The 56,006-nt window shown below is 72.8% G+C and carries 56 protein-coding genes, 1 tRNA gene and 1 pseudogene (2 of these 58 cut by a window edge); 22 read left to right on the forward strand and 36 right to left on the reverse strand.

Translation table 11 applies throughout. The features are described 5' to 3' along the window. The 3 genes from OHQ87_RS19965 to mca all read right to left on the reverse strand — a co-directional run. Window positions 1-1,160, reverse strand: the 5' end (the start) of a protein-coding gene (locus tag OHQ87_RS19965; RefSeq protein WP_328348920.1) for a putative bifunctional diguanylate cyclase/phosphodiesterase. The gene continues 1,270 nt to the left of window position 1, outside the view; the window shows 1,160 of its 2,430 coding nt (coding positions 1-1,160); the start codon lies at window positions 1,158-1,160; the stop codon falls past the left edge of the window. Window positions 1,161-1,447: 287 nt separating this feature from the next. Beyond that, the gene (locus OHQ87_RS19970) at window positions 1,448-1,732 is read right to left on the reverse strand and encodes a hypothetical protein (RefSeq protein ID WP_328339990.1); all 285 of its coding nucleotides are present in this window, start codon (window positions 1,730-1,732) and stop codon (window positions 1,448-1,450) included. Window positions 1,733-1,781: 49 nt separating this feature from the next. Then, the gene (gene mca, locus OHQ87_RS19975; RefSeq protein ID WP_328339992.1) at window positions 1,782-2,663 is read right to left on the reverse strand and encodes a mycothiol conjugate amidase Mca; all 882 of its coding nucleotides are present in this window, start codon (window positions 2,661-2,663) and stop codon (window positions 1,782-1,784) included. A gap of 179 nt (window positions 2,664-2,842) precedes the next feature. On the opposite strand from mca, the gene OHQ87_RS19980 reads away from it, so the two are divergent. Together OHQ87_RS19980 and greA are read left to right on the forward strand one after the other, a co-directional pair. Continuing rightward, the gene (locus OHQ87_RS19980) at window positions 2,843-3,277 is read left to right on the forward strand and encodes a DUF4307 domain-containing protein (protein WP_328339994.1); all 435 of its coding nucleotides are present in this window, start codon (window positions 2,843-2,845) and stop codon (window positions 3,275-3,277) included. A 198-nt stretch (window positions 3,278-3,475) separates the two neighbouring features. Further along, window positions 3,476-3,976, forward strand: coding sequence for a transcription elongation factor GreA (gene greA / locus OHQ87_RS19985; protein ID WP_328339996.1), 501 nt, complete (start codon window positions 3,476-3,478; stop codon window positions 3,974-3,976). A 147-nt stretch (window positions 3,977-4,123) separates the two neighbouring features. Here greA and ilvA read toward each other — a convergent pair whose 3' ends face one another. The 3 genes from ilvA to OHQ87_RS20000 form a co-directional block, all read right to left on the reverse strand. Further along, on the reverse strand, window positions 4,124-5,344 hold the full coding sequence (gene ilvA, locus OHQ87_RS19990; protein ID WP_328339998.1) for a threonine ammonia-lyase: 1,221 nt from the start codon (window positions 5,342-5,344) through the stop codon (window positions 4,124-4,126). Between the two features lie 82 nt (window positions 5,345-5,426). Next, the gene (locus OHQ87_RS19995) at window positions 5,427-6,836 is read right to left on the reverse strand and encodes an amidase (protein ID WP_328340000.1); all 1,410 of its coding nucleotides are present in this window, start codon (window positions 6,834-6,836) and stop codon (window positions 5,427-5,429) included. A gap of 17 nt (window positions 6,837-6,853) precedes the next feature. Continuing rightward, window positions 6,854-7,993, reverse strand: coding sequence for a cystathionine gamma-synthase (locus OHQ87_RS20000; protein ID WP_328340002.1), 1,140 nt, complete (start codon window positions 7,991-7,993; stop codon window positions 6,854-6,856). An 85-nt stretch (window positions 7,994-8,078) separates the two neighbouring features. Here OHQ87_RS20000 and OHQ87_RS20005 point away from each other — a divergent pair, with 85 nt between their 5' ends. The 8 genes and pseudogenes from OHQ87_RS20005 to OHQ87_RS20040 all read left to right on the forward strand — a co-directional run bounded on the left by OHQ87_RS20005 (window position 8,079) and on the right by OHQ87_RS20040 (window position 15,032). After that, window positions 8,079-8,492 (forward strand): HIT family protein, encoded by a 414-nt coding sequence (locus tag OHQ87_RS20005; protein ID WP_328340004.1) that lies wholly within the window; start codon window positions 8,079-8,081, stop codon window positions 8,490-8,492. A 109-nt stretch (window positions 8,493-8,601) separates the two neighbouring features. Beyond that, window positions 8,602-9,261 (forward strand): peptide-methionine (S)-S-oxide reductase MsrA, encoded by a 660-nt coding sequence (gene msrA / locus OHQ87_RS20010; RefSeq protein WP_328340006.1) that lies wholly within the window; start codon window positions 8,602-8,604, stop codon window positions 9,259-9,261. Between the two features lie 88 nt (window positions 9,262-9,349). Then, entirely contained in the window at window positions 9,350-9,634 is a 285-nt protein-coding gene (locus OHQ87_RS20015; protein ID WP_328340008.1) for a type II toxin-antitoxin system Phd/YefM family antitoxin, read from the forward strand. Further along, window positions 9,631-9,921 carry a type II toxin-antitoxin system RelE family toxin gene (locus OHQ87_RS20020; protein WP_328340010.1) on the forward strand — a complete coding sequence of 97 codons (291 nt, stop codon included), beginning with the start codon at window positions 9,631-9,633 and terminating at the stop codon, window positions 9,919-9,921. The genes OHQ87_RS20015 and OHQ87_RS20020 overlap by 4 nt, the downstream gene beginning before the upstream one ends. Before the next feature lie 37 nt (window positions 9,922-9,958). Beyond that, window positions 9,959-10,039, forward strand: a pseudogene (locus OHQ87_RS20025) (peptide-methionine (S)-S-oxide reductase MsrA); the annotation flags it as partial. A 198-nt stretch (window positions 10,040-10,237) separates the two neighbouring features. Further along, window positions 10,238-12,028, forward strand: a complete 1,791-nt coding sequence (locus tag OHQ87_RS20030) for an N-acetylglutaminylglutamine amidotransferase (RefSeq protein ID WP_328340012.1) — start codon at window positions 10,238-10,240, stop codon at window positions 12,026-12,028. Between the two features lie 2 nt (window positions 12,029-12,030). Continuing rightward, entirely contained in the window at window positions 12,031-13,860 is a 1,830-nt protein-coding gene (gene ngg, locus OHQ87_RS20035) for an N-acetylglutaminylglutamine synthetase (RefSeq protein WP_328340014.1), read from the forward strand. Beyond that, window positions 13,857-15,032: an osmoprotectant NAGGN system M42 family peptidase gene (locus tag OHQ87_RS20040; RefSeq protein WP_328340016.1), complete on the forward strand. Its 1,176-nt coding sequence runs from the start codon at window positions 13,857-13,859 to the stop codon at window positions 15,030-15,032. The genes ngg and OHQ87_RS20040 overlap by 4 nt, the downstream gene beginning before the upstream one ends. A gap of 152 nt (window positions 15,033-15,184) precedes the next feature. Here the strand turns inward: OHQ87_RS20040 and OHQ87_RS20045 are convergent, their stop codons facing one another. Further along, window positions 15,185-16,903 carry an alpha/beta hydrolase domain-containing protein gene (locus OHQ87_RS20045; RefSeq protein WP_328340018.1) on the reverse strand — a complete coding sequence of 573 codons (1,719 nt, stop codon included), beginning with the start codon at window positions 16,901-16,903 and terminating at the stop codon, window positions 15,185-15,187. A gap of 470 nt (window positions 16,904-17,373) precedes the next feature. Between OHQ87_RS20045 and OHQ87_RS20050 the strand changes: the two genes are divergently transcribed. Continuing rightward, window positions 17,374-18,303, forward strand: coding sequence for a ribonuclease Z (locus tag OHQ87_RS20050; RefSeq protein ID WP_328340020.1), 930 nt, complete (start codon window positions 17,374-17,376; stop codon window positions 18,301-18,303). Then, a complete protein-coding gene (locus tag OHQ87_RS20055; protein ID WP_328340022.1) occupies window positions 18,300-18,809 on the forward strand; it encodes a GNAT family N-acetyltransferase in 510 nt (169 codons plus the stop codon). The genes OHQ87_RS20050 and OHQ87_RS20055 overlap by 4 nt, the downstream gene beginning before the upstream one ends. 78 nt (window positions 18,810-18,887) lie before the next feature. On the opposite strand, the gene OHQ87_RS20060 is transcribed toward OHQ87_RS20055, so the two are convergent. Together OHQ87_RS20060 and OHQ87_RS20065 are read right to left on the reverse strand one after the other, a co-directional pair. Next, window positions 18,888-20,258: a cystathionine beta-synthase gene (locus OHQ87_RS20060; protein ID WP_328340024.1), complete on the reverse strand. Its 1,371-nt coding sequence runs from the start codon at window positions 20,256-20,258 to the stop codon at window positions 18,888-18,890. A gap of 75 nt (window positions 20,259-20,333) precedes the next feature. Beyond that, the gene (locus OHQ87_RS20065) at window positions 20,334-20,690 is read right to left on the reverse strand and encodes a YkvA family protein (RefSeq protein ID WP_328340026.1); all 357 of its coding nucleotides are present in this window, start codon (window positions 20,688-20,690) and stop codon (window positions 20,334-20,336) included. 182 nt (window positions 20,691-20,872) lie between these two features. Here OHQ87_RS20065 and OHQ87_RS20070 point away from each other — a divergent pair, with 182 nt between their 5' ends. From OHQ87_RS20070 to OHQ87_RS20085, 4 genes are all read left to right on the forward strand, one after another. Further along, entirely contained in the window at window positions 20,873-21,922 is a 1,050-nt protein-coding gene (locus OHQ87_RS20070) for an SGNH/GDSL hydrolase family protein (protein ID WP_328340028.1), read from the forward strand. An 85-nt stretch (window positions 21,923-22,007) separates the two neighbouring features. Further along, window positions 22,008-22,811, forward strand: a complete 804-nt coding sequence (locus OHQ87_RS20075) for an SGNH/GDSL hydrolase family protein (protein ID WP_328340030.1) — start codon at window positions 22,008-22,010, stop codon at window positions 22,809-22,811. Window positions 22,812-22,930: 119 nt separating this feature from the next. Further along, window positions 22,931-24,193 carry an acetyl-CoA C-acetyltransferase gene (locus OHQ87_RS20080; RefSeq protein WP_328340031.1) on the forward strand — a complete coding sequence of 421 codons (1,263 nt, stop codon included), beginning with the start codon at window positions 22,931-22,933 and terminating at the stop codon, window positions 24,191-24,193. A gap of 112 nt (window positions 24,194-24,305) precedes the next feature. After that, a complete protein-coding gene (locus tag OHQ87_RS20085; RefSeq protein ID WP_328340033.1) occupies window positions 24,306-25,850 on the forward strand; it encodes a CYTH and CHAD domain-containing protein in 1,545 nt (514 codons plus the stop codon). A 67-nt stretch (window positions 25,851-25,917) separates the two neighbouring features. Here OHQ87_RS20085 and OHQ87_RS20090 read toward each other — a convergent pair whose 3' ends face one another. The 20 genes from OHQ87_RS20090 to eno all read right to left on the reverse strand — a co-directional run bounded on the left by OHQ87_RS20090 (window position 25,918) and on the right by eno (window position 42,741). Continuing rightward, window positions 25,918-26,238 carry a hypothetical protein gene (locus OHQ87_RS20090; protein WP_328340035.1) on the reverse strand — a complete coding sequence of 107 codons (321 nt, stop codon included), beginning with the start codon at window positions 26,236-26,238 and terminating at the stop codon, window positions 25,918-25,920. A 148-nt stretch (window positions 26,239-26,386) separates the two neighbouring features. After that, window positions 26,387-27,208 carry a Bax inhibitor-1/YccA family protein gene (locus OHQ87_RS20095; RefSeq protein ID WP_328340037.1) on the reverse strand — a complete coding sequence of 274 codons (822 nt, stop codon included), beginning with the start codon at window positions 27,206-27,208 and terminating at the stop codon, window positions 26,387-26,389. A gap of 108 nt (window positions 27,209-27,316) precedes the next feature. Further along, window positions 27,317-27,400: transfer RNA gene (locus tag OHQ87_RS20100), tRNA-Leu, on the reverse strand. Between the two features lie 141 nt (window positions 27,401-27,541). Then, on the reverse strand, window positions 27,542-28,879 hold the full coding sequence (locus OHQ87_RS20105; RefSeq protein ID WP_328340039.1) for an NAD(P)/FAD-dependent oxidoreductase: 1,338 nt from the start codon (window positions 28,877-28,879) through the stop codon (window positions 27,542-27,544). A 92-nt stretch (window positions 28,880-28,971) separates the two neighbouring features. Further along, window positions 28,972-29,532, reverse strand: coding sequence for a hypothetical protein (locus OHQ87_RS20110; RefSeq protein WP_328348921.1), 561 nt, complete (start codon window positions 29,530-29,532; stop codon window positions 28,972-28,974). A gap of 5 nt (window positions 29,533-29,537) precedes the next feature. Beyond that, entirely contained in the window at window positions 29,538-30,902 is a 1,365-nt protein-coding gene (locus OHQ87_RS20115) for a DUF58 domain-containing protein (RefSeq protein ID WP_442930565.1), read from the reverse strand. Window positions 30,903-30,907: 5 nt separating this feature from the next. Further along, window positions 30,908-31,915 (reverse strand): AAA family ATPase, encoded by a 1,008-nt coding sequence (locus OHQ87_RS20120; RefSeq protein WP_328340041.1) that lies wholly within the window; start codon window positions 31,913-31,915, stop codon window positions 30,908-30,910. Further along, window positions 31,915-32,502 (reverse strand): hypothetical protein, encoded by a 588-nt coding sequence (locus OHQ87_RS20125; protein WP_328340043.1) that lies wholly within the window; start codon window positions 32,500-32,502, stop codon window positions 31,915-31,917. Before OHQ87_RS20125 ends, OHQ87_RS20120 begins: the two co-directional genes overlap by 1 nt. 31 nt (window positions 32,503-32,533) lie before the next feature. Then, on the reverse strand, window positions 32,534-33,271 hold the full coding sequence (locus OHQ87_RS20130) for a DUF4129 domain-containing protein (RefSeq protein WP_328348923.1): 738 nt from the start codon (window positions 33,269-33,271) through the stop codon (window positions 32,534-32,536). Between the two features lie 19 nt (window positions 33,272-33,290). Further along, on the reverse strand, window positions 33,291-34,082 hold the full coding sequence (locus OHQ87_RS20135) for a uracil-DNA glycosylase (RefSeq protein ID WP_328340045.1): 792 nt from the start codon (window positions 34,080-34,082) through the stop codon (window positions 33,291-33,293). Then, complete coding sequence (locus OHQ87_RS20140) at window positions 34,075-34,761, reverse strand: dienelactone hydrolase family protein (RefSeq protein ID WP_328348924.1); 687 nt, start codon at window positions 34,759-34,761, stop codon at window positions 34,075-34,077. Before OHQ87_RS20140 ends, OHQ87_RS20135 begins: the two co-directional genes overlap by 8 nt. Before the next feature lie 237 nt (window positions 34,762-34,998). Then, a complete protein-coding gene (locus OHQ87_RS20145) occupies window positions 34,999-35,535 on the reverse strand; it encodes an LppU/SCO3897 family protein (protein WP_328340047.1) in 537 nt (178 codons plus the stop codon). Window positions 35,536-35,643: 108 nt separating this feature from the next. Further along, entirely contained in the window at window positions 35,644-36,747 is a 1,104-nt protein-coding gene (locus OHQ87_RS20150; RefSeq protein WP_328340048.1) for an HAAS signaling domain-containing protein, read from the reverse strand. Further along, on the reverse strand, window positions 36,744-37,076 hold the full coding sequence (locus OHQ87_RS20155; RefSeq protein ID WP_328340050.1) for a PadR family transcriptional regulator: 333 nt from the start codon (window positions 37,074-37,076) through the stop codon (window positions 36,744-36,746). The genes OHQ87_RS20150 and OHQ87_RS20155 overlap by 4 nt, the downstream gene beginning before the upstream one ends. Before the next feature lie 337 nt (window positions 37,077-37,413). After that, window positions 37,414-38,355, reverse strand: coding sequence for a Ppx/GppA phosphatase family protein (locus OHQ87_RS20160; protein WP_328348925.1), 942 nt, complete (start codon window positions 38,353-38,355; stop codon window positions 37,414-37,416). 47 nt (window positions 38,356-38,402) lie between these two features. Next, window positions 38,403-39,665 carry a hypothetical protein gene (locus tag OHQ87_RS20165; RefSeq protein ID WP_328340052.1) on the reverse strand — a complete coding sequence of 421 codons (1,263 nt, stop codon included), beginning with the start codon at window positions 39,663-39,665 and terminating at the stop codon, window positions 38,403-38,405. A gap of 46 nt (window positions 39,666-39,711) precedes the next feature. Then, window positions 39,712-40,218 (reverse strand): amino-acid N-acetyltransferase, encoded by a 507-nt coding sequence (locus tag OHQ87_RS20170; RefSeq protein WP_328340054.1) that lies wholly within the window; start codon window positions 40,216-40,218, stop codon window positions 39,712-39,714. A 1-nt stretch (window position 40,219) separates the two neighbouring features. Next, a complete protein-coding gene (locus OHQ87_RS20175; RefSeq protein ID WP_328340055.1) occupies window positions 40,220-40,777 on the reverse strand; it encodes a DUF501 domain-containing protein in 558 nt (185 codons plus the stop codon). A gap of 34 nt (window positions 40,778-40,811) precedes the next feature. Next, the gene (locus OHQ87_RS20180) at window positions 40,812-41,426 is read right to left on the reverse strand and encodes a septum formation initiator family protein (RefSeq protein ID WP_328340057.1); all 615 of its coding nucleotides are present in this window, start codon (window positions 41,424-41,426) and stop codon (window positions 40,812-40,814) included. A gap of 31 nt (window positions 41,427-41,457) precedes the next feature. Continuing rightward, window positions 41,458-42,741, reverse strand: coding sequence for a phosphopyruvate hydratase (eno, locus tag OHQ87_RS20185; protein WP_328340059.1), 1,284 nt, complete (start codon window positions 42,739-42,741; stop codon window positions 41,458-41,460). A 220-nt stretch (window positions 42,742-42,961) separates the two neighbouring features. Here eno and OHQ87_RS20190 point away from each other — a divergent pair, with 220 nt between their 5' ends. After that, a complete protein-coding gene (locus tag OHQ87_RS20190) occupies window positions 42,962-43,654 on the forward strand; it encodes a hypothetical protein (RefSeq protein ID WP_328340061.1) in 693 nt (230 codons plus the stop codon). Continuing rightward, a complete protein-coding gene (locus tag OHQ87_RS20195; RefSeq protein WP_328340064.1) occupies window positions 43,651-44,601 on the forward strand; it encodes an NAD(+) diphosphatase in 951 nt (316 codons plus the stop codon). Before OHQ87_RS20190 ends, OHQ87_RS20195 begins: the two co-directional genes overlap by 4 nt. Before the next feature lie 67 nt (window positions 44,602-44,668). On the opposite strand, the gene OHQ87_RS20200 is transcribed toward OHQ87_RS20195, so the two are convergent. From OHQ87_RS20200 to OHQ87_RS20215, 4 genes are all read right to left on the reverse strand, one after another. Beyond that, window positions 44,669-46,288 carry a DUF885 domain-containing protein gene (locus tag OHQ87_RS20200; RefSeq protein WP_328340066.1) on the reverse strand — a complete coding sequence of 540 codons (1,620 nt, stop codon included), beginning with the start codon at window positions 46,286-46,288 and terminating at the stop codon, window positions 44,669-44,671. Between the two features lie 73 nt (window positions 46,289-46,361). Next, window positions 46,362-47,132, reverse strand: a complete 771-nt coding sequence (locus tag OHQ87_RS20205; protein WP_328348926.1) for a phosphotransferase family protein — start codon at window positions 47,130-47,132, stop codon at window positions 46,362-46,364. A gap of 15 nt (window positions 47,133-47,147) precedes the next feature. Beyond that, on the reverse strand, window positions 47,148-47,642 hold the full coding sequence (locus OHQ87_RS20210) for a hypothetical protein (RefSeq protein ID WP_328340068.1): 495 nt from the start codon (window positions 47,640-47,642) through the stop codon (window positions 47,148-47,150). Between the two features lie 151 nt (window positions 47,643-47,793). Then, complete coding sequence (locus OHQ87_RS20215) at window positions 47,794-48,048, reverse strand: flavin reductase (RefSeq protein ID WP_328340070.1); 255 nt, start codon at window positions 48,046-48,048, stop codon at window positions 47,794-47,796. A gap of 495 nt (window positions 48,049-48,543) precedes the next feature. On the opposite strand from OHQ87_RS20215, the gene OHQ87_RS20220 reads away from it, so the two are divergent. The 3 genes from OHQ87_RS20220 to OHQ87_RS20230 all read left to right on the forward strand — a co-directional run bounded on the left by OHQ87_RS20220 (window position 48,544) and on the right by OHQ87_RS20230 (window position 49,953). Then, a complete protein-coding gene (locus tag OHQ87_RS20220) occupies window positions 48,544-49,344 on the forward strand; it encodes a helix-turn-helix domain-containing protein (RefSeq protein ID WP_328340072.1) in 801 nt (266 codons plus the stop codon). Continuing rightward, a complete protein-coding gene (locus tag OHQ87_RS20225; protein WP_328340074.1) occupies window positions 49,335-49,523 on the forward strand; it encodes a DUF397 domain-containing protein in 189 nt (62 codons plus the stop codon). Before OHQ87_RS20220 ends, OHQ87_RS20225 begins: the two co-directional genes overlap by 10 nt. Window positions 49,524-49,764: 241 nt before the next feature. Continuing rightward, complete coding sequence (locus OHQ87_RS20230) at window positions 49,765-49,953, forward strand: DUF397 domain-containing protein (RefSeq protein ID WP_328340076.1); 189 nt, start codon at window positions 49,765-49,767, stop codon at window positions 49,951-49,953. A gap of 22 nt (window positions 49,954-49,975) precedes the next feature. Here OHQ87_RS20230 and OHQ87_RS20235 read toward each other — a convergent pair whose 3' ends face one another. The 3 genes from OHQ87_RS20235 to mfd form a co-directional block, all read right to left on the reverse strand. Continuing rightward, a complete protein-coding gene (locus tag OHQ87_RS20235; protein WP_328340078.1) occupies window positions 49,976-50,959 on the reverse strand; it encodes a nucleoside triphosphate pyrophosphohydrolase in 984 nt (327 codons plus the stop codon). A 2-nt stretch (window positions 50,960-50,961) separates the two neighbouring features. Continuing rightward, window positions 50,962-51,747: a hypothetical protein gene (locus OHQ87_RS20240; protein WP_328340081.1), complete on the reverse strand. Its 786-nt coding sequence runs from the start codon at window positions 51,745-51,747 to the stop codon at window positions 50,962-50,964. A 129-nt stretch (window positions 51,748-51,876) separates the two neighbouring features. After that, window positions 51,877-55,515: a transcription-repair coupling factor gene (gene mfd / locus OHQ87_RS20245; protein ID WP_328340083.1), complete on the reverse strand. Its 3,639-nt coding sequence runs from the start codon at window positions 55,513-55,515 to the stop codon at window positions 51,877-51,879. A 134-nt stretch (window positions 55,516-55,649) separates the two neighbouring features. Between mfd and OHQ87_RS20250 the strand changes: the two genes are divergently transcribed. After that, window positions 55,650-56,006 carry the beginning of a helix-turn-helix domain-containing protein gene (locus OHQ87_RS20250; protein WP_328340085.1) on the forward strand. The gene runs 552 nt beyond the window's last position, so the window shows 357 of its 909 coding nt (coding positions 1-357); the start codon lies at window positions 55,650-55,652; its stop codon lies beyond the right edge, outside the window.

Below are 56,006 nucleotides of genomic sequence, written 5' to 3' on the forward strand. Positions count from 1 at the left end.
AGCTGCCGCAGCGCCTGGTCGCCCTTGGTCAGCATGGCCGTCCGGTTGACCAGCCCGGTCAGCGCGTCGTGCACCGCGTCGTACGACGAGCGGGCGCTGACCAGCCGCAGCTCCCGGTGGGTCGCCGCGTCGTGCAGGGCCGCGGCCAACGCGTCGGAGTAGGCCGCCAGCGCGTCCCGTTCCCGGTCGTTCGGCGGCCCGGAGGCGGGGAACCGGACCCGCAACTGTCCGACCTGGACGTCGCCGACGACGAGCGGCCGGGCCAGTTCGCAGGCGTCCGGGGTCGCCCCGCCGGGCGGCCCGGCCTCCCGGTCCCGCACCTGACCCGAGGAGTCCCCCCGGTAACGCCGCCAGCGGCCGTCGCCCCGGGCCACGTCGACGTCCACCAGCTCGGCGCCGAACAGGGTCAGCGCGCCGGTCACCGCGGCGGTGGCCACCCCCCGCTCGTCGAGCTGGTTGAGGGCGGCGGTCGCCTCGGCGAACGCCCGCCAGGTGCGCTGTTCCTGGTCGGCGCGGAGCCGGTGCCGGTAGGTCTGCTGGAGCAACCAGAGCAGCGGTGGCAGCAGCAAAAGCCAGCGTGGGTCGATCTCCAGCAGCGCCACCACGACCAGGCCGACCACCACGTTGCCGACGAACATCAACACCTTGCCGCGCAGCGCGACGAGCAGCGGCGGGCCGACCGCCGCGCCGTGCCGCAGGGCCAGGGTGACCCCGCCCAGCCCGGCGGTGGTGAACAGGTAGGTGACCGCACCGACGACGAGGGCGGGTACGAGCGTCGGGGTGGGACCGGCCAACAGCGGCGCACCGAACGCGGTGGCGACGGCGACGGCGAGCGCGGTGGCCGCCGTCAACGAGGTGGCGATCCGCAACAGCTCCACCGGGGTACGCCGGTCGGCGGCCAGCGACATGGCCGTCCAGGCTGCGCCGGTGCCGAGCAGCGCGGCCGCCGGTAACCAGCCGGCCGGGGCCAGGTAGAGGCAGACGATCAGCGCGGCCTCGCCCCAGGTGATGCTCACCATGCCGGTGGCGGTGCGGAACCTCAGCCGGGCGAGTTGGGACACCGCGAACACCGCGACGGCGATGCCGAACCGGCCGGCTGGCGGGAGCGGGTCGTCGGGCGGCAGGGCGGTCGGCAGGCGCAGGCCGATCACCACCGCCATCAACGCGGTCAACGTCACGGCGGCGGTGAGGACGCGCACCCGCGGCGGGGCGTGCGAAGGCGTCGGCCCGTCGTCGGATGCGCCGGTCCGGCCGGAGGTCACCGCCCGGCTCCGTCCGCGGGGCCGTCGGCGGCGCGACGGACGAACGCGGCTGCGACGGTCATGGCACCCCCTCCCGCGCACGGCTCAGGGACTTTCGTCCCCCCGGCGGAAGGCTAAGCCAATCCGGTTGGCCGCAACAGGGGGCGACGCCCTGGATCGGCGTGATTCACGCGCCGGCTACCCGTTCAGGGCTGCTGGTGGCCGCTGGGCAGGTTCGTACGTGATTCCTGCCCGGGCGTCCCGTCCGACGGACCGGTGGCCGACGAATCGGTCCGATCGGTCCCGGCCGGGCCACCCTGCTCGGGGAACCGCTCAGGCAGCCGGCGCAGCCGGGAGTTCATGTTGCGGATCAGCAGGACGGTGGCGGTGCCGAGGAGCACGATGAGGAAGAGGCCCATCGGCCCGGCCAGACCGCCCGTGCGGGTGTCCCCGAAGTTGTTCTCCGCGAGCACCTGGACAGCGTTCAGCATGGTGTTTCTCCGATGTGCGGTGGAATCTCAGCGTAGCCCCGGCCGCCGGTCATCCGGCATGGGCTGCTTCCCGTACCCCGGCGAAGAGGTCGGATTCCGGCAGCGGGGACTCGACCATCGAGCGGGCCAACTGGAAATCCTCGGTGGGCCAGGAGTGCTGCTGGAGCTCCATCGGCATCTGGAACCAGAAGCCGTCCGGGTCGACCTGGGTGGCGTGGGCGCGCAGCGCGTCGTCGCGGACCGGGAAGTATTCCGCGCACTCCACCCGGGTGGTGATCCGCGAACCCTTGTCCGGCCGCTCGTCCCAGCGCTTGAGCCAGTCCTCGTACGGCGAGGGGATACCGGCCGCCAGCGCGCCCTCGTGCAGGGCCAGGAGCTTGCCCTTGGAGAAGCCGATGTCGTAGTAGAGCTTCAACGGCTGCCAGGGGGCGCCCAACTCCGGGTGGCGGGTCGGGTCGCCCGCCGCCTCGAAGGCGGCCATGCTGATCTTGTGGCACATGATGTGGTCGGGGTGCGGGTAGCCACCCTCCTCGTCGTAGGTGGTGACCACGTGCGGGCGGAACTCCCGCATCAGCTTCACCAGCGGCCCGGCCGCCACCTCGACGTCCTGCAGGGCGAAGCACCCCTCGGGCAGCGGCGGTAGCGGGTCGCCCTCGGGCAGGCCGGAGTCGACGAAGCCCAACCAGGCCTGCTCGACGCCGAGGATCGCCCGCGCGGCGTCCATCTCGGCCCGGCGGATCTCGCCGATGTTGGCCCACACGTCGGGGCGGTCCAACTTGGGATTGAGCACGCTGCCCCGTTCACCCCCGGTGCACGTCACGACCAGCACGTCCACCCCCTCGGCGACGTACTTCGCCATGGTGGCGGCGCCCTTGCTGGACTCGTCGTCCGGGTGTGCGTGCACGGCCATGAGCCGCAGCTTCTCTGCCAACGTGGGCGCTCCTCGTCTGTGCCCGCCGGCGACCCGGTCCGGGCCGCTCGCCTGACCTGCCACGGTGACCTGTCGGCGCGGCTGCCGACCTGCCGAACCACGCTCGGCCCCGGGCTGGGAAGATGGACCCTGTCATTCTTGCCGATGCCGCCGACAACAACGCCAGGAGATGCCCGCCGGTGACCGAGACGCACGCCACAGTTCCCTCGGCCGCGCCGGTCTTCCCGCCCGGCCGGTACGGTCGCCGACGGGAGCCCGAGCGCCGGCGACCGGTGCTGCGCTGGCTGCTGGGGGCCGTGCTGGTCGCCGGGCTGGTCCTCGCCGCGACGCAGCTCTACCAGCGCTACGGCGACCCGGAATACAAGCCCGAGGTGATCACCTACACCGACGTCAGCGACACCGGCGTACTCGTCGAGTTCCGGGTGACCGTGCCCGCGGGCGGTTCGGCGGTGTGTCTGGCGCGGGCCCGCTCGCACGACGGGGCCGAGGTGGGCCACGAGGAGGTCACCGTGACCGCGGCCCCCGGCCAGCGGCACGTCACCACCCGGCACCGGGTCACCACCACCGAACGCCCGTTCATCGGCGAGGTGGTCCGCTGCCGCCCCGCAGGCTGAGTCGCCGGCCGCGGCAGCGGGAGCGGGCTGGCAGCGGGAGCGGGCTGGCAGCGGGAGCCGGCTGGGTTGAGTCGCCGGGCGGGCAGCGGAAGCCGCTGCCGTCCCCCGACCGGGTGATCGACGACGCCCGCAAGTGCGGGCCACTGGTAGGTTGGTAAGTCACCTGTCAGCCAGTCCGCACATCCGAGGAGTACGCCTGTGTCCATCAATGACAACAAGGCGCCCGCCACCTGGCTGTCCCAGGACGCGCACGACCGCCTCCAGGCCGAGCTCGACGAGTTGATCGCCAACCGCGTGGTCATCGCCGCCGAGATCAACGCCCGGCGGGAAGAGGGCGACCTGCGGGAGAACGGTGGCTACCACGCGGCCCGCGAGGAGCAGGGCAAGGCCGAGGGCCGGATTCTCTACCTCAAGGAGCTGCTGCGTACCGCCCAGGTCGGCGAGGCGCCGACCGCCGACGTGGTGTCGCCGGGCATGGTCGTGACGATCTACTTCGACGACGACGAGGACGACACCGAGACGTTCCTGCTCGGGTCGCGGGAGATCGCCGCCACCACCGAATTGACGGTCTACAGCCCGGAGGCGGCGCTCGGCCAGGCCATCCTGGGCGGTCGTCCCGGTCAGGCCTGCACCTACACCGCGCCCAGCGGCGCGGACATCAAGGTGACCATCGTCAGCTTCGAGCCCTTCTCCGGCTGAGCCGCGACGCCGCCGGGTCCACGCGACCCGGCGGCGACCGGCGCGGACGACCGGGGCCGGGCGGACCCGGGAACCAGCGAGGTGCCGGCCAGGGCCGGGCGGACCCGGGAGACCCACCGAGGTGCCGGCCGGAGCCGGGCGCGGGTGTCACGCCTCGGCGGTGAAGACCACCTGGTAGCCGCTGGCCCGCAGGGCGCTGATCAGGGTGTCGGAATGCTCCACGCCCCGGGTCTCCACCGACAGCGCCACCTCCACCTCGCCGAGGCGCAGGTGCGGGTTGGCCCGCTGGTGCTCCACGTCGACCACGTTCGCCCGGTGCCCCGCGATCTCGGTGAGCAGCGACGCGAGCTGACCGGGCCGGTCCGTGCAGCGTACGGTGACCCGCAGGTAACGGCCGGCGGCGGCGAGACCGTGTTCGATCACCCGCATCATCAGCAGCGGGTCGATGTTGCCGCCGGAGAGCACCGCCACCGTCGGGGTCCGCACCTCCACGGCACCGGCGAGCAGCGCCGCCACCCCTACCGCGCCGGCCGGCTCGACCACCTGTTTGCCCCGTTCCAGCAGCATCAGCAGCGCTCGGGAGATGTCCTCCTCGGTGACGGTCACCATATCGTCGACCAGCTTGCGGACGTGACTGAAGGTGATCTCCCCCGGCCGGCCTACCGCGATGCCGTCGGCGATGGTGGCGAACGCCGGTAGCCGGATCGGCTCACCTGCCGCCAGCGAGGGCGGGAACGCGGCGGCGCTGGCCGCCTGGACGCCGATGATCCGGACGTCGGGCCGCAGCGCCTTCGCGGCCACCGCCATTCCGGAGATCAGACCGCCGCCGCCGACCCCGGTGATGATCGTCCGCACCTCGGGGCACTGTTCGAGGATCTCCAGCGCGACAGTGCCCTGGCCGGCGATCACGTCCGGGTGGTCGAACGGGTGGATGAACACCGCTCCGGTGCGTTCGGCGAAGGTCTGCGCGGCCACCAGCGACTCGTCCACGGTGTTGCCGACCAGTTCGATCCGGGCACCGTACCCCTTGGTGGCGGCCACCTTCGGCAGCGGCGCGTTGACCGGCATGAAGACGGTGGCGTGGGTGCCGACCAGGCCGGCGGCGAGCGCCACCCCCTGGGCGTGGTTGCCGGCGCTGGCCGCGACCACCCCCCGGTCCCGCTCCTGCGCCGACAGCCGGGAGATCCGCACGTACGCGCCGCGCACCTTGTACGACCCGGCGCGTTGCAGGTTCTCGCACTTGAGCCACACCGGCCCGGCGAGCGCCGCGCTCAACGGCCGGCAGGGCTCCAGCGGGGTGGTCCGGGTGACCCCGGCGAGCAACTCCCGCGCGGCCCGTACGTCGGCGAGGTCGACCAGTTCCGTCATGCCCCGATCGTGCCACCCGACCTCGGCCCCGACGGCGGCGACACCGCCCGCCACCAGCGGCGACGGCTCGCTCACAGTGTGGTCAGGTGACGGCCGGAGAGGCCGTGTCGACCCGGGGATAGCCGGGGGCGTGCCGGGTCCACGGGGCCTGCATCTCGAACTGGCCGGCGACGCCGAGCAGCAGCAGCTCCGAGCCGGGCGGGCCGATCAGCTGCGCGGCGACCGGCAGGCCGTCCGGCCGGCGACCCACCGGCACCACGATCGACGGCAGGCCGGCGACGTTCCACGGCGCGGCGAACGGGGCGTACCGGATGTTGGTCTTCATGTTCGCCAGCCAGGACCGGCCGGACCAGGCGGTGGCCTCCGGCGGCGGCCCGGCCAGCGCCGGGGTGAGCAGCAGGTCGACCCCGTGGTCGGCGAAGAAGCCGATGGACCGCTCCCGCCAGGCGGCCCGGTCGGCCTCCCGCACGTACCCCCGGCGTTGCGCCCACTCCCCCAGCGCGACGTGCCGGCGGCTACGTCGTTGCAGGCTGCGCCGGTCGATGCCGGCGGCCCGCACGTCGGACGCGGCGGCGGCGAACCAGGTGGCGATGCCCTGGAGGCCGAGCGCGGTCGGATAGACCGGATCGGCGGGTACGGTGTCGTGCCCGGCGGCGGCGAGCAACCGGCCGGCGGCGGCCACCGCGTCCCGGTTGGGCGCGTCCGGGGACACGCCGCGCACCGGCGAACGGAGTGACACGCCGACGCGGAGCCGCTGCGGCGGGACCAGCTTGTCGGGGCGACGCCCGGCGAGCACCTGGAAGCCGACGGCGGCGTCGGCGACCGTGGTGGTCAGCACGCCGTGCTCGGTAAGCCCGAACCAGTCCTCCGCACCGAGCTGGCAAGGGACCACGCCCCGACCGGGCTTGAGCCCTACCAGGCCGCAGCAGGCCGCCGGGATGCGGATCGACCCGAGCCCGTCGTTGCCGTGCGCGATCGGCACCAGGCCGGCCGCGACCGCGGCGGCGGCCCCGCCCGAGGACCCCCCGGGGGTGTACCGGGTGTCCCACGGGTTGCGGGTGACGGCGGTCGCGTCGTCGGTGATCGCCCAGAGCCCCAGCTCCGGCATCCGGCTCACCCCGAGGATCACCGCCCCCGCACCGCGCAACCGGCGCACCACCTCGTGGTCGGCCTCCGCCACGGCGGTCCGGGCGGCGACCGAACCGTTCCAGGTGGGCAGCCCGGCGACCGGGGTGTTCTCCTTGACCGCGACCGGCACCCCGGCGAGCGGCAGGTTCGCCAGTTCCTCCTGCTCGTCGACCTTCTCCGCCTCGGTGATCGCCTCACCGGCGCGGACCACCCGGAACGCGGCGAGGGCGGCGTCGACCCGACCGATGTGGTCGAGGTGGTCGGCGACGACCTGGGTGGCGGAGACGTCGCCCCGGCGTACGCCCCGGGCGATCTGCTTGGCGGTCGCCCCCACCCAGGTCGGCATGATGTCCTGCACGGCCACCTCTTCCCAGCCCGCGGTCAGCCCAGCGCCTGCTCCAGATCGGCGAGCAGGTCGTCGACCGTCTCGATGCCGACAGACAGTCGCACGAGATCGCCGGGAACTTCAAGCGGCGAGCCGGCAGCACTTGCGTGTGTCATCCGGCCCGGGTGCTCGATCAGGGACTCCACCCCGCCGAGGGACTCGGCGAGGACGAACAACCGGGCCCGGTTGCAGATCTGCACGGCGTGCTCCTCGCCACCGGCGGCCCGGAAGGAGATCATGCCGCCGAACCGGCGCATCTGCTTGGCGGCCACCTCGTGCCCGGCGTGCGACGGCAGGCCCGGGTAGATCACCTGGGCGACCTTGGCATGCCCGTCGAGGAAGGCGGCGATCCGCTCGGCGTTGTCGCAGTGCCTGTCCATCCGTACCCCGAGGGTCTTGATGCCGCGCAGGGTGAGCCAGGCGTCGAACGGCCCGTTGATCGCGCCCATCGCGTTCTGGTGGTAGCGCAGCTCGTCGCCGAGCGCCTGGTCGGCGACGACCAGCGCACCACCGACCACGTCGGAGTGGCCGCCGACGTACTTGGTGGTGGAGTGCACCACCACGTCCGCGCCGTGCGCGAGCGGCTGCTGGAGGTACGGCGAGGCGAAGGTGTTGTCGACCGCCAGCAGCGCCCCGGCGTCGTGCGCGACCGCCGCCAGGGTGGCGATGTCGGCGATGCCGAGCAGCGGGTTCGTCGGCGTCTCGATCCAGACGATCTTCGTGTTGGGGCGGATCGCCGCCCGGACCGCGTCGACGTCGGAGACCTTCGCCGGGCTGTAGTCCAGGCCCCAGCGCTCGGCGACCCGGGCGAAGAGCCGGTACGTGCCGCCGTACGCGTCGTCCGGGATCACCACGTGGTCGCCCGGCTTGCACACCGCCCGCAGCAGGGTGTCCTCGGCGGCCAGGCCGCTGGCGAAGGCGAGCCCGACCCGGCCACCCTCCAGCGCGGCCAGGCACTCCTGGAGCGCGTCCCGGGTGGGGTTGCCGGAGCGGCTGTACTCGTAGCCCTGCCGGGGCGCACCGACGGCGTCCTGGGCGTACGTGCTGGTCTGGTAGATCGGTGGGATCACCGCGCCGGTCCGGGCCTCCGGGTCCTGGCCGGCGTGGATGGCGAGCGTCTCGAAGCCGTGACTCATCCCCGAGACGTTAGTCGGCCGCGCCGTCCCGTCGCCGGCAACCCGGACGGGACCGCCCCGCGCGGGGCGGCATTACGCTGCGCGGGTGAGCGGGTGTGTGTTCTGCGGGATCGTGGCCGGGGAGGTGCCGGCGTTCCGGGTGGCCGACGAGCCGGACGGGGTGGCGTTCCTGGACACCCGGCCGGTCTTCAAGGGGCACGTCCTGGTGGTGCCGCGCGCCCACCTGGTCACCCTGACCGACCTGCCGGCGGCGGACCTGCCCGGCTACTTCGGCCTGGTGCAACGCCTGGCGGTCGCCGTGGAATCCGGTCTGGGGGCCGGTGGAACGTTCGTGGCGATGAACAACCGGGTGTCCCAGTCGGTGGCCCACCTGCACACCCACGTGGTGCCGAGGACCAGGGGCGACGGCCTGCGCGGCTTCTTCTGGCCGCGTACCCGCTACGCCGACGACGCGGAGGCGGATTCCTACGCCGGCCGGGTCGCCACCGCCCTGTCCTGAGCCACGCCGACATCCGGGGGCCGCAGCGGGCGAGCGACGCAGTCCAGCGGGTAAGGAAGCCGGGCCCGCCGGTGTTGCAGGCGGGGAGAGGTACGAGAGGAGTTCCACCGTGTTCCTTCGCCGCATGAAGGCCGAGATGATCAGCCCCGACCAGGCCCTGCCCGGCCGCCCGATCGCGTTGCCGATCGGTGACCGGCACGAGGTCCTGCCGTCGTCGCTGAAGGGCCCGTTCCCGGAGGGTGCCCAGGTCGCCGTCTTCGGCATGGGTTGCTTCTGGGGTGCCGAGCGACTGTTCTGGACGCTGCCGGGGGTGCTCACCACGTCGGCCGGTTACGCGGGCGGCTACACCGCCAACCCGACGTACGAGGAGGTCTGCTCGGGGATGACCGGGCACGCCGAGGTGGTCCAGGTGGTCTACGACCCGGCGTTGATCGGCTACGAGGACCTGCTCAAGGTGTTCTGGGAGAACCACGACCCGACCCAGGGGCTGCGCCAGGGCAACGACGTCGGCAGCCAGTACCGCTCGACGATCTACACCACCACCGACGGACAACTGGCCACCGCGCAGGCGTCCCGGGACGCGTTCGCACCGATCGTGGCGCGGGCCGGCAAGGGTGAGATCACCACCGAGATCGCCCCGCTGGGCGACTACTTCTTCGCCGAGGACTACCACCAGCAGTACCTCGCCCCGACGAAGAACCCAGGTGGTTATTGCAACCATGGCCCCAATGGCATGACTTGCCCGATTGGTGTAGCCAAGACCAACTAGCCACCACAGGCCGCCGGGCCTCACGGCCCGGTGGCCTCGGCCGAAATTTGGTACAGACTTCACGCCAGAAACTACCTATACTTCGAGCATGACTGTCGTGCCGTTCACCGATGCCCGCAACCGCCTTTCGGAACTCATCGACGAGGTGGCCTCGACCCATGAGCGGATAGAGATCACCAGGCACGGCCACGCCGCCGCTGTGCTCATTTCCGCCGACGACCTCGCCGCGTTGGAAGAGACCCTGGAGGTTCTCTCCAGCGCCGAGGCCATGCGGCAACTTGGTGAATCCAAGGCCGCCGTCGAAGCCGGCGACGTCCTCGACGCCGACGAGCTCGCAGCGCTGATGGCAAAGCGATCGAAGCAGGCAAGGTGACCGGTCCGAGCCCCGGCCGCTACCGACTTCAGGTCACCGGCCCGGCCGCTCGCGCCTTGGCCGGACGACTACCAGCGAAGATCTCCACGGCCGTCTACGAGTTCATCACCACCGCTCTCCTCGACAACCCGCATCGCGTGGGCAAACGACTTCTTCTGCCGCCGTTCGAAGGCACCTGGTCGGCCAGGCGCGGCACGTACCGCGTCCTCTACCAGATCGACGAGGACGACCGCGTCGTGACCGTGACGGCAATCGAACACCGCGCCGACGCTTACCGGTCGCGTTGATTCAAGGCGGAAATCAGTAGTGCACCGTTCGCCAGGATCGAAGAACCCGAACGGCTACTGCAACCACGGACCGAACGGGCTGAGCTGCCCGGTCGGGGTGGCGCGTACGGCCGGCTGACCCGGAGCGCCACGGCCGGGTCTGCGGTGTTCGTCACACCGTGGGCCCGGCGCATTCGCGGCATCCGTCACCGGGCGGGCAGGAACCGAGCCCGTGACAGCCAACCACCGTCCGTGACGGCGCATCGTAGCAAGCTGTCACACGTTCGTCATCGTCTCAACAGGCGAACTGCAACAAGCTCTGGCAGCATTGGCTGGCATGTGCGGACTTGCGGGAGAGTTCCGCCGTGACGGTTCCCGTGCCGATGTGTCGGCGGTGGAACGCATGGCGGCCACGATGAGTGACCGGGGGCCCGACGACAGTGGGGTCTGGTCCCAGGGGGCGGTCGCCCTCGGGCACCGCCGCTTGAAGATCATCGACCTCTCCGCCGCCAGCGGACAACCGCTCGTCGACCCGGCCGCCGGGCTCACCGGCGTGTTCAACGGCTGCATCTACAACTACCGCGAGCTGCGCCAGGAGTTGCTGGCCTTGGGGCACCGCTTCTTCTCCTCCGGCGACAGCGAGGTGGTGCTCAAGGCGTACGCCGAGTGGGGGCTCGACTTCGTCGACCACCTGATCGGCATGTTCGCCGTCGCGATCACCGAGCGGGACACCGGCCGCCTCGTGCTGGCCCGGGACCGGCTCGGCATCAAGCCGCTCTACCTGGCCGAGACGCCGGGCGTGGTGCGCTTCGCCAGCACCCTGCCCGCCCTGCTGGCCGGTGGCGGGATCGACACCACGATCGACCCGGTGGCGCTGGCCCACTACCTCAGCTTCCACAGCATCGTGCCGCCGCCGCGTACCATCCTGCGCGGCGTCGCCAAGCTGCCCCCGGCCACCGTACGGGTCTACGAGCCGGACGGCCGCACCCACGAGCACGTCTACTGGGACCCGTCGTTCACCCGGGACGCGTCCCGCGCCGACTGGTCGGAGCGGGACTGGCAGGACGCCCTGCTGGAGTCGTTGACCACCGCGGTCCGCCGCCGGATGGTCGCCGACGTCCCGGTGGGCGTGCTGCTCTCCGGTGGCCTGGACTCCAGCCTGGTGGTGGCGCTGCTGGCCGGCGAGGGGCAGACCCGTTCCGGGCTGTCCACCTTCTCCATCGGCTTCGACGCGGTCGGCGGCCGGGAGGGCGACGAGTTCGTCTACTCCGACCTGGTGGCGAAGACCTTCGGCACCGACCACCACCAGCTCAAGGTGGCCGCCGGTGATCTGGTGCCGCCGCTGGAGGCGGCCGTGGCCGCGATGAGCGAGCCGATGGTCAGCCACGACTGCGTCGCCTTCTATCTGCTCAGCCAGGAGGTGTCGAAGCACGTCAAGGTGGTCCAGTCCGGCCAGGGCGCGGACGAGATCCTCGGCGGCTACCACTGGTACCCGCCGCTGGCCGGCATCGACCGGGAGCAGGCGCTCGACACGTACGCCAAGGCGTTCTTCGACCGGGACGCGGCCGGGCTGGCCCGGGTGCTCGACCCGGTGTGGCTGGCCGACGGCGACCCGGCGCGCGAGTTCGTGGCCGCCCACCTGGGCCGGGCCGGGGCGCAGACCGCCGTCGACGCCGGCCTGCGGATCGACACCCAGATCATGCTCACCGACGACCCGGTGAAGCGGGTCGACAACATGACCATGGCGCACGGCCTGGAGGCCCGGGTGCCGTTCCTCGACCACGAGTTCGTGGAGCTGGCGGCGAGCTGCCCGCCCGAGCTGAAGCTGGCACAGGGCGGCAAGGGCGTGCTCAAGGAGATCGGCCGCCGGGTCCTGCCGCACGAGGTGATCGACCGCCCCAAGGGCTACTTCCCGGTCCCCGGCCTGACCCACCTGGAGGGCAAGCTCCTCGACCGGGTCCGCGACGCGCTCGACGCACCGCAGGCCCGCCGCCGTGGCCTGTTCCGCGCCGACTACGTCGATGCGCTGCTCGCCGATCCGAACGCCGAACTCACCCCGTTGAACGGAAACAAACTGTGGCAACTGGGACTCCTGGAAATGTGGCTCCAGAGCCACGGAATCGACTGACCGTGAACGAGACCCTCGCGACCGGCACGGCCCGTACCGACCGGGAGCGGGTGCTCGGCCGTCGCCGGGAACGGATCGGCCCCGGCGGCGATCCGGTCGCGCCCGGAGCCGCCCCGGAGCCCCGCCGGGAACCCGCCGGCCCGTCCGACGTGGTGCTGGACTGCGGCTGGGGGCGACTGGTCTTCGGCCAGACCTTCCACGAGCAGGTCGCGGTGGCCCACGTGCTGCGCTCCGAGGCGGCCGGCGCCCGGGACATCTGCATCTACCTGCGGGATCCGCACGTGCTGGTGTCCCGGCTGCCCGACGAGCTGTTCATCGACCCGTCGCTGACCTACCGGCTGCCGCTGGGTGAGCGCCGGCCCGCCGCCACCGACCGGATGGAGATCCCGGGGCTGGTCGTCCGGCCGCTGCGGGACGCCGACGACGCGGACGCGGTCAACCGGATCTACGCCCGCAACGGCATGGTCACCGCGCCGGTCGAGGTGCTCGTCGACAACGCCCGCACCGAGCGGTTCCTGCACCTGGTGGCCGAGGCGAGCACCGGGGAGATCGTCGGCACCATCACCGGTGTCGACCACGTCGCGGTCTTCGGCGACCGGGAGAACGGCGCCAGCCTCTGGTGTCTGACCGTGGACTTCAACACCGCGCCGCCCGGCACCGGTCAGGCCCTGCTCACCGAGCTTGCCGACCGGCTGGACGCGCGGGGACGCGCCTTCGTCGACCTGTCGGTGCTGGCCGAGAACTCCGGCGCGATCCGGCTCTACGAGCGGCTGGGCTTCCACCGCACCGGCACGCTCTGCGTCAAGCGGAAGAACCCGATCAACGAGCGGCTGTTCCTGCCGGCCACCCCGGCGGGCTACGACGAGCTGAACCCGTACGCGAAGATCGTCGCCGACGAGGCGATGCGGCGCGGCATCCGGGTGGAGGTCACCGACGCCCACTGGGGTGAGCTGCGGCTGACCAACGGCGGCCGGACGATCGTCACCCGCGAGTCGCTGTCCGAGCTGACCTCGGCGGTGGCGATGAGCCGCTGCGACGACAAGCGGGTCACCCGGCGGATCCTCACCGAGGCGGGCCTGTCGGTGCCGCGTGGCCGGACCGCCACCGGTGACGCCGACGACCTGGCCTTCCTCACCGACATCGGCCAGGTGGTGGTCAAGCCGGCCCGGGGTGAACAGGGCAACGGCATCACAGTCGGGGTGCGTACCGCCGAGGCGTTGACCGCCGCCGTCGAGCTGGCCCGCCGGTTCTGCCCCGACGTGCTGATCGAGGAGCTGCGCGCGGGCGAGGATCTGCGGGTCATCGTCATCGACCACGAGGTGGTGGCCGCCGCGGTGCGCCGACCGGCGCAGATCACCGGGGACGGCGTGCACGACGTCACCGAGCTGATCGCGCGGCAGAGCCGGCGGCGGGCCGCCGCCACCGGTGGCGAGTCCCGGATCCCGATCGACGAGATGACCCGCGAGGTGGTGGCCGAGGCCGGGCACCGGATGCACGACGTGCTTCCCGAGGGGCAGGTGTTGGCGGTGCGTCGGACGGCGAACCTCCACACCGGTGGCACAATCCACGACGTGACGGCCGAACTGCACCCGACGATCGCCACCGCCTGCGTGGCGGCGAGTCGGGCCCTGGACATCCCGGTGACCGGGCTGGACCTGCTGGTCCCCGCCCCCGACCAGCCCGAGCACGTGTTCATCGAGGCCAACGAGCGGCCGGGGCTGGCCAACCACGAGCCCCAGCCCACCGCCGAGCGCTTCGTGGACCTGCTCTTCCCGGGCACCCGCGCCCCGCAGCGCCTCTGGAGCCCGGCCGGGCCCGGAGGGGTCGCGTGAGCCTCAAGCCCCTGGAGATCGACCTGGACTACCTGCGCCAGGTGCTGCTGGAACTGCTCGACATCCCGAGCCCGTCGGGGCGTACCGACCACGTGCAGCAGTACGTGGGGGAACGGCTCTCCGCGCTCGGCATCCCGTCCACGCTGACCCGGCGGGGGGCGCTCAGCGCCTGCCTGCCCGGCCCCCGGCAGACCGGGGCCGACCGGGCGATCGTGGTGCACACCGACACCATCGGCGGGATGGTCAAACGGCTCAAGGAGAACGGTCGGCTGGAGCTGAAGACCATCGGCACCCACTCGGCCCGGTTCGCCGAGGGCGCGCACGTACGGATCTTCACCGACGACCTGGACCGGGTGGTCACCGGCCAGGTGCTGCCGTTGAAGGCCAGCGGGCACCGCTACAACGACGACGTCGACCTCCAGGGCGTCGGCTGGCAGCACGTCGAGGTACGGGTCGACGAGCCGGTCGAGGACATCGCCGGGCTGCGGGCGCTGGGCATCGACGCGGGCGACTTCGTGGCGTTCCTGCCGAATCCGATGATCACCCCGTCCGGTTACGTGAAGTCCCGGCACCTGGACGACAAGGCCGGGGTGGCGGCGGTGCTGACCGCGTTGAAGGCAGTGGTGGACGCGGGCATCACCCCGACGGTCACCGCCCACCTGCTGGTCACCGTCACCGAGGAGATCGGCCACGGGGCCAGCCACGGTCTCGACCCGGACGTCGCCGAGATCGTCTCGGTGGACGCGGCGGTGGTCGCGCCCGGCCAGCAGTCCCGGGAGGACGCGGCCACCCTGGCGATGGGTGACGGGGTGGGCCCGTTCGACTACCACCTGACCCGCAACCTCGCCGCCATCGCCCGGGAACACGGGGTGGACCTGGTCCGCGACGTCTTCGACTACTACCGCTCGGACGTGGCGGCGGCGGTCGAGGCGGGCGCGCACGCCCGGGTCGCCCTGCTCGGCTTCGGGGTGGACGCCACCCACGGCCACGAGCGCACCCACCTGGACGGGCTGGCACACCTGACCCAGTTGCTCTGCCTCTATCTCCAGAGCGACCTGGTCTTCCCCGAGTGGGACGCCGAACCGGAGGGCGACCTGGCCGACTTCCCGTCCCTGGCGGTGCAGCCGGCGGGCGGGGACGGCCCGCGCGAGGGCCCGATCGGCATCGACTGACCGCCGTCACCGCCGACCGGCGCGTCCCACCGGCCGGGTGCACGTCGTCGTGACCGTTCCACCGGTGCGCGGCGGGCACGACGTCTTCCGTCGTACCCGCCGCGCACCGGGCGCCTCGGCCCCTCACCGTGGCGTCGGACTGTCCGCCCGGGTCACCGGTTGCGGTGCTCCGCCGCGTCGAGGAGTGCGATCAACGCCTCGGTCACCCGCAGCACCGCGTCCCGGGCCGCCGGATCCCGGGTGATCCGCTGCTCCGCCCGGTCGGCCAACTGCTCCAGCAGCTCGCCGGCCCGAGCCGCGTTGCCGGCGGTGCCGGCCTGCTCGGCCCGCTGGAGCCGGTCCTCCAGCCGGGCCGCCACGTACTCGGTGATCCGGCCGGCGGTGACGTACTCCGCGATGAGGTCGCGCAGGTCGGAGTACCAGGCGGGGTCGCGGGTGAACGACGCGGGAAGGTGACCGGCCTCGGCGGCGGCGAGCGTCGCCGCGACGCTGGCGTCCACGTACGACCCGACGGTCGGGTATCGGGTGGCGAGTTGCGCGTCGGTCAGCGGCACCGAACTGCCGTCGAGGAAGCAGAAACCGGGTCCGCTGTTGCTGCCGCTGTTGACCCGCAGCGGCACCTGGTGCTGGGCGAGCCGGATGCCGCCGAGCGCGAGCCCGAGGTCGTCCCGGGCGATGGCCGGCGGGGTCGTCGTGGTCGTCTGGATCTGCGGGGCGGTCGGCGGGGCCACGCCGTGGGCGACCCAGTCGACGGTGTGGTCGTATACCGCGTTCTGCACCATGTGCTGCGGGATCCGCGACAGCGAGGGCAGCGTGCAGGTCTGCGGTTCGCCCGGGTAGCCACCCGGGTAGCTGCCGATGTCCCGTTTGCGCAGCGGCCCGTAGTCGGTGATCAGCTTCCAGTCGCCGTGCGAGGCGCCGGCGACCTCCCAGGAGCGCAGGACCGGCGAGTCGGCCTGGGCCCGGGCCGCTGCGGGGAGGATGCCGCTGGCCACGTCCCCCTCGGAGTTGATCCGGAACACCGGCGTCGTCAGGTCGGTCCGCAGCGCCCCGCCACCGCCGTGCAGGACGACCGCGTCGAGGACGTTCGCCGACTGCTGGACGCCGTTGTAGTAGTTCGCGAGCCGGCCGGCTGACTGCGAGTGGCCGGTGGCGATCACGTACTGCGGGGCCGGCAGCTTGCCGAGCGGATCGACGCCGGTCGGGTTGCGGACCGCCTTCACCGCCTGGCTGAAGATGTCGTACGAGAGGCTGTCGTCGGTGACCGTGCCGCCCACCGTGACGTCCAGCGGGCCGTACCGGCTCGGGCTCCACGCCTTGAGCCCGGTGGCCGAGTGCAGCCCGGCCCGCTGGGCGGAGACCCCGACCCAGGCGTACCCCGAGCGGATCAGATGCTCGTGCGACTGGAACCAGTCGACCTCCTGGTCCCACTGGTTGCTGACGTTGTTCCACTCGGCGATGACGACGCCGTTGAACTTCTTGGCGGCGGCGGGTCGACGGACCACCAGCCGGGTGCCGAACGGCTGGTCGGTGCCGATGGTCGTCGCGCTCTGGGTGCCCTGCACCGCGTACCGGGTGGCGGTGCCGAAGAGGAAGAACTCCTCCTCGACGTAGCCGGCGGCGGCCAGGTCGACGTCGGTGGCGAGGAACGGGTAACCGTGGCCGGGGTCGCCGACCGGGGTGGTCCGGGCGACCGGCCCGGCGACCACCGGGTTCGCCACCGTCGCGCCGGTGGCGGTGGACGGCCGCGGCGTGGCCGGCGGGGCGGCGCCGGCCGGGGGGACCGGGCCGGCGGCGACGGCCAGCGCACCGACCAGGCCGAGGGTGAAGGATCGTCGGGTGTTCCTGCGGGTGGTGGACGAAAAGGTCACGGTTCACCTCACGGGGGAGCGACCGAGGGGACGGCTCGGGCGGGCAGCGGCGGGAGGTGGCCACTGTGGGGCAGAGAGTAATGCTCACTTCAGGCGAAAGATAGGCCGGATGGGCACGAACTTTCGCTTCGTTGAACAAAAGTCACCGGCCGGCGGCCCTCCCCGCCGACGTGACGTCGTCTGCGGGATCTCGCGAAAAATCACTACCGGCAGCCGGGGTGCAATGGGTAGCGTGGCGGTACACGGGAAAGGAGGTGGTCCAGACTTGTATAGCAATCGGACTCGTGAGGTGGCTGTCCGCTAGCCGCTGTCCTCGACAGTGAAAGACCAAGAATGATCGTCGAGACCGTGTGGCAGCGGTGCGGCGAAACCACGACAGCCACCCGACCCCCGGGGTGCCGACCCAGTCCAGTCGGCCCGCGCACGCGCGGAAGCCCCGGGGGTCGCTTCGTTCCCGCAGGAGGCTGGCCTTGTCCATGCGCGAGCTGGTGGTGCTCGGCACGGCCAGCCAGACCCCCACCCGGCTGCGCAACCACAACGGCTACGTGCTGCGCTGGGACGACGAGGTCATCCTCTTCGACCCGGGCGAGGGCAGCCAGCGGCAACTCCTGCACACCGGGGTCACCGCCACCGACCTGACCCGGATCTGCGTCACCCACTTCCACGGCGACCACTGCCTCGGCCTGCCCGGCACCATCCAGCGGCTCTCCCTGGACCGGGTGCCGCACCCGGTGGCGGTGCACTTCCCGGCCGGTGGCGCGGAGTACTTCGCCCGGCTGCGGCACGCCAGCAGCTTCCACGAGACCGCCGAGCTGGCAGTCGAGCCGATCACCGCCGACGGGCAGCGGATCACCCTGGGCGTCGGCACGCTGGAGGCCCGCCGGCTGCGGCATCCGATCGAGACGTACGGGTACCGGCTGGTCGAGCCGGACGGGTGCCGGATGCTGCCGGAGCGGCTGTCCGCGTACGGCATCGGCGGGCCGGCGGTCGGTGAGCTGCTGCGCGTCGGCCACCTGGACGTCGGCGGACGCCGCGTCACCCGGGACGAGGTGAGCGTGGTCCGGCCGGGGCAGCGGTTCGCCTTAGTGATGGACACCGGCCTCTGCGACGGGGTGTACGCCCTCGCCGAGCACGCCGACCTGCTGGTCATCGAGTCGACGTTCCTGGCGTCGGAGGCCGCGCTCGCCGCCGAGGTCGGCCACCTCACCGCCGGCCAGGCCGCCCGGGTCGCCACCGAGTCGGGGGTACGCACGCTGGTGCTCACCCACTTCTCCCAGCGGTACGCCGACCCGCGTCGCTTCCACGACGAGGCCCGCGAGCACTTCACCGGGGAACTGGTGGTCGCCGAGGACCTGACCACCGTGCCGGTACCGCCCAGGCGGGTAGCCTCGGCCGGGTGACCGTCACGCTGCGTCCCGCCGTCGCCGACGACCTGATGCCGGTGGGCGCCATGCACCAGCGGTCCCGGGTCGCGACGTACTCGTCGTTCCTGCCACCCGAGGCGTTGGTCGACCCGACGCCCGAGGCGATGGGGGCGTACTGGGTCGAACGGTGGACGTGGGAGCGCGACGAGCACCTGATGACCGTCGCCGAGCGGGACGGCCTGCTGGTCGGGTTCAGCTACCTCGGCCCGGACGACGCCGGCGACCCGGCGACCGGCCTGCTCAACGCCATCCACCTCGATCCGGCCGAGCGGGGCCGGGGCACCGGCCGGGCGCTGATGGCCGACGCGCTGGACGTGATGCGCGCCCGGGGCTGGCGTCGGGCGGTGCTCTGGGTGCTGGAGCGCAACACCGGTGCCCGGGGCTTCTACGAACACGGCGGCTGGACCTGGACCGGCCAGACCCGGAAGGAGCGGATCGGCCCCGCCCCCGTCCCTCAGCTCCGTTACGCCCGCCCGTTGTAGGGGTGTGACCGCGCCCCGCCCGCCCGACACGGCGAGGGCCCCTTCCGGTGGAAGGAGCCCTCGCCGAGGTGCGTCGGGTCAGTGCGCGCCGAGGTGGGCGAGCAGGTCCTGCCGGGTCAGTACGCCCTTGGGCTTGCCGTCGACCAGCACCAGCGCCGCGTCGGACTTCTCCAGCAGGCCCACCGCCTCGCTCACCGGCTGACCGCCACCGATCATCGGCAGCGGGTCGCCCATGTGCCGCTCGATGGTGTCGTGCAGGTGCGCCTGACCGGTGAACAGGGCGTCCAGCAGGTCCCGCTCGGCGATCGAGCCGGCCACCTCGCCGGTCACCACCGGCGGCTCGGCCTTGAGCACCGGGAGCTGGGAGACGCCGTACTCGCGCATGTAGTCGATGGCGTCGCGGACCGTCTCGGTCGGGTGGACGTGCACCAGCTCGGGCAGGCCGCCCGGCTTGCCCGCCAGCGCGTCGGCGACGGTCGGCTCGGTGCCGGCGTGGTCCAGGAAGCCGTACCGGGCCATCCACCGGTCGTTGAAGATCTTGGACAGGTAGCCCTTGCCGCTGTCCGGCAGCAGCACCACGATCACGTCGTCCGGGCCGGCGGCACGGGCCACCTCCAGCGCCGCCACCACGGCCATCCCGCAGGAGCCGCCGACCAGCAGACCCTCCTCGCGGGCCAGCCGCCGGGTCATCTCGAACGACGCCTTGTCGGAGACCTCGACGATCTGGTCGGCGATCCCCCGGTCGTACGTCTCGGGCCAGAAGTCCTCACCGACGCCCTCGACCAGGTAGGGCCGACCGGTGCCGCCGGAGTAGACCGAACCCTCCGGGTCGGCCCCGATCACCTTCACCCGCCCCTCGGAGGCCTCCTTGAGGTAGCGCCCGATGCCGGAGATGGTGCCGCCGGTGCCGACCCCGGTGACGAAGTGGGTGAGCCCGCCCCCGGTCTGCTTCCAGAGCTCCGGGCCGGTGGTCTCGTAGTGCGAGCGCGGGTTGGCCGGGTTGCTGTACTGGTCGGGCTTCCACGCGCCGGGGATCTCCCGGGCCAGCCGGTCGGAGACGTTGTAGTAGGAACGCGGGTCCTCCGGGGCGACGGCGGTCGGGCAGACCACCACCTCGGCCCCGTACGCGCGCAGCACGTCCTGCTTGTCCTGGCTGACCTTGTCCGGGCAGACGAAGACGCAGTGGTAGCCCTTGAGCTGGGCCACCAGGGCCAGCCCGACACCGGTGTTGCCGCTTGTCGGCTCGACGATGGTGCCACCGGGCCGGAGGATCCCGGCGGCCTCGGCGTCCTCCACCATCCGCAGCGCGATCCGGTCCTTCACCGAGCCGCCCGGGTTGAGGTACTCCACCTTCGCCAGCACTGTCGCCCGGATACCCTCGGTGACGTTGCGTAGCCGTACCAGTGGGGTGTTGCCGATCAGGTCGACGACGTTGTCGTAGTACTGCACCTCGTTGTGCCCTTCGTTGCGGCGCCGGGGACGGCGGCCTGGCAGACGGTCCTTCGTCGCTCAGGGTACGTGCTGTCAGAGCGCCACATGACCGGGGATGACGGAGCCGCGACGGGCCTCCCACTCCAGGAAGCGCTCGGTCTCGGACAGCACGCTACCGGCCAGCCAGGTGACCATCACGGCGTCGTCGACCAGACCGAGGACGGTCAGGAACAGCTCCGGCACCACGTCGATCGGCGAGACGACGTAGACCGTCGCCGCCGTCATCATCGCCAGCCGGAGCCCGCCGTCGTACTCGCCCCGGGCGGTGGCCCGGATCATCCGGGGCAGCGCCGCCAGCCGGGTGCCCAGCGACGGGCCACCCCGGGCGCCCGCCGCCAGCGACCGGGCCAGCGCCGTGAAGGCCGCGGTCCGCTTCAATGTCCTACCCATCTCATCCAGCCCCTCTCCACCGACAAGCGTGACTGCCCGGCGCAAGCCGTCGCCACCTGCGGCGGGGCGGCCACAGGTGGACCCCGCCACCGGATCAGGTACCCAGAACCGACGTCGCCCAGCCCTGAAACCGGCCGTCGCGACGGAAGCGGAGTGTCGTTCCGGCGCGATAATGTCGCTGTATGGGGGTGGCTGGTTCCGTCGTACCGGTGGGTCCGCGCTGGCACCGCGCCCGGCAGGTGGCCCGGCTGGCGGTGATCGGCACGGGTGCCACCGCGGCTGCCGTCGCCGCGACCGGCGGGGTGCTGCTCGGCCAGGCCCGGCAGGCCCGGCGCACCATCCCGATGGCGGAGGCCCCACCACCACGCTGCGACGGTGTGTACGGCGCCAAGATTCCCGGCCCGCCGCTGACCCTGGTGATCCTCGGCGACTCCTCCGCCGCCAGCTACGGGGTGCTGCGGCGGCGGGAGACCCTGGGGGCGCTGCTGGCCACCGGGCTGTCCCGGCGACTGCACCGGGCCGTCCGGGTGCACCGCTTCGCCGTGGTCGGCGCGCTCTCGACCGGGCTCCAACCGCAGGTCGAGGCGGCGTTGGAGTGCGCACCGGACGTCGCTGTGATCATGGTCGGCGGCAACGACGTCACCAACCGCACGCCGTACTCCGTGGCGGTCCGTCACCTGGTCGACGCGGTCCGCACGTTGCGCGCCGCCGGCTGCGAGGTGGTCGTCGGGACCTGCCCCGACCTGGGCGCGATCCAGCCGATCCAGCCTCCGCTGCGCTGGTTGGCCCGGCGGTGGAGCCGGCAGCTCGCCACCGCCCAGACGGTGGCGGTGGTCGAGGCGGGCGGCTGGACGGTCTCCCTCGGTGACCTGCTCGGCCCCCGGTTCTCCGCCGAGCCGACCCGGATGTTCGCCTGGGACCGGTTCCACCCCTCCGCCGAGGGCTACGCGATGGCCGCCGCCGCGCTCCTGCCGACCGTGCTGTCGGCGCTCGGGGGCGGGGAACGCCGGCCGGTGCTGGCCGGGGGCGAGGGCGTACGGTCGCTGCCCCGGGCCGCCCAGGAGGCGGCCCGGCACGCCGGCACGGAGGTCAGTGGCGCCCAGGTCCGGGGCCGGGAGCACGGCCCGGCCGGCCGCTGGGCGCAGCTACGGCGGCGGGCCTTCTTCGGCGTCGGCCCGGTGCCGCAGCCCGATGGCACCGCCGACTCACCCCAACTGGAGGGACTGGCATGAGCGAGCACAGCGAGCGAACCACCGGGTGCCACGAATGCCACACCGGGCCGGTCCCGGCCGACCCGGGCTTCCGGGCGGTGACATCGTGACCGGCCGATCGGTCGGTGCCGAGCTGGCCGTACGACTCGGCAGGGCCGCGGCGGTCTCCCTGGTCGCCGGGACGATCGGCGGCGCGGCGGTGCTCGCCGGCCAGGCAGTGGCGGCCCGCAACCGCGAGTACGCCCAGCCCGAGCTGGGCCTGGCGCTACGGGCCACGGTCGGCCGGGTCGGCGCCCCACCGCTGCGGCTGGTGCTGCTCGGCGACTCCTCGGCGCTCGGCGTCGGGGTGGCCCGCTTCGACGAGACGGTCGGCGGGCAGCTCGCCCACCTGCTGGCCGAGGGGCCGACCGGCCGTCGGGTGCACCTGTCCAGCGTGGGCGTCTCCGGTTCCCGCTCCACCGACCTGGCGACCCAGGTGGCCCGGGCGCTGCTCGGTGACCGGCCGGACGTCGCGGTGGTGCTGATCGGGGCGAACGACGCCACGGCCATGCGCAGCCCCGGCGAGTCGGGGGCGCACCTCGCCTCGGCGGTACGCCGGCTGCGGGAGGCCGGGGCCGAGGTCGTCGTCGGCACCTGCCCGGACCTGGGTGCGGTACGCGCGGTGGCCCCGCCGTTGCGGCAGCTGATCGGCTGGTCGGGCCGGCGGGTCGCCCGGGCCCAGACCGCCGCCGTGCTCGACGCCGGCGGCACCGTCGTCGACCTGGGCACGGAGACCGGGCCGGTGTTCCGGGCCGACGCCGGGACGCTGTGCCACGACGGCTTCCACCCCTCGGCCGACGGTTACCGGGTGTGGGCGCACGCCCTGCTGCCGGCGGTCGCCGCCGCCGCCAACGTCGCCTCCCGGCACTGACCGGCCCCGGTCCACCCCGCCGGTCCACCCCACCGGTCCGGCCGGCGGGTCACCCGGGTGACATTTCCCGCTGGTCGGCCTGCTTCCGCGCCAAGTTACCGTCAAGTTAACGTTGGTTCATGCCGATTGAGTCGTCCCGCGACGCCGTCATCGTCGCCACCGCCCGGTCCCCCATCGGCCGCGCGTTCAAGGGTTCGCTGCGCGAGGTCCGCCCGGACGATCTCGCCGCCACCATCGTCCAGGCCGCGCTGGACAAGGTTCCCGGGCTCGACCCCACCACGATCGACGACCTCTACCTCGGGTGCGGGCTGCCCGGCGGCGAGCAGGGCTTCAACCTGGCCCGGGTGGTCGCCACCCTGATGGGCCTGGACGGCCTGCCCGGTGCCACGCTGACCCGCTACTGCGCGTCGTCGTTGCAGACCACCCGGATGGCGATGCACGCGATCCGGGCCGGTGAGGGCGACGTCTTCGTCTCCGCCGGTGTCGAGATGGTCTCCCGGTACGCCCGGGGCAACTCCGACACCCTGCCGCCCGAGGCGCAGGCGCTGGTCGGCGGCGGCTGGGAGAATCCGCGCTTCGCCGAGGCCCGGCAGCGTTCCACGGCCCGCGCGCAGGCAGGTGCCGAGGTGTGGACCGACCCGCGCGAGGCCGGTCAACTCCCCGACGTCTACCTGGCCATGGGGCAGACCGCGGAGAACCTGGCCCAGGTGTACGACGTCACCCGGGAGGAGATGGACGCGTTCGGCGTCCGCAGCCAGAACCTCGCCGAGAAGGCCATCGCCGACGGCTTCTGGGCCCGCGAGATCACCCCGGTCGACACGCCGGACGGCACGGTGGTGGCCACCGACGACGGCCCCCGTGCCGGGGTCACCCCGGAGGCGGTGGCCGGGCTGAAGCCGGTCTTCCGCCCGGACGGGCGGATCACCGCCGGCAACTGCTGCCCGCTCAACGACGGTGCCGCGGCCGTGGTGGTGATGAGCGCCCAGCGGGCCGACGAGTTGGGGCTCACCCCGTTGGCCCGGATCGTCTCCACAGGCGTCACCGCCCTGTCGCCGGAGATCATGGGCCTCGGCCCGGTCGAGGCGTCCCGGCAGGCGCTGCGCCGGGCCGGGATGACGGTGGACGACGTCGACCTGGTCGAGATCAACGAGGCGTTCGCCGCCCAGGTGATCCCGTCGTACCGGCAGCTCGGCATCCCGGAGGAGAAGGTCAACGTGATGGGCGGGGCGATCGCCGTCGGCCACCCGTTCGGCATGACCGGCGCCCGGATCACCGGCACCCTGCTCAACGCCCTGCAGTGGCACGACCGGACCGTCGGCCTGGAGACCATGTGCGTCGGCGGCGGTCAGGGCATGGCGATGGTGCTCGAACGGCTGAGCTGAGCCCGTCCGCTTCCGCCCGGGCGGTCCCCGACCACCACCGCTCCCGCCCGGCGGCCCCGACCACACCACGCACGGCTGGTTCGTCGACCGGGCACCCGGGTATCGGACCCTCATGGTGACCACGGTGGAACGCGAGCGCAAGTTCTCCGGGACCGAGGGATTCCGGCTGCCCGACCTGACCGGATGCGGTGACGTGGTGACGGTGTCCGACGTCACCGTCCTCGAACTGGACGCGACCTACCTCGACACCGACGACCTGCGGTTGGCGCGTAGCGGCTTCGCGCTGCGCCGGCGTTCCGGGGGGCACGACGCGGGCTGGCACCTGAAGGTCGGCGCGGCCGGCGGTGACCGCACCGAATACCAGGTGCCGGCCGGCACGCCGGACGACGGGCCGCCGGCCGAACTGGTGGCCCGGTACCGGGCTGCGGCCCGGGGTCGGCCGGTAGCGCCGGCCGCGCGGGTCAGCACCGTCCGACACGAGCGCCGGCTACTCGACGCCGCTGGGCGGGTGCTCGCCGAGGTCGCCGAGGACACCGTCGAGGCGCGGGATCTGGTCACCGGGGAACGGCAGCGCTGGCAGGAGATCGAGGTGGAACTGGTCGACGGTGACGACGCCCTGCTCGACGCGGTCGCGCGACGGCTCCGCCGGGCAGGGGCCCGTCCGGTGCCCGGGTCCAAGTCGCACCGGGCCCTGGCCGCCCGCCTCGCCGCCGCCCGGACCGCAGCCGCCCCCGGTACGGGGGACGCCGGGCCGCGACGACGGCGCGACCGCCGGGGGGCCGGTGCCGGCGGGACCGCCGTCCTCGGGTACCTGGCCGCACAGCGGGACACCGTCGTCGCCCACCACCCCGCCGCCCGGGAGGGCGACTACGACGCGGTGCACGACATGCGGGTGGCCATCCGGCGGCTACGGTCGACCCTGCGTACCTTCCGGGGCCTCTGGGAGCGGCGGGAGAGCGAGCAGGTACGCGCCGAGTTGGGCGGGCTGGGCCGGAAGCTCGGGGCGGTGCGGGACGTGCAGGTGATGGCGGCCCGGCTGACCGACGCGGTACACGCCGAGCCGGCCGAACTCGTGCCCGGCCCGGTCGCCGCGCGGATCACGGCGCACTTCGCTGCCGAGGAGGCGGCAGCCGTGGCCGAGCTACGCGCCGCCCTCGACGGGGAACACTGGACCGGTCTGTTGGTCCGGCTCGACGCACTGGTCGAGGAGCAACCCGTCCGGCGGGCCGGCCGACGCTGGGTCCTCCGCCGGGTGCACCGGGCAGTACGACGGGCCGACGACCGGCTGGACCGGGCGATGGGGAACGGCCGGGGTGGCACAGCGGACGACCCGGCGTTGCACGAGGCCCGCAAGGCGTACAAGCGGGCCCGGTACGCCGTCGAGGTGGTCGAGCCGACGGTGGGGGATCCGGCGGCCGACCTGGTACGCCGGTTCAAGCGGTTGCAGAACCTGCTCGGCGCGCACCAGGACTCGGTGCCGACCCGTGAGGCGCTGCGCCGGGTGGCGCTGCGGGCGTACGCCGACGGGGAGAACACCTTCAGCTACGGGCTGCTGTACGCCCGGCAGGCGACCACCGCCGACCGGGAACTGGACGGGCTCGACCAGGCCCGGGACCGGTCCCGACGCGGCAGGGTACGACGCTGGCTGGAGCCGTGACGCCCCCGCCCACGGGGTGGGATGTCACGCGGATCGCCCCCGTTCACCGCCCGCTCCCGCCGGGTGTCTACAGCACGCTGCGGGTCGCGGTCACCGTGGCGGCGGCCCCGGCCAGCACCGCCGCCGGCGAGCCGGCGGCGACCAGATCCGCCGCGACCACCCGGAGCTGGTCGGGCAGCGCCATCGGATGCGCCAGCCGGGGTACGTCCCGCCGTGGCTCACCCTCCGCGTCGGCGGCCAGGTCGGCGATCTCCTGCACCAGCCGGTGCACCAGGTCGGCGCGGGACACGTTGCCGCCCTCGGCGACCGCCGCCCAGCGCGGCTGCTGCCAGTGGCCCACCTGACGGACCAGCAACGCCACCGCCCGGTCCAACTCCGCTGCGCTCATCGTCGGCGAGTCTACGCACCACCGGGCCGACAGGCGGTGCGGAACCGACGCCGGACGCCCCCCGACCCGGGCACCGGGGCGGCGTCCGGACAGACGACGACGCCCGCCGCCGCAGGGATCGCGGTGGCGGGCGTCGGGTGCGAGATCGTCAGTCGTCGCCCTGGAAGTAGCTGATCAGGCGGAGCATCTCCAGGTAGAGCCAGACCAGGCTGACCACGATGCCGAACGCGGCCGTCCAGGAGTAGCGGGCCGGCAGCCCCATCCGGACGCCGTCCTCGACCTCCTTGAAGCTGAGCACGAAGCTCAGCGAGGCGACCACGATGCAGACCAGGCTGAACCCGATGGCCAGCGGGCTGCCGTCGCGCAGGCCGGTGTTGACCCCGAACAGGGCCAGCACGAAGTTGATCAGCATGACGGCGAAGAGGCCCGCCATCACGGCGATCATGCCCTTGACGAACTTGGGGGTGGCCCGGATGACCCGCGCCTTGTAGAGCATGGTCATCACGAAGAAGACGCCGAAGGTGGCGACCACGGCCTGGAGCACGATGCCCTGGTAGGCCGTCTCGTAGACCTTGCTGACCAGGCCGACGAACGCGCCCTCGACGATCGCGTACGCGACGACCAGCGCCGGGTTGGCGACCCGGGAGAACGAGATGATCAGGCCGAGGACCAGGCCGACCATCGCCGCCCCGATCCAGGCGACGCCGAGCACCGAATCCGGCACCACGATCCAGGCCGCGGCGGCGGAGACGCCGAGGATGGCCAGGAGGGTGACGGTCTTGACGACGACGTCGTCGAGGGTCATCGTGCCGGACACCGTCGGGGCGACCGGGGAACCCGGCTGACCCGGATACTGCTGGGGAATGCCGGGCTGTCCGTAACCGTACGGCCCGGGCTGGGCGTACCCGGCGGACCGCTCCCGCTCGGCCGCCTGGCCGAGCCGGGCGAGCACCGGGTTCGAGGTCTTCACTGTCTCAGGCCTCCCTCAGGGGGTCAGTCGCACGCAAACGTGCACTCCCAGGGTAAACGGCCGGGTGCCACAGGCGACGACCGGGACGCTGTGGGAAAGCTGAGAGTGTGGTGCCCGGGGCGGGTCTCGAACCCGCACGCCTTGCGGCAGCCGCTTTTAAGGCGGCCGTGTCTGCCGTTCCACCACCCGGGCGGGAGCGCGTCGACGCGCGACGGTGCAGTGTCACGGTAACCGTTCCGCGCCGACCCGGCGTACCCCCGGGGTGGCGTTCCGGCCGGACGACGACCGCCCCTCCCCGCGACCGGGAAGGGGCGATCGGTGGCGCACCGGCGGTCAGGCCGCCTTGCTGGTGATCGGGATCGGCTGCGACGCCTCCGCGAACTCCTCACGCGGGTCGTGCAGCTGGCCGAGGGCGACCACCTCGCGCTTGAGGAAGAAGGCAAGCGACCAGTCGACCACGACCCGGACCTTGCGGTTGAACGACGGGATCCGGCTCATGTGGTACGTCCGGTGCATGAACCAGGCCGGCCAGCCCTTCATCTTGATGCCGTACACCTGGGCCACGCCCTTGTGCAGGCCGAGGCTGGCCACGCTGCCGGCGTGCTTGTGCTTGTAGTCGACAGGCTCCCGGCCCCGCACCACAAGCGCGATGTTGTCGGCCATCCGGGCGGCCTGCCGTACCGCGTGCTGGGCGCTGGGCGAACAGTAGTTGCCCGGCTCCTTGGTCAGGTCCGGTACGGCGGCACAGTCGCCGGCGCTCCACGCCCCCTCGACCACCCGGTCGCCGTCGACGACCTGGAGGGTGGGCAGGCAGGTGACCCGCCGCCGCTCGTCGCGGGGGAAGTCGGTGCGGTCCAGCATCGGCGACGGCTTGACGCCGGCCGTCCAGACGATGGTGTCGGAGCGGAAGCTGTCCCCGTCGGAGAGCTTCACCACCCCGTCGACGCAGGATTCCAGCCGGGTGTCCAGCCGGATGTCCATGTTCCGCTTGAGCAGCTGCTGCACCGTGTAGGCGCCCATGTCCCGGTCGACCTCCGGCAGCACCCGCTGGGTCGCCTCGACCAGCACCCAGCGCATGTCGTCCGGCTTCAGCTCCGGGTAGTAGCGCAGCGCGTCCCGGGCCATGTCCTCCATCTCGGCCAACGCCTCGATGCCGGCGTAGCCGCCACCGACGAAGGTGAACGTCAACGCGGACCGGCGGACGTCGGCGTCCTGCGTGGCGGCCGCCACGTCGAGCCGGTCCAGCACGTGGTTGCGCAGGTAGATGGCCTCACCGATGGTCTTGAACCCGATCCCGTGCTCGTGCAGGCCCGGGATCGGCAGGGTGCGGGACACCGAGCCGGGGGCCACGATCACGTGGTCGTACGGGATCTCCCGGGTCGGGCCGGAGATCGGCTGCACCACCGCGGTCCTGCGGCTGTGGTCGATCCGGGTCACCGCGCCCGCGACGACCTTGCACTTGCGCAACTCACGCCGCAGCGGCACCACGGAGTGCCGGGGCGAGATGTTGCCGGCCGCCGCCTCGGGGAGGAACGGCTGGTACGTCATGTGCGGCTGCGGGTCGACGACGACGACCTCGGCCTCACGGGAGCTCAGCTTCTTGGACAGGCGCAGAGCGGCGTACAGGCCTACGTGCCCGGCACCCACGACAAGGATCCGCTTCGGATTCACGTAGTCCATCTTTCCCCGGGCGGCTGCGATAATCCCGCTCGAGACCCCCTTCTGTGACGGAGCACAACACCTGTGAGCTGCGCAACGTCCCGCTATCTGCGCCGCAGCAGCCAGCCCAGCAACCCGCTCAGACCCACCGCCACCAGCAGACCGACCACCGTCACGGCCTGGGAACCGTCATCCGGGCCGAGCTGCCCCGCCCCGGTCAGCAGCACGCCGATCACCGCCGAGGCCAGCACCACCGCACCGGCCCGGGTGAGCCAGCGCAGCACCACGTCCGGGTCGATCGCCCCGTCGTAGGGCAGCACGGCCGAAAGCGCGCAGAGGGTGTGTCCGAGGTAGAGCAGGGCCGCCACCGCCAACAACCGCCACAGCGCGATCGGACGGTCGTAACCGGCCGAGGCGAACACCCAACCGGCCACCGTGACCAGCGCGGCGAAGGTCGGCCAGAACCGGCGCGGCGCCACCGCCGGCAACACCGCCACCACCGTCAGCGCGAGCAACGACCGGGCGTCGAACAGCTCCACCGGGTACGCCAGCAGCAGACCGGCCAGCACCACCAGGAAGACGGCACCGCGCACCAGCAGCGGCAACAGCGTCACCCGGCGGACGACCGTCCGCACCACCCTGAGCCGCTCCCCGACGGCGTCCACCGCGCTCACCGGCCACCGACCCGGGGAGCGGTCGCCAGTCGGGCGACGTCCCGCAGCACCTGGTCGAGGCTGCCGGCACCGGCCCAACCCACCACCGGCACGCCGTGCTCCCGGAGCTGACCGATCATCGTGTCCCGGTCCAGCCGCCACAGCCGGTACGCCACCGGCGCCCAGCCCCGGTTGCCGGGCGGGGCGAGGTCGGTCGGCAGGGTGTCCACCGCCACCACGAAACGTCCGCCCCGGGCCAGCCGGGCCAGCATCTGCGCGGACCGCTCGTCGAGCAGCGGGGTGAGCACCACCACAAGGGCGTCGGCGGAGAGCACCTGCGGGCCGAAGACCTGGTCGTACGGCTCGTGCGGGGAGGACTCGGCGTGCACGTCGAGCAGCCATTCCAGCACGGTCAGGTACTGCCGGCGACCGGTGGCCGGACGCAGTCGACGGGCCGCCGGACCGTACTCCAGCAGGGCCACCCGGTCACCCCGGTGCAGGTAGTGCTCGGCGATCGCGGCGGCGGCCCGGACCGTGGTGTCCAGCACGGACGCCGCACCGGCCACCCCGCCGGAGCGGCCCGCCTCGGCCAGCACGTCGAGCAGGACGACCACCTCGGCGTCCCGGTCGGACAGGGTGGACGCCACGTGCAACTGCCGGGTCCGCAGCGACACCCGCCAGTCGATCCGGCGCAGCCGGTCCCCCGGCCCGAAGACCCGTACCCCGGCCAGCTCGCCGCCCTCCCCCGGTCGTCGGGAGTGGTGCGCGCCGACCAGCCCGGCGGCCCGGGGCATCGCCTCCACCGCCTCGAACGGCTCGGTCTTCGGGTAGACCCGCATCCGCACCGGCTCGGTGAGCACCGCCCGGGAGACCAGCAGCCCGTCGGCGGCGGCGGCGCGGGCACCGGCCGGGCCGATCGGGTGCCGGCCCCAGCGCAGCGCGGTACCGGCCAGCTCCAGGTCGACGGCGGTGCCGGTGGACAGCGAGGTGACGAAGGGCCGGTCCGCGCCACCGGTGCGGCTGACGTCCAGCCCGAGCCCGCCGAAGCCGGCCCGCCGTACCCGCAGCCACGGTGAGATCCGGGTCCGGACCACCACCACGTCGTACGGCACGACGTCCGGGTTGCCCACCACCACGGCACCGGCCAGCTCGCCGCCCTCGACCAGTTGGGCGTCCGAGGCGGTGATCTCCAACTGCGGTGCGGCGACGGGCCGGCGGCGCAGCGCGTACGCGGTGCCGAGCGCGAACGGCGTGGCCAGCACGACCAGGTCGACCCGGCCGAGCAGCACGGCGGCGATCAGCAGCAACCCGGTGAGCAACACCGCCCGGCCGAGCGCCCAGGTGGGCGACCAGCCCGCCGTCGGCTCCTGACGGTCAGGCACGACGATCAGCGCCCGGCCTGGCCGGCCGCGTAGCTGGGCAGCGCGCCACTGGCCGGCGCCGGGGTCTGCTCCAGCACCTCGCCGACCACGAAGGAGGGGTCGACCCGGCGCAGCCACATCTCCGGGCGCAGGGTGATCCGGTGGGCCAGCGCGGGGGCCGCCACCTCCTTCACGTCCTCCGGAACCACGTAGTCCCGGCCGGCGAACACCGCCCGGACCCGGGCCAGCAGCAGCAGCGCCAGCGATCCCCGCGGGGACGCGCCGACCAGCACCGACGGGTGCTCCCGGGTGGCCGCGGTGAGGTCCACGATGTACTTGCCGACGGAGTCCTCCACCACCACGTCCTCCAACGCGGCCTGCATGGCCCGCAGGGTGCCGGCGTCGACCACCGGCTCGATCTGGGCCTCCTCGCGGCGACGGTCCATCCGCCGACGCAGCACCTCCCACTCCTCCTCGCGCTGCGGGTACCCGAACGACACCCGCAGCAGGAACCGGTCGAGCTGCGCCTCGGGCAGCGGGTACGTCCCCTCGTACTCGATCGGGTTGGCGGTGGCGAGGACGTGGAACGGCGCGTCCAGCCGGTAGGTGACGCCCTCGACGGAGACCTGCTTCTCCTGCATCGCCTCCAGCAGCGCCGACTGGGTCTTCGGCGGTGTCCGGTTGATCTCGTCGGCCAGCAGCAGGTTGGTGAAGAGTGGGCCGGCCCGGAAGGAGAAGTCGCCGCTGCGCTGGTCGTAGAGGAACGAGCCGGTGACGTCGGCGGGCAGCAGGTCGGGGGTGAACTGGAGCCGACGGAAGTCCAGCCCGAGGGCCTGGGCGAAGGAACGCGCGGTGAGCGTCTTGCCCAGGCCGGGCAGGTCCTCCAGCAGCACGTGCCCGCCGGCCAGGATGCCGGCGAGGACCAGTTCCAGGGACTCCCGCTTGCCGACCACGACCGTGCCGACCGCGTCCAGCACCGCCCGGGCCAGGTGGCCGACCTCCGTGGCGGGAATGCTGCGGTCCACGTCGTTCATCAGATCTTCTCCAGTTCGGCGACGATCGCCGCAAGGTCGCGCGGCGACGGGGGACGGCGGGAGGGGGTGTCGAGGAAGCTCCAGAGCGGCTCCCCGAGCAGGGCGCGGGCCCGGGTCGGGTCGGACTCCCGGGTCAGCCCGTGGCGTTGGCGCAGCCGCTCGTCGGCCAACTCGCCGAGGCGGGGCAGGATCCGCTCGGCGAACCGGTCCGGGTTCTCCGAGGACCAGTCCAGCGGGCGTTCCCAACCGTTGATGGCGGCCCGCAACGCGTCCCGGGCCGCCCAGTTGTAGGCGCCCGGTTCCTCACCGGCCGGGGTCCGGGCACCGCTGCGGGGTGGCGGCGGCGGGGCGAGCAGTGCGGTGACCCGGCGGACGGCGAGCACCGCCAGCACCCCGGCCACCACGATCCCGATCGACAGTTGCAGGCCGACCGCGCGCAGGCCGACCAGGATCACGGCGGTGACCCCGGCGGCGGTCAGGAGCAGCCGGAAGACCCAGCGGGCACGTCCGCCCCGGGCCCGGCCCGACCGGGCCGGTGCCTCCTCCTCGAAGCGGAAGAGGTCGTCCAGGCCTGTCGACTCGCTCATCCCGGCACCTCACCGGGTGCGGTACGGGCGGTCACGCCGGCTCCTGCGCGTCGGCGAGCGCGGTGAGTTCGCCGCGCAGTCGTCGTAGCGCCCCCCGGGCCTGGTCGCGCATCCCGGCGTCGACGGTGCGGGTGGCGTAACGGGCCTCGCGGTAGACGTGCGCGAAGCCGTCCAGCACGTCGGCGCTGGCGATGGCGGGCACGCCGGCCGCCGGGTCGCCGCGCAGCAGCCGGCTGACCAGGTCGGTCGGGGTGTCCCCGGTACGCCTCGGCACGCCGGCCTCGGTGGCGGCCTCCTCCAGCCGCACCCAGCAGGCGATGACTGCGGTACGCGGGTCGGTGTCGGCGTCGTCCAACTCCTCCAGGCCGGCGTCGAGCGCGGCCACCACCTCCCGCGCGGTGCCCTCGGCGGTACGCCGGGCCCGGGTGGCGGGGATCGCCCGGCTGGTCCGCCGCAGCGCGCCGCGCAGCAGGGTGAAGGCCAGGTAGCCGAGGGCGGTCAGGATGGCCAGTCCGAGCAGGACGATCGCCACCGTGGCGATCCACTGCGGGACGCTCGCCCGGGTCTGCTCGGCGTCGGTGCGCGGTTCGATCGGGATGGACCGGGCCGGCTCGGCCGTCGGATACTCCGGCACGTACGGGAGGCTCTCGGCGGCGGGTGGGATGCGGCTGGCACCGATCGACGAGTGGCCGGCGGCGAGTGCGGCGGCGAGCAGCAGCAGCGAAACCACGGCGACGGGCCACCACCTGCGCAGTACGCCGAGGTCCATCGCCACCGTCCCACGCTGCTCAGTCCACCCCCGCGAGCTGTTTCGCCCGGGCGAACACATCGTCAAGCATCTGTGCGGTCAACCGCCCGGTGAAGGTGTTCTGCTGGCTGACGTGGTAGCAACCGAGCAGATCGGGAGCGGCCGACCCGGACCAGTGTGCCCCATGGCCGAAGACCGGTCGCGGGCTGGGCGGCCGGACGCCGTACACCTGGCGCAGCACCGGCCACCACGCGGCCCAGGCGAAGCCACCCAGCGCGACGACCACCCGCAGGGTGGGCCGGATCAACTCCACCTCCCGGTGCACCCAGGGGGCGCAGGTGTCCCGCTCGGCCGGGGTGGGCTTGTTGTCCGGCGGCGCGCAGCGTACGGCGGCGAAGATCCGGGTGCCGACGAGGGCGAGCCCGTCGTCGGCGGCCACACTGGTCGGCTGGTTGGCCAGCCCGGCCCGGTGCAGGGCGGCGAAGAGCACGTCGCCGGAGCGGTCCCCGGTGAAGACCCGGCCGGTCCGGTTGCCCCCGTGCGCGGCCGGGGCCAACCCGAGAATCCCGATCCGCGTCGGCGCCGGGGCGGTGGCCGGTGGGCCTGCGCCGCCGCGCCCGGTGCGGTTGTCCGGGGAGCCGAAGCCGGGCACCGGCCGCCCCCAGTAATCCTGGTCGCGGAAGGCGGCCCGTTTCGTCCGGGCGACCTCCTCCCGCCAGTCGACCAGACGCGGGCAGGCGAAGCAGTCGCCGATCGCCGCGTCGAGGTCGGCCAGGTCGGTCGCCCGCGCGGCGCGGGCGACCACCTCGGCGGGGGTACGCGACTCAGCCAAGCTTGGCCCGGAAGAGTTCCAGGGTGCGGGCCCAGGCGGTGGCGGCGGCCCGCTGGTCGAAGTTCTCCGGCCGGTCCTCGTTGAAGAACGCGTGCGCGGTGCCCGGGTAGTCGTAGGTCTGGCAGGTGCCACCGGCGTTCTCGACGGCCCGACGCACGGTCTGTACCCCGTCGGCGGCGGAGAGGCCGTCCGCCTCGGAGCAGTGCACGACCGCCGCCTTGCCCGCGTAGTCGGCCCACTCGGTGGGCATCCCGTCCCACGGCAGCCGAGGGTAGAAGGCGGCGGTGGCCACGATCCGCTCGGCCCGGGTCGCCGCCCAGAGGGCCAGGCTGGCACCGGCGCAGAACCCGGCGCAGCCGACCTTGCCGGTCACCTCGGCCCGGCCGGCGAGGTATTCCGCCGCACCGGCGATGTCGGCCGCCGCCTCGTCCATCTGGGCGCTGTTGAGCATCTGCCGGGGCTCGCTGGGTTTGCTGGCCGGCTGGCCGTGCCGGAAGTCGGGGGCCAGCGCGACGAAGCCGGCCTCGGCGAACCGGTCCACCACCGAACGGATGTGCGGGACGAGACCCCACCAGTCCTGGATGACGATGACCGCCGGGCTGGCCGTTCCACTGGACGGTATCGCGAGATACCCCTCGCCGGTCCCTGCGCTACGGCGGTAACTCACCATCTCGCCCATCGGCCCGTCCTCCTGTCGGTCAGTCATCATCGGCTGGTCGCAGGGCGCTCCTACGTGTCGGTAGCCTGTCACGCCGTACGCGTGCCGGGAAGATGCCGGAACAGTGGCATATACCTCGCGTTCACCGACGGTGGCGTGGGACACGCCGACGGCGGCGCGGAGGTTCCCGCGCCGCCGTCGGCGGACTGCCGTCCCGACCCGGTCAGGCCTTCCCGGTCGACCGGAAGGCCCTCCCGGTCAGGCCTTCTTGGCCAGGCAGAGCAGGTAGCCCTTGCCGCCCGGGGCGATGTTGTAGAAGACGTAGCCGTCGTCGCCCTCCTTGAGGTACTGCTCGCACGCCTTGCCCGTCTTCGCCTGCGCCTCGGTCTGCTCCTCCACCCGGCCGACAACGGTGTAGACGGCCTCGGTCGAGGTGCACTTGACCACCTTGGCGTCGCTCACCGACTGCTCCTCGGTGCCTGTCACCTCGGGCAGTTCGGCGATGCAGTCACCGGCCTTCGCCTCGGCCGTCTCGTCCGGGTTGAGGAAGTTGCCGATGGCGCTGGCGACGCCGAACTTCAGCGCGGCGATCACCAGAAAGGCGACGACCGCGCCGACGATGCCGAGCGCCTTCTTCGCGCCGCCGCCCTTCGACTCCTCCGGCTGCTGCAGCTGCGCCGGCTGCTCCGGCGTGACGGCGGAGGCCGGTGCGACCGGCTCGGCCTGACCGGCCTGCTCGGCCTGGCCGGCCGGTTCTGCCAGCGGCGCGGGGGGCGGTGCGACCTGCTCTGACACGGGGTTTCCTTCCGAGGGGTGGATGAGCAGACGACAACGTAGCGACGAAGATCAGCGTGCGCTGCCCCGTTCCCATCGTCCGTTCAGCCATTTCCCAGCAAGGCCGGGTCAGCGGGTAGCGGTGGGCAGGGGCTCGCCCGCCGGCCCGGCCACCGACGGCGGCGCGGGCGGCGTCGTCGGAGCCGACCCGGTGGGAACCGGCGTGCCCGGGGCGGTGGGGTCGGCGGTGCCTGGCCCGGTGGGGACGGGCGCGCCCGGCGTGGTTGCCGTCGGAACGGCGACGGGCCCGGTCGGTGCGGGCGAGACGCCCGGATCACCTGTCGACCCGGGCGGGAGCGGGGCAACGGCCGGCGGGCGCGGCCGGAACGGCGCCTGCTCCGGGCAGTACGGGTAGCCACGCTGCATGGGGTTGACGTCGGGCAGGGCGGGATCGTCGCAGGCCGGCCAGCCCAGCCGGATCGGGGTGCCGTTCTGGTCGAAGAGCCGGGCGTTCTCCACCACCCGCCCTTCGCTGTCGTAGACGTAGACGTCCTGCACCTGGTCGTACGGGTTCTGCACGGAGGTCGACTGGTAGCCGTAGTCGGCACCGAGGCGGGCGTTGTCGTCCACGACCAGCAGTCCGCCGATCGCGAACAGGATCAGCCCCACTGCACCGGCGTGCACCGCCCAGCGCTGCCAGATTCGCAGTTCGGAGGTGTGGCGACCCAACCAGCAGGAGCCGACGACCAGCCCGGCGAACATCAGCAGCCCGACGAACCAGTTGCCGTCGAGCCGGGGCAGCAGGCCGAGCGGGCCGTCGGTGCTGATCGCGGTGATCAGCATCGCGGCCAGGTAGGCGCGGCCCACCCACCAGGCCGGGCGGAGCAGCCGCAGGAACTCGCCCGCCGTGGCGTGCCCGAGCAGTGGGCCGAGCCGGGCGTCGACCCGGTCGATCCGGGTCCGGGCATGTCCCACCATGACGGCGATCCGCCGTTCCAGGACCCGTCGGCCGGCCGCCGGATCGCCCGCCCCGGCGGCGGCGCGCAGCTCCGCCGCGTACGCCTCGGGGGTGCCCAGCCGGTCGACCAGCGAGCCGTCGGCTTCGGCGGCGACCTCGGTCAGGTGTTCCGGAAGGTCCTCGGTCAGCTCGTCGCGGGCCTGCGGTGGCAGGTCGGCCAGGGCGGCCCGCACCCGCTCGACGTAGTCCGTGACGTCCTGCCCAGTGACGGTCATGCCGTCCTCCCCCGATCGTCGAGCAGCTGGTCCATCGTCGTGGCGAACGCGCGCCAGGTCTTGCCGGAGCGGGTGAGCTGGTCACGGCCGGCGGCGTTGAGCGCGTAGTACTTGCGGTGCGGCCCGGACTCGCTCGGCACCACGTACGTGGTGAGCAGCCCGGCGGCGAAGAGCCGACGCAGCGTGCCGTAGACCGAGGCGTCCCCGACCTCCTCCAGCCCGGCCTCCCGCAGCCGGCGCAGGATGTCGTACCCGTACCCGTCGGAATCCCGCAGCACGGCCAGAACAGCCAGGTCAAGCACACCCTTGAGCAGTTGTGTGGTGTCCACACGACACACACTACTGCGCAATGCAAACTACCGTCAACAACACACTACCCACCCCCACCCGTCCCCGTCCCGCCCCCACCCCCGTCCCCGTCCCGCCCCCGCCCCACCCCCGCCCCCGTTGATCAAGAAGTTTGCGTCATTCTTGGCGGGACTTTTGACGTAAACCTCTTGATCAACGGGACGGGGGCGGGGCGGGGGCGGGGGCGGACGGCAGCTGCTTGGCGCGTCCGACGTGGACAGTCAGCGATGCCGAGATGACTCGCCTGCATGTTGCAGCGCGGGGAAGGGGATTCCCGATGACGCCGGAGGCGTCCACCGGACCGGCCGGAGCGACGGGTCAGCTCGTGGCGGGCCGGAGGCTCCAGGCGATGCCGTCGAGGATGTCGTGCTCGGAGGCGACCACCGAGGACATACCGGCCCGTTCCATGATGACCCGCAGCACCAGCGCACCCGCCCCGATCACGTCCGCCCGGCCCGGGTGCATCACCGGGATCTCCAACCGCTGCGCGGCAGTCTTCGCCAGCAGGTCGGCGGTCACCTCGGCCACCCGCTCGTACGGCACCCGGGCGTGGTGGATGCGCTCCGGGTCGTACTCCTGGAGGCCCTGGGCGATGGCGACGACGGTGGTGACCGAGCCGGCGAGGCCGACCAGGGTGGCGGCCTGACGGCCGGGGACGGCGGCGAGCGCCCGGTCGACGGCGGCGGCGATGTCGGCCTGCGCGGCGGTGACCTCGTCGGCGGTCGGCGGGTCGCCGGGCAGGTGCCGTTCGGTCATCCGGACGCAGCCGATGTCCACCGAGATCGCCGCCTGGACGCCACCGTCACGGGTGCCCACCACGAACTCGGTCGAGCCACCGCCGATGTCCACCACCAGGTACAGCGGCTGCGCGTCGGCGGGCAACCCACGGACCGCCCCGGTGAACGACAGCCGGGCCTCCTCGTCGCCGCTTACCACCTCGGGGGCGACGCCGAGGGTATGCGCGACCATGGTCCGGAAATCGGCCGCGTTGCTGGCGTCCCGGGTCGCCGAGGTGGCGCACATCCGGACCCGCTCGGCCCCCAGCTTCTCGATCTCGGCGGCGAAGCCGGCCAGCGCCACCCGGGTCCGCTCGATCGCCTCGGGGGCCAGCCGCCCGGTCCGGTCGACGCCCTGACCGAGCCGGACGATCTCCATCCGGCGGGCCAGGTCGACAAGCGGGGCCTGCGGCCCGGCCGACGGGTCGGGCAGGTCGGCGACCAGCAGTCGGATGGAGTTGGTCCCACAGTCGATGGCGGCCACACGCGTCGTCACGGCGGCAACCCTACGGCAGCCGTCGGCACCGGCTCCTACGATCCGCCGGGCCGGTCCGCGATCCGGGAGCGCCGGCGACGCCCCCGCGCCCGGAGCAGCCAGGGCAGCAGAGCCGCCAGCAGCAGGAGCACCACCAGCGGCGTACGCCACCACCCGGGCACCGTCGTCGGTGGTGCGTCGGGCGGCGCGGAGACCCAGGGACGGGCGGTCTTCGCCCAGGCCAGGAAGGCGTCCCCGATCGGGAGCAGGCCGAAGGCGTACCGCCGGGTGTGCGGGGTGTCCAGCGGCAGACCGACCAGCTCGCCGTAGTTGGCGAGCGCCCCGGCCAGCGCGTCGTCGCCCTGCACCTGGGCCGCGCCGAGCGTCACCACGGTGGCGGAGAAGCTCACCCCGAGCGGCAGCGGCCCGGAGTCGACGTCCCCCGGGCCGTCCAGGCCACGCGGATACTCCCGGACGGCCGGGCCGAGCCTCAGCGGCGACACCACGTACCCGGCGCGGAACCGCAGGTACTGCTCGCGGGCGAAGGTCGGGTCGATCTCCGGCAGGAACCGCTGGATGACGCTCTGCGAGGTGCCCCGGGCCACCTCGGTCGGCGCACCGGTGCCCGGGTCGACCCGGTGCGGCAGTAGGCCGGTACGCGGGTCCAGCCGCTGGCGTACCCCGTCCAGCCAGCGCCGGGTGGTCGGGGCGAAACGCGGCGGCAGCAGGTGGTCGTGCAGCCGCAGCGAGGCCACCGCGACGGTGGAGTCCACCGGCCACGCCTGCCCCGGGTACGCGGCGAGGTACGGCGTGGCCGAGGCGTCGAACGCGGCGGCCAGGGCGGCCGACGCCTCGGCGAACCGACGCACCTCGGCCGGGTCACGTCGCTGCGCCGGTTGCAGGGCGAGCACCCCGCCGCGCAGCCAGTTCGTCCAGCCGGCGTGGAAGACGCCGTACGCCGGGGTCAGGTCGGGGCTGAACGGGGCCGTCCCGGCCGGCGACTCCAGCCGGGCCAACGCCCACCGGGCCTCCCGCAGCGCCTCGTCCCGCCCCTCGGCCGGCTGCCGCAGGCCGGTCTCCACCCGGGCCAGCCCGTACAGCGCGTGGGCGAAGAACCAGCCCTCCGGGAACATCGCCTGGGCGTCCTCGCCGGCACCGTCGTCGAGCGCGGCCCGCAGGTAGCTGAGCTGCCGGTCCACCCCGGGCGGCCGACCGTCGACACCACCTGTCGCCGGGGCGATCAACCGGGCCACGCCGACCAGGGCGAACAGGGTGATCAGGGCGGCGAGCACCGCGCCCAGCCGGCGTAGGATCGTCACCGGCCCAGGATGGCGGGCCGGGTCAAGGCCGGACCGACCGCCAGCCCTACAGCCGCAGTAGCATCCGGGTGTTGCCCAGGGTGTTCGGCTTGACCCGTTCCAGGTTGAGGAACTCGGCGACACCCTCGTCGTAGGAGCGCAGCAGCTGCTCGTAGACGGGTTGCGGCACCGGGGCGCCGTCGATCTCGGTGAACCCGAACGCGCCGAAGAAGGCCGTCTCGAAGGTGAGCACGAAGATCCGGGCGATGCCCAGCTCCCGGGCGGCGTCGATCAGCTCGGTGACGATCCGGTGGCCGATCCGACGCCCCCGGCAGACCGGGTCGACCGCCACGGTGCGGATCTCCGCGAGGTCCTCCCACATCACGTGCAGCGCGCCGCAGCCGACCACCGTACCGTCGCCGGCCACCGCGACCCGGAACTCCTGCACGTCCTCGTAGAGGGTGACGGTGGCCTTGCTGAGCAGCCGCCGGTCGTCGGTGTAGGTGTCGACCAGCCGACGGATCCCGCGTACGTCGCCGGTGCGGGCCCGGCGTACCACGATCTCGTCGGTCATCTCACTGCGCCGCCGGCAGGTCCACGCACGGCCCGGCGGCCCACCACTCCCCCACCAGCGCGAGCGTCTCGTCGCCGAACGGGTTGACCCCCGGCCCGGCACCGAGCGCGTGGCCCAGGTGCACGTGCAGGCACTTCACCCGGCCGGGCATCCCGCCGGCGGAGATGCCGGCGATCTCCGGCACCTCGCCGATCGCGGCCCGGCGGGCCAGGTAGTCCTCGTGCGCGGCCCGGTACCGGTCGGCCAACTCCGGGTCCTCGGCGAGCCGCTCGGCCATCTCCTTCATCAGCCCGGCCGACTCCAGCCGGCTGCACGCCGCCGTCGCCCGGGGACAGGTCAGGTAGAACAGCGTCGGGAAGGGGGTGCCGTCGGCCAGCCGGGGCGACGTCTGCACCACGTCGGGCAGGCCGCACGGGCACCGGTGGGCCACCGCCCGGGTGCCCCGGGGTGGGCGTCCGAGCTGCGCGGCCACCGCGGCCAGGTCGGCCTCGGTGGCCGGCTCGTGCTCCGGCGGGGGTACGGAGTCCGCCGCCGGCTCCTGCGGTGGTACGACAGTCACGGTGCCCATCTCTCGTTCGGTACGCGGGTGCTGCTCACTGGTCCGAGGCGTCGCCGTTCGCCGCCCGGACGCTCGACCACAGGGTGTCGTACCAGGGGTCGGGGGCCTTCGGGGGGCCCGACGGCCGGCCACCGGCGGCGTCCCTGGCCGCGCCGTCCACGTCGTTGAGCACGATCACCGGGGTCTCGCCCGGCGCCACCATGTAGAACCGTTCCCGCGCTTTGATCTTGATGTATTCGGGGTCCTGCCACTTCGCCGCCTGGGCCGACAGGTCGGCGATCTCCTCGCGCTGGGCGGCCTGGCTGGCCTCCATCCGCTCGATGTCGACCTGCTGGTCGAGATAGACCCGGACCGGATAGGTGTACGCCAGGGCGAGCGCGAGCAGCACCGCGAACAGGACGGTGGCCCGGCCGGTGAACCGTCGGGGGTGGGGTGCGGTGAGCCGTCGGATGGTGCCACCGGCAGCCGTCCGGCGGGCCGCCGCCGGACGGCTCGCCGACCGTACCCCGTCGGCGCTGCGCGACCGGGCCGTGGTGGCCCGCGCCTCGGCGCGGACCCCACCGTCGCGCAGCGGTGTCCGGGCGCCACCCGGCCGACCGGTCGGTCGGCGGGCCGGGCGTTGACCACCCGGCGTGCGGCGCTGCTGCATCGTCACACCCCTCCCCCGAGGTACGCCTGGGTCAGGCCGAACGGTAACGCGGGAACGCGCCGACGCCGGCGTACCGCGCCGCGTCGCCCAGCTCCTCCTCGATCCGCAGGAGCTGGTTGTACTTGGCGACCCGGTCGGAACGGGCCGGGGCACCGGTCTTGATCTGACCGCAGCCGGTGGCGACGGCCAGGTCGGCGATGGTGGTGTCCTCGGTCTCGCCGGAGCGGTGGCTCATCATGCACTTGAAGCCGGCCCGGTGCGCCAGGTCCACGGCGTCCAGGGTCTCGGTCAGCGAGCCGATCTGGTTGACCTTGACCAGCACCGCGTTGGCGGACCTCTCGGCGATGCCCCGGGCGATGCGCTGCGGGTTGGTCACGAACAGGTCGTCGCCGACGATCTGGATCCGGTCGCCGACGGCGGCGGTGAGGGTCGCCCAGCCGCTCCAGTCGTCCTCGGCCAGCGGGTCCTCGATGGAGACGATCGGGTAGTCGCCGATGAGCTTGGTGTAGTAGTTGCTCATCTCCTCGGCGCTCTTGGCGGTGCTCTCGAAGGTGTAGGTGCCGTCGTCGAAGAACTCGGTGGCGGCCACGTCGAGGGCGAAGACGATGTCGGTGCCCAGCCGGTAGCCGGCCTTCTCGACCGCCTCGGCGATCAGGTCCAGCGCGGCGGCGTTGCTGGGCAGGTTGGGGGCGAAGCCACCCTCGTCACCCAGGCCGGTGGAGAGGTCCTTCTTCTTCAGCACCGACTTCAGCGCGTGGTAGACCTCGGCACCGGAGCGCAGCGCCTCCCGGAAGCTGGGGGCCCCGATCGGGGCGATCATGAACTCCTGGACGTCGACGTTCGAGTCGGCGTGCGCCCCACCGTTGAGGATGTTCATCATCGGCACCGGCAGCAGGTGGGCGTTCGGGCCGCCCAGGTAGCGGAACAGGCTCAGCTCGGCGCTGCCGGCCGCCGCCTTGGCCACCGCCAGCGAAACGCCGAGGATGGCGTTCGCGCCCAGCTCGCCCTTGTTGTCCGAGCCGTCGAGGTCGAGCATCTTCTGGTCGATCAGCCGCTGCTCGCTGGCCTCGTAGCCGATGAGCTGGTCGACGATCTTGTCCTCGATGTTGGTGACCGCGTTCTCGACGCCCTTGCCCAGGTAGCGGCCCTTGTCACCGTCGCGCAGCTCGACCGCCTCGAAGGCGCCGGTGGAGGCGCCGGAGGGTACGGCGGCGCGGGCGATCGTGCCGTCGTCCAGCCCTACCTCGACCTCGACCGTGGGGTTGCCCCGTGAGTCGAGAATCTCCCGGGCGACGATTCCCTCGATGGTTGCCACTGAGTCGCTCCTCGTTCGTTGTGCGAATCCGGTATGGGCCGCGACGGTGCGGCTGAGGCAGATGTTGAACGCAGCGTATCGGGCCGCGCCCGGACCCACGCCGTCCGGGGACACGTAGCCGACCCCTGATCCGCCCACCAAGACGGACATTCCCGGATTCTCACCGCTCAACCGGCAACCGGTTTGCGCCGGGTGGACCCGATCGACCACGCTGGTCGCCATGCCCGCCGTCTCGACCACCCTCCGCGTGCTCGCCGTGCCGGTCATCGCGTCGCTCACCGTCACCGGCTGTCAGACCCTGGACGACGCCGGACGCACCCTCGGCCGGTCCGATCTGGTCAACGACCTCGCCGCCCGGCTCGACGAGTCACTGGCCCGGACCTGGACCGCCGAGTACCGGCTCCCCGGCGACCGGGCCATCACCATCGCCCAGGAGAAGGAGCCGGCCCGCTCCGCGTACACCTGGACGGCCGGCAAGATCACCGTCTCCGAGCAGGCCATCACCCGGTGCGAGACCACCGCCGGGCGGACCGCCTGCACGGTCGTGCCACCCGTGCTGATGTCCGGCAAGGCCGCCGTCCCGCTCTTCACCGAGGCCCGCAAGATCGGGCTGGTCACCCCGCCCGCGGTCATCGGGCTGCTCACCGAGGCCGCCCTGGACCCGCGCGCCCAGGTCAAGCAGACCGACACCACGATCACCGGGCACCACGCGAGCTGCGTCGAGGTCCGCCGCGACGCCGGCGACTTCGACGCCTGCGTCACAAGCGAGGGCGTGCTCGGCAGCTTCACCGGGGTGCTCGACGGCCGACCGGTCGAGCTGACCCTGGACCGCTACACCGACTCGGTGGCCGCCACGGCCTTCGACCTGCCGGCCGGCGCCGGAGTGACGGACCGCCGACCGGCGACGTCGTGACCGTCCCCCCGTCCGGACGTGCCACGCCCGCCACCGACGGTGCCGCCGACCCGTCGCCCGCGCCAGGCGACCTGGGCCTGGTGGTGGCCGGTGCCCGGCTGCTCACCACCCCCGACGGCGGACTGCCCCGGGTCGGCGACCTGCCGGTGGAGACCGGGTGGGTGCCGCTGGGCACGCTCGACGGCGTACCGGCCTGGACCACGGAGACGGCCGACCCGGGCCGGGCCGCCAACCCGGGCCGGGCCGCCGGAGGCCGGGCGACGACCAGGGGCGGGGACAGCACCGGGGGCGGAGACACAGCCGGGGGCGGGGAGACGACAGGCGGCCGGTGGCCGGTCGGCCGGTGGCGGAGTTGGCGGGCGCTCGCCGCGGAGCTGCCCGAGCCGGTAGCCACGCTCGCCGGCCGGGCGGTGGCCGTGGTCACCTGGCGGCGTACCCACCGCTGGTGCGGGGCCTGCCGGGCGGCGCTCACCGACGTGCCGGGAGAAACCGCCCGGCGCTGCCCCGACTGCGACCTGTACGTGCCGCTGCGGCTCTCCCCGGCGGTGCTCGCCGCGATCACCCGCCCCGGCCCGACCGGCGGCCCCACCGAGCTGCTGCTGGTCCGGCACGCGTCCGGGCCGACCGAGCTGTGGGCGCTGGTCGCCGGCTTCGTCGAGGCAGGCGAGTCGCTGGAGACGGCGGTCCGCCGGGAGGTCACCGAGGAGGTCGGGCTGGACCTCGACACGGTCGACTACTTCGGCAGCCAACCCTGGGCGATCTCCGGGCCGGGGGTGCTGCTCGCCGGCTTCACCGCCACCGCCGCCGACCCCACCGTCGAGCCGGTGGTGGACGGGCGGGAACTGGTCAGGGCCCGCTGGTTCCCGGTGGACGCCCTGCCTGCGGAGCTGCCGCCCGCGTACTCGATCTCCCGCTGGCTGATCGACGCGGTCGCCGGCCGGGCCTGACCCGGATGGCCCGGCGGCGCGCCTGGAACACGCGCGACCCGGCTTGCGACCGGCGAACCCGGACGGTTCAGCTGCCGAGCAGGGTGCGCAGGTGGCGCGGGGGTGGGCAGTCGTGGGCGAGCATCGCGTCGTGCCAGTCCCGCAACGACACCCCGGCCGGGCGGGAGCCGGCGATGTCTGCCAACTCGGTGTAGCCGACGAAGTAGGTGGAGAGCTGGGTGGAGGTCAGCAGCGCCCGCCGCCACTTGCCGGCGGCCTCGCCCTCCTCCTGGAAACCGCGCCCGGTCATCAGTGCCAGCGCGTCCGCCTCGGTCATCCCGTCGCAGTGCACCAACTGGTCGAGCAACGCGTTGATGGTCATCCGTAGCTGCATCTTGAGCTGCTGCAACCGGACCGGCAGGCCGCCGAAGCCGAGGCCGGCCATCAGCTCCTCGGCGTAGACCGCCCAGCCCTCGATGAACACCCCCGACTCGGTCAGCGCCCGGACCCGGGTGGGGCCGGCGTACCGGCGGGCGTGGGCGAGCTGGAGGAAGTGCCCCGGCATCGCCTCGTGCACCGTCAGGTTGCGGATCATGTGGTCGTTGTACTCCCGGTAGAACGACTCGACCCGGTGCGCCGGCCAGTCCGCCGGGGTGGGCGCGATGCAGTAGAAGGTGGGCAGGCCCGCCGTTTCCAGCGGGCCGGGCGGGTCGCAGTATGCCACCGCGACACCCCTGGCGAACTGCGGCATCTCCTGGATCACACATGGGTCCTCGACCAGGCTGACCAGGTCGTGCGCCCGGACGAAGTCGGCGGCCTCGTCGAGGGTGACCGAGGCGAGGTCCACGATGGAGTGGTCGTCGGGGTGCTCGGCGGCGAGCAGGTCCAGCGCGCGGCGTACCGTCTCGTCGTCGGCCGGGCCACCGACCAGCTCGACGGCCGCGACGCGGATCTCGGCGGTGACGCGGTCCAGGTTGTCCCATGCCCGGCGCTGCACCTCGGCCGCGCCCAGCTCGGTGTCGAGGGTGTGCCAGAGCCGGGCCTCCCAGCGGCGGCGGCCCAGCCGGGGGTCACGCCCCGGCCCGGCGTCGGCGGCCAGCCCGGCGCGCAGCCAGCCGACGAACTCGTCAAGCTCGGCGATCGCCGCCGTCGCCGCCGGCCCCACCGTGTCGCGCAGCGCGGGAGCCTGGGCGAGCAGCACCGGCACCTCGTCACGGATCAGCGCGGCGGTGCCGGCGAACTGCCCGACCGCCGTCTCGGCATGGATCCGGGGCATATCCCGCAGCGTCGCCCGCGCGGTCGCCAACGCATCGGGTACGGCCGTCAACCGCCCGACCAGATGGGCCAACCGCTCCTCCACCGGGGCGTACGGGCGGGCGAGCAGGGCGTGCAGCAGGGGGCCGGGATTGTGCCGCAGCGGGTCCCACTCGTACGCCCGGATCTCGGTCGACTCGAACAACTCCCGGTCGACCAGGGCGCTGAGCAACGCGTGGTCGACCTGCTCGTCGATGTCGAGCGCATCCGCGTCGACCTCGGCGAGCGCGTCCGCGGCCTCCCGCAGCATCACCTGGTCGGCCTGCACCGCCTCGGCGGAGAGATCCGGCAACCGGTCGTCGTACCGGTGGTCACCGGCGGAGGTGGCGAGCCCGGGGCGGCTCTCCAGCAGGGCGTCGACGATCCGCTCGGCGAGGGGCACGAAGGAGGACATCCGCTGACCCTACCCACCCCCGGGGTAGCCCGGAGCGGGCCAACGACGATCAGGCTGGCCCGCTCGTCGCGTTCTACGCCCGGTGGGCCGCCCATTCGTCGGTCCAGGCCGCGAGATCGTGCACCCAGCGATCGGTGCCCTGGCGTGACTTGGCAGCCCACTTCGAGGCGTTTCTCGATGCGAAGTCGTCCAGGACCTCGCGGTCGGCGCCGGCCCAGGCGGGAAACTGGGCCAGCCAGTCCTCCGCCTGGGCCGGGGTGTGGCCGTTGCCGATCAGCCACGGGACGAGCAACGCCAGCTCGACCCACGGTGCCGCCTTGGTCGCGTACGCCCAATCGACGATCCGAAGTCCGTCCGACGTCAGGATCAGATTGGCCGCGTTGAGGTCGGAGTGCACGAGTGAGTCGCCGTCCATCGCCGGATGCGCGAAGCCGAGCCGCCCCTGCGGAGTGAACAGCGGCACGCCCGGGGCTGGGGCCTCCTGAAGCTCCTTCAGCGTCAAGGCGAACGCATCGAGATCACGGCTACCGGGCGACAGGTCGGGGTGGGGACCGTCAAGGCGCTCGGCCCCCACCACCAACCAGCCGTCGGACTCGAAGTCCCACAGGATCGTGGGCGGATGACTACCGATGACCTTGGTTACCGCCAGTTCATAGCGCAGTGACCGAACGCCCAGGCCCGAAGAGGCGGCCTTGACGAAGACCGTGCCGGTTGAGCCGATGACGGTCGACGCGATCTCCGCGTGGTCACCACTCGGAGCCGGGTACGCGCCGATGATGCCGCCGACTCGTTCGGCAACTGCCGCCCTCACGGCATCGGGCAGGGCGATCCACTCACTGCGCATGTCCACCTCTCGTTGTTACCTGCCGCTGAAGTCCGGCTCCCCGGGCGGGCAGCACGATTCCGCCTCACCGTGCCAGAACTCCATGTCGACCCGGTACCCGGTGGCGTGCAGCGCCGCGAGCGTGAACGTGACAGCCGTGCCGTCCATCATCCCCTCGGTCAGGATGGGGATGTGGTGGACGAAACCCCCGGCGATCTGCTCGCAGGCGGCGGCGTAGGGCACGGTGTGCTGCAACACGGAATGCCACACCGCGTCGACCGGAAGGGTCGGCACGACACGGCCGACCGACCCGTCCGGCAGCGACATCCCGAAGTCCGGGTTGCCGACGTTGTCTGCGTGCGCCTTGAGGAACACGCAGAACTGTTCGACGGCCCGCTCCGCGTAGGCGCGGGTGACGTGCCGGTCGGCGGCGAAGTAGTCGACCAGCTTGCCGAAGACCTCCGACGTGACGAGGGTTCGGGGATCGAGCGCGGTCGTGTTCGTGGTCGGTTCACTGGCAGTGACAGTCATGACTTCTCCTTGCACCTGTGCAGTCAGCGGTGCTGGTTCGCACCATGTACGGGCCGGTGCCCGCGTGTCTGTCCATCGGTGAAGCGATCATGAAGTGCGGGTGACTCGCGGCGAGGTTGATGCGGAGGTCCCCGCACCCTCGGCATGGCCCTCATCCTCGGGCTCGCGCCCAGGCGAGGAAGCGGTCTGCCATGTCCGCGCGCCGGTCGGGGTTGAGCTGGGTGAGCTGACTCGTCGCCTCCTGCATCAGGGTGCCGAGGTAGACAAGCAGGGCGGTCCGGTTCTCCCGATACTCGGTGAGCAACGCGAGCTTGGCCGGCTGGCAGGGCCACTCCCTGCCGCAGTTGCGGCAACGCCACAGCGGGCGCATGGCGACGTGCGGGACGGGCGGGCGGACCACCGCCATCACCGCACCGTCGCGGCGCTGGCACGCGCCTCGTCGTTGGTCAGGTCCAGGAACCACAGGAACCGCTTGACGATCCCGTACGGCTCCGGCCCCTCCGCATCGGTCCTGACGGTCACCAACGGCCCCCGTTCGCGCGCCACTCCCCAGCCAAGGTCATCAGGGGTTGCTCGGAGGTCCGCACCGAGGGAACCAACATGGTGGGCTGGTAAGCCCAGGGTGGGCGGACCGACCCGATCGCCCGGCAGGGCGGAGTCTTCCTGGCCATCCACCGCCTGATCGTGCGGATCATCTCGACCTCCCTTGGAATTGGAAGGGGGCCGCTCCCCTCCCCCTGGACGGGAGCGGCCCCACCGCGAAGCCGGCCCCAACGCTGTCCTGTCGGAGCTGACCCGCCTGAATGACAGTCTGGTGAGGACACCACTACGCTCGGAAGCCACACACGCTGCACCGGCCCAGGTGTGCAGCTCGGCCACCTTCACGTGCAGGAGTGTGCAGATGGAAAGCCCGCCCATGCTGGAGTTGTTCGCCGGTGAGCTGCGCCGCCTGCGAGTCAAGGCCGGACTGTCTCAAGAGGCGCTGGGCGAGCAGATCAACTACTCGGCCTCACTGGTCGCCGCCGTCGAGCAGTGCCGCCGGCCACCGCGCGAGGAGTTCGCCGAGCGCTGCGACGAAGCCCTCCAGGCGGACGGCCTGCTCAGTCGGATCCGGGACGCCCTGATCAAGGAAAGCCTGATGCCGTGGTTCCGCGAGTGGGTCACGATCGAGCAGGAGGCGACCGCGCTGTGCTCGTTCCAGCCGCTGGTGCTGCCCGGCCTGCTCCAGACCGAGGCGTACGCGCGGGCCCTGCACGAGGGGGCGAGTCACCTGGTCGGGGATGCCATGGAGCAGCAGGTCGTCGCCCGACTGGCCCGGCAGGAGATCCTTCATCGGGACAGCCCGCCCCTGTTCGTGGCGGTGCTCGACTACACCGCCCTGGAGCGCCCGATCGGTGGCCAGAAGGTGATGCGCGAGCAGTTGCTCCACCTCCAGGAAGTGGCGCAGCAGCCGAGAGTCCACCTTCACCTGATTCCGAAGGGCACGGGGGCGTATCACGGGCTGAACGGCGCCTTCGTCATCGCCACCCCCGCAGAGGGTGACGACATCGCTTACCTGGACAACCAACTACAGGGAACCATCGTCGAGCGGGCAGCATACGTACACTCTCTGCGGCAGACCTGGGAGTCTGTGCGAGCAGAGGCAATGCCCAAAGGGGCCACCCTCAAGTTGATCTCGGAGGAAGCAGAGTCATGGACCTGACCGGCGCGATCTGGCACAAGAGCACGCGGAGCAGCGGCAACTCCGGTGACTGCATCGAGGTGGCGGACAACCTTCCCGGCATCGTGGCCGTCCGCGACAGCAAGGACCCTTCCGGCCCGGCCCTGGCCTTCGAGCCGGCTACCTGGCAGGCGTTCATCGGCTTCGCCAAGCAGTCCTGACACCACGTACGAGCGGCCCCCTCAGCCCCATGACACCGCGCTGAGGGGGCCGCTTCGTGTGCGCGTCAAGCCCCGGGTCTGGTGGAGGGCGACGACATCGCTTACCTGGACAACCAGCTACACGGAACGCTCGTCGAGCGGGCAGCAGACGTACACTCTCTGCGGCAGACCTGGGAGTCTGGGCGAGCAACGGCTATGCCCGAAGGGCCACCGTCACGTTGATCCCGGAGGCAGCAGAGACATGGACCTGACCGGCGCGATCTGGCACAAGAGCACCCGCAGCGGCACCGGTGGTGGCGACTGCGTGGAGGTGGCCGACAACCTTGCCGGCATCGTGGCCGTCCGCGACAGCAAGGACCCTTCCGGCCCGGCCCTGGCCTTCGAGCCTGCGGCCTGGAAGGCGTTCGTCGGCTTCGCCAAGCAGTCCTGACACAACCCGTACGAGCGGCCCCTCAGCCATCGCGCGGAGGGGGTTCGGCGGTGCGCAGGGCGGTGGCGTGGGTCAGGGTGGCGTGGCGGAGCGCGGCCTCCGGGTCCAGGCCGGCCCGGCGGGCCTCGGCCACCATGGCGAGCATCGTGGCACCGAGGCGCGACTCCGGGTCGGGCTCGGCGTCGGGGGACGGCAGGGGGACGGTCAGCCCGGCCCGGCCGGCCCGGTCGAGGATCTTGGCGGCCAGGGACAGGGCGGGCTGGCTCAGCGCGATGCCGTCGAGGACCGACGCGCGGGCCTTCTCGGCCTGCTTGATCCGCTCCCAGTTCGCCTCGATCTCCGCCAGGGAACCCGCCTCGGCACCGGCGAAGACGTGCGGGTTGCGGCGGACCATCTTGTCGACCAGGGTGCCGGCCACGTCGTCGACGTTCCACCGCTCACCCTCGGGCAGGTCCTCCGCCAGGCGGGCGTGCAACAACACCTGGAGCAGCACGTCGCCCAACTCCTCGCGGAGCGCGTCGGTGTCGCCGTCGCTTATCGCGTCGTACGCCTCGTAGCACTCCTCGATCAGGAAACCGGCGAGGCTACGGTGGGTCTGCGCCCGCTTCCACGGGTCACCGCCCGGTGAGGCGAGCCGGTCCATCACCTCGACCGCGTCGAGCAACCGGGCCCCGGGCGGATCCCACGAGCCGTACATCAGCTCCAGCTCGGCCAGCCCCGGCTGTCGGGCCAGCCGCAGGCCCAGCTCCCGGGCCAGGGTCTCGTCACCGGCCGGACCGGCCAGCCAGACCGCCGTACCGTGGGCCGCCGCCGCGTCGAGCAGCGCGTCGGTGGCCCCGGCGGACACGACGGTGACCTCGACGCCCGCCGCGCGTACCGCCATGACCTGTGCACTCTCCGCGCCGGTGAGCACCGGTGCGCTACGGAGCACGTCCCAGGCGGCGACGGTCAGCAGACCGGCCGGCAACCGGGGCGAGCTGACCAGCAGGACGATCCGGTCGGACATGCTCAGGAGGCCGCCGGCCCCTGCGCCGGGGTCGGGCTGCCGACCGGCTCGGGGGTCGACACGTCGGTCACCGGGCCGCTCGCGTCGATGTACGGCAGCGCGTAGAAGACCAGTTCCTGGCCCTTGTTGACCCAGGCGGGTACGCCGAGCGGCCGGTACCGGGGGTTGACCTCGACGTTGGTCTTGTCGGCCTGCTCCTCCAGCGCGGCGCTCAACGCGGAGGCGCTGCGGACGAAACCGCCGTCACCGAAGAGCTTCCGCACCTCGGCCACCGACAGGCCCGGCTCGATGCCACCGGTCTTCTCGATCGCGTGGTAGACCGCCATCACCGACTCGTCGCTCAGGTCGGCCGGCGGCAGCTGCTGACTGAGTACGGCGAACAGGTCCGCCCACTCGCCCCAGAGCTTGGCGAACTCGGCCTGCGGCGGCATCTGGAGCTGCTCGGCCAACTGGTCGGGGGTGATCTGGTCGGGCACCTGGAGGTTCTTCTCCGCCGCGACCCGCTTGCCCAGGTCGATGCTGACCAGCAGGTTCACCACGTCCTGCCGGGTCACCCCGGCGCGCAGCTGCTCGGGGCCGGGGGTCTGGCCGGACTGGGTCGCGCCCTGGCGCACCGCCTCGGCGTACTTCGTCTGGGCGTCGGTGTAGATCGCGTCCACCCGGGCGACCGAGTAGCGACTGTCGCCGATGTATGCGGCCACATCCGGAGATGCCTTGCCGCAGGCGGAGAGGGAGAGGACACCCAGGGCCGCGACGCTGGCGGCGGCGATGAGACGGCGTGCACGCATGACTGTCACTCTCTCATGCCTGCCTGTGTACGGTGACGCCGCCCACCGCGACCTGCGGCCCCACCCCGCGCTCCGCGCCATTCGGTACGCGCGCCCACGCGCCGTGCCGTCCGGCGGGCGGCAGCCCGGTCATGCCCGCGCTCCGGCGAGTGCGGCCGGCTCGCCGAGGACGTCGGAGAGGAGTTGGGCGCACCACTCCAGCAGCGCCTGGTCCCGCAACGGCTCGCCGCCGATCCGGCGGGTGCTCGGCCGGGGCACGCTGACCTGGTCGGTGGCCGGCTTGTAGACCGAGTCCGGGTGGTAGCGCTTGAGCCGCAACTGCTTCGAGTCGGGCAGCGGCAGCGGCCCGAACCGCAGGTGCTTGCCCTGCATGCTGACGTCGGTCAGGCCGTAGCGGCGGGCCAGCAGCCGGAACCGGGCCACCGCGACCAGGTTCTGCACCGGGGCGGGCGGCTCGCCGTACCGGTCGGTCATCTCGGCCACCACCTCGCGCAGCCGCTCGTCGTCGCGCGCCTCGGCGAGCTTGCGGTACATCTCGAGGCGCAGCCGTTCCACCCCGACGTAGTCGAGCGGCAGGTGCGCGTCGATCGGGAGGTCGATGCGGACGTCGGTCTCCTCCTCGGTGCTCTCGCCCTTGAACGCCGACACCGCCTCGCCGACCATCCGGACGTACAGGTCGAAACCGACGCCCTCGATGTGCCCGGACTGCTCACCGCCGAGCAGGTTGCCGGCGCCCCGGATCTCCAGGTCCTTCATCGCCACGTACATGCCCGCGCCCAGCTCGGTGTGCTGGGCGATGGTGGCCAGCCGCTCGTGGGCGTGCTCGGTGAGCGGCTTCTCCGGCGGATAGAGGAAGTACGCGTACGCCCGCTCACGGCCCCGGCCCACCCGACCCCGGATCTGGTGCAACTGGGCCAGGCCGAGCAGGTCGGCCCGCTCCACGATCAACGTGTTGGCGTTCGGGATGTCGATGCCGGACTCCACGATGGTGGTGCAGACCAGCACGTCGAACTCCTTCTCCCAGAAGCCGACCATCACCTTCTCCAGCGCCTCCTCGCCCATCTGCCCGTGCGCCACCGCCACCCGCGCCTCGGGCACCAGCTCGCGCAGCTTCCGGGCGGTCCGGTCGATCGACTCGACCCGGTTGTGCAGGTAGAAGACCTGCCCGTCGCGGAGCAGCTCACGGTGGATGGACGCGGCCACCTGCCGGTCGTCGTACGACCCGACGAAGGTCAGCACCGGGTGCCGCTCCTCGGGCGGGGTGGCGATCGTCGACATCTCCCGGATGCCGGTGATCGCCATCTCCAGCGTCCGCGGGATCGGGGTGGCCGACATGCTCAGCACGTCGACCGAGGCGCGCAGCGTCTTCAGGTGTTCCTTGTGCTCGACCCCGAAGCGCTGCTCCTCGTCGATGACCACCATGCCGAGTTGCTTGAACCGGGTGGCCGTCTGGAGCAGCCGGTGGGTGCCGATGACGATGTCGACGGTGCCGTCGGCGACCATCTCCAGCGTCCGCTCGCTCTCCTTGGCGGTCTGGAAGCGGGAGAGCTGCCGGATGGTCACCGGGAACTGGTTCATCCGCTCGGCGAACGTGTTGTAGTGCTGCTGCACCAGCAACGTAGTCGGCACCAGCACGGCCACCTGCTTGCCGTCCTGCACCGCCTTGAACGCCGCGCGTACCGCGATCTCGGTCTTGCCGTACCCGACGTCGCCGCAGATCAGCCGGTCCATCGGGACGGTCTGCTCCATGTCCCGCTTGACCTCCTCGATGGCGGCCAACTGGTCGGGCGTCTCCTGCCAGGGGAAGGCGTCCTCCAGCTCCCGCTGCCACGGGCTGTCCGGGGCGAACGCATGCCCCTTGGACGCCTTCCGGGCGGCGTAGAGCTGGATGAGCTGGGCGGCGATCTCGCGGACCGCCTTGCGGGCGCGGGCCTTGGACTTCTGCCAGTCCGAGCCGCCCATCTTGTGCAGGGTGGGCTGCTCACCGCCGACGTACCGGGACAGCTGGTCGAGCTGGTCGGTGGGGACGAAGAGCCGGTCACCGGGCTGGCCGCGCTTGCTCGCCGCGTACTCGATGACCAGGTACTCCCGGGACGCGCCGTTGACGGTGCGCTGCACCAGCTCGACGTACCGGCCGATGCCGTGCTGCTCGTGCACGACGAAGTCGCCGGCCTTCAGCTCGAGCGGGTCGATGGTGTTGCGCCGCCGGCTCGGCATCTTGCGCATGTCCCGGGTGGAGGTGCCCCGGCCACCGCTGACGTCGTTGCCGGTGAGCAGCACGAACCGCGACGCCTCGTCGACGAAGCCGGCGGTCAGGCAGCCGCAGGAGACCAGCACCTCGCCGGGTGCCGGCGCGGCCGGCACCTGCTCGGTGAACCGGGCGCCCAGGCCCGCGTCGCGGAGCACCTCGACGGCCCGCTGGGCGGGGCCGTGCCCCTCGAAGACCAGCGCGACCGACCAGCCCTCGCCGGTCCAGCGCCTGACGTCGTCCACCACTCGGTCGGTCTCGCCGTGGTAGAGCGGGGCGGGCTGGGCGGCCAGGCTCACCGCGATCGCGTCGTCGGGGGTGACGTCCACCTCGGCCGGTGCGTCCTCCCAGGGTTGCCGGGCGGGGGTGGCGGCGTCCGCCTCGACCAGCCCGAACGGGGCGAGCGTCCACCAGGGCTGACGCCGGGCGCGGGCGGTGGCGCGTACCTCGGCCAGGGACTTGAAGGCGGCGGCGCCGAGGTCCACCGGGGCCTGGCCGCCGACGGCGGCCGCGGCCCAGCTCGCCTGGAGAAATTCCTCCGAGGTACGCACCAGGTCGTGCGCCCGGGTGCGGATCCGCTCCGGGTCGCAGAGCAGCACGTGGGTGCCGGCCGGCATGGTGTCCACGAGCAGTTCCAGGCTCTCGTCGCCGAGCAGCGCCGGGACCAGCGACTCCATCCCCTCGACCGGGATGCCCTCGGCCAGCTTGTCGAGGATCTCGGCCAGCTCCGGGTGCTCTCCGGCGAGCGCGGCGGCCCGCTTCCGCACGCCCGGGGTGAGCAGCAGTTCCCGGCAGGGCGGCGCCCAGAGCATCGGCGTGCCCTCGATGGTCCGCTGGTCGGCGACGGCGAAGGTGCGGATCTCCTCCACCTCGTCGCCCCAGAACTCGACCCGCGACGGGTGCTCGTCGGTGGGCGGGAAGACGTCCAGGATGCCGCCCCGGACGGCGTACTCGCCGCGCTTGGTGACCAGGTCCACCCGCGCGTACGCCATGTCGGTCAGCTGCCTGGCGATCTCTTCGAGATCAGCCTCCTCGCCGGCGGCGAGCCGGACCGGCTCCAGGTCGCCGAGCCCCTTGAGCTGTGGTTGGAGCAGAGACCGGACGGGTGCCACCACGACCCGCAGCGGGCCGGTGCGGCCGTGTGCGTCGGCGGACTCCGGATGCGCGAGCCGGCGCAGCACGGCCAGCCGTCGGCCGACCGTGTCGGAGCGGGGCGAGAGCCGCTCGTGCGGCAGCGTCTCCCAGGACGGGAAGACCGCGACCTGCTCCGGCGGGAGCAGGCTGCCCAGCGCGGAGGCGAGGTCGTCGGCCTCCCGGCTGGTGGCGGTCACCGCGAGAACCGGTCGTCCCGCCCCACCGGCCGGCTCGTCGACGGCGACCGCGGCGACCGCGAACGGGCGCAGCGCGGCCGGGGCGGTCAGGTCCAGGCCGTCCACCTGGGCCGCGCCGGAGCGGGCCAGGTCACGCGCCCGGGCCAGCCCTGGATCGGCCAGGGCGGCGGCGAAGAGTCCGGTGAGCATGCGAGATCAACTCCGAGACGGGCACGACGATCACCCCGCGCCCGGTCTGGACGGGGGGTCTACGGATTCGACACTATCTCTTACGGGAGACGATCGGCCGCCATGCTGATCGGCGAGCACCTGGGGGGAACCTGATGCCCGAGGGAACCGGCAGCGATCCGCGCCGCAAGACCACGCCCGCCCGCTGGCGGGTGCTCGGCCACCCGGACGGGATCCTCGTCTACCAGGGCCAGTGCATGGTCGAGAACCACGACTGGTCGGAGACCGTCACCGACGACAGGTACAGGGTGGTGCTGGGCCGCTCCGGCGCGTCCCACTACCGGATCAACGGCCGCTCGGTGCTCGTCGACCCCACCTCGGTAGTGATCACCCGGCCCGGTGACGAGCAGGCGGCGGCGCACCCGTACGGCTGCGGTGACTCGTTCACCAGCCTGGAGATCGACCCGGAGGTGCTGGCGGACCGGCCGGACGGGGACCGCTGGCTCGACCGG

The organism is Micromonospora sp. NBC_00421, from assembly GCF_036017915.1.
In the GTDB taxonomy this organism is placed as follows: domain Bacteria; phylum Actinomycetota; class Actinomycetes; order Mycobacteriales; family Micromonosporaceae; genus Micromonospora.

Excerpts from the sequence above, each read along its gene's own strand:
- ilvA (WP_328339998.1), bottom strand. The coding sequence starts at position 5,344 with ATGACGGAACTGGTCGACCTCGCCGACGTACGGGCCGCGCGGGAGTTG.
- OHQ87_RS20150 (WP_328340048.1), bottom strand. The coding sequence starts at position 36,747 with ATGACCGTCACTGGGCAGGACGTCACGGACTACGTCGAGCGGGTGCGG.
- OHQ87_RS20230 (WP_328340076.1), top strand. The coding sequence starts at position 49,765 with ATGGACCTGACCGGCGCGATCTGGCACAAGAGCACCCGCAGCGGCACC.
- OHQ87_RS20015 (WP_328340008.1), top strand. The coding sequence starts at position 9,350 with ATGACTGTCGTGCCGTTCACCGATGCCCGCAACCGCCTTTCGGAACTC.
- OHQ87_RS20235 (WP_328340078.1), bottom strand. The coding sequence starts at position 50,959 with ATGTCCGACCGGATCGTCCTGCTGGTCAGCTCGCCCCGGTTGCCGGCC.
- OHQ87_RS20205 (WP_328348926.1), bottom strand. The coding sequence starts at position 47,132 with ATGCGCAGTGAGTGGATCGCCCTGCCCGATGCCGTGAGGGCGGCAGTT.
- OHQ87_RS20125 (WP_328340043.1), bottom strand. The coding sequence starts at position 32,502 with ATGAGCGAGTCGACAGGCCTGGACGACCTCTTCCGCTTCGAGGAGGAG.
- OHQ87_RS20215 (WP_328340070.1), bottom strand. The coding sequence starts at position 48,048 with ATGGCGGTGGTCCGCCCGCCCGTCCCGCACGTCGCCATGCGCCCGCTG.
- OHQ87_RS20130 (WP_328348923.1), bottom strand. The coding sequence starts at position 33,271 with ATGGACCTCGGCGTACTGCGCAGGTGGTGGCCCGTCGCCGTGGTTTCG.
- OHQ87_RS20200 (WP_328340066.1), bottom strand. The coding sequence starts at position 46,288 with ATGTCCTCCTTCGTGCCCCTCGCCGAGCGGATCGTCGACGCCCTGCTG.
- OHQ87_RS20225 (WP_328340074.1), top strand. The coding sequence starts at position 49,335 with ATGGACCTGACCGGCGCGATCTGGCACAAGAGCACGCGGAGCAGCGGC.
- OHQ87_RS20190 (WP_328340061.1), top strand. The coding sequence starts at position 42,962 with ATGCCCGCCGTCTCGACCACCCTCCGCGTGCTCGCCGTGCCGGTCATC.
- OHQ87_RS20090 (WP_328340035.1), bottom strand. The coding sequence starts at position 26,238 with ATGAGCGCAGCGGAGTTGGACCGGGCGGTGGCGTTGCTGGTCCGTCAG.
- OHQ87_RS20240 (WP_328340081.1), bottom strand. The coding sequence starts at position 51,747 with ATGCGTGCACGCCGTCTCATCGCCGCCGCCAGCGTCGCGGCCCTGGGT.
- OHQ87_RS20120 (WP_328340041.1), bottom strand. The coding sequence starts at position 31,915 with ATGAACGACGTGGACCGCAGCATTCCCGCCACGGAGGTCGGCCACCTG.
- OHQ87_RS20170 (WP_328340054.1), bottom strand. The coding sequence starts at position 40,218 with ATGACCGACGAGATCGTGGTACGCCGGGCCCGCACCGGCGACGTACGC.
- OHQ87_RS20180 (WP_328340057.1), bottom strand. The coding sequence starts at position 41,426 with ATGCAGCAGCGCCGCACGCCGGGTGGTCAACGCCCGGCCCGCCGACCG.
- OHQ87_RS19970 (WP_328339990.1), bottom strand. The coding sequence starts at position 1,732 with ATGCTGAACGCTGTCCAGGTGCTCGCGGAGAACAACTTCGGGGACACC.
- OHQ87_RS20030 (WP_328340012.1), top strand. The coding sequence starts at position 10,238 with ATGTGCGGACTTGCGGGAGAGTTCCGCCGTGACGGTTCCCGTGCCGAT.
- OHQ87_RS20065 (WP_328340026.1), bottom strand. The coding sequence starts at position 20,690 with ATGGGTAGGACATTGAAGCGGACCGCGGCCTTCACGGCGCTGGCCCGG.
- OHQ87_RS20080 (WP_328340031.1), top strand. The coding sequence starts at position 22,931 with ATGCCGATTGAGTCGTCCCGCGACGCCGTCATCGTCGCCACCGCCCGG.
- OHQ87_RS20210 (WP_328340068.1), bottom strand. The coding sequence starts at position 47,642 with ATGACTGTCACTGCCAGTGAACCGACCACGAACACGACCGCGCTCGAT.
- OHQ87_RS20070 (WP_328340028.1), top strand. The coding sequence starts at position 20,873 with ATGGGGGTGGCTGGTTCCGTCGTACCGGTGGGTCCGCGCTGGCACCGC.
- mfd (WP_328340083.1), bottom strand. The coding sequence starts at position 55,515 with ATGCTCACCGGACTCTTCGCCGCCGCCCTGGCCGATCCAGGGCTGGCC.
- OHQ87_RS20220 (WP_328340072.1), top strand. The coding sequence starts at position 48,544 with ATGGAAAGCCCGCCCATGCTGGAGTTGTTCGCCGGTGAGCTGCGCCGC.
- OHQ87_RS20085 (WP_328340033.1), top strand. The coding sequence starts at position 24,306 with ATGGTGACCACGGTGGAACGCGAGCGCAAGTTCTCCGGGACCGAGGGA.
- OHQ87_RS20000 (WP_328340002.1), bottom strand. The coding sequence starts at position 7,993 with ATGAGTCACGGCTTCGAGACGCTCGCCATCCACGCCGGCCAGGACCCG.
- OHQ87_RS20140 (WP_328348924.1), bottom strand. The coding sequence starts at position 34,761 with ATGGGCGAGATGGTGAGTTACCGCCGTAGCGCAGGGACCGGCGAGGGG.